Below are 57671 nucleotides of genomic sequence, written 5' to 3' on the forward strand. Positions count from 1 at the left end.
TGGCCCGGCCCATGGCGACGCGCTGGCGCTGGCCGCCGGAGAGCTGGCGGGGATAACGATGGAGGAGGGGGCGCAAACCGAGCACGTCCGCCGCACGTTCGACCTTCGTGGCAATCTCGCTTTTGCTCGCCTTCTTGAGCTTGAGCGAGAAGCCCATGTTGTCAGCCACGTTCATATGCGGATAGAGCGCATAATTCTGGAACACCATGGCGATATCCCGGTCCTTGGGCGGAACCTCGTTCACAACCCGGGGGCCGATGCGGATCTCGCCCGATGTGATGTCCTCCAGGCCTGCGATCATGCGGAGCAGGGTCGACTTGCCGCAACCCGACGGCCCCACCAGGACGACGAAGTCGCCGTCATCGACATCGATGGAGACCCCGTGCAGGATGTTCATGGCTCCATATGACTTCTTTGCGTCGCGAATGACTACCGATGCCATGGCGTCGTCTCCTTTGTTGGGGTTTCCTCGGTTCGACGGAGCATTCCGCTCTCTTGGTCTTATGCAGGGTCGACGGCCCTGCCGTTCGTCCGCAGCCAATCCTGGTATTCGGGCCAGGCAGCTTCGGAGAGCGGATAATAGCGCCTGAGGTCGCCGCCCTGGAGAAGCTTGATCTTGGAGAACTCTTCCCACTCGTGATGATGCGAGGCCTGCTTGATCAGCTCGGGTGTGAGCTTGACCGGAACGACCACGGCGCCATCGTCATCGGCCACGATGATGTCTCCCGGCATGACCAGCGCTCCGCCGCATGCGATCGGCACATTCACGCCGAACGGCATGAGATCGGTCTGCGTGTGGAAGTTCGGTGTCACGCCGTTGATCCACAATCCGAGATCGAGGTGCTTGGTGTTAGGCGTATCGCGAAGGCACCCGTCGACCACGATCCCTTGCCCGCCGCGACCTTGGAAAAATGTCATCATCATTTCTCCAAAGATGCCGCTGCGCATGTCGCCTCTCGCATCCACCACGACGATGTCACCGGGTTGAGTGTGATAAAGGACGTGACGGTGGAGTTGCTTCTCCGGCTCCGCATATTCGTCGGCTCCGTAAAGGTCCTCACGCTTCGGCATGAACTGGAGGGTCAGGGCCGGGCCGGCAATGGCTTTGCCTTTCGTCCAGGCCTTGGGGCCGAAGATATGCGAGTTGCGGATGCCCATCCGGCTCAAGGTGCTGCTCGCGGTTGCGGCGCCGATGGCGGCTAGTGCCTCGCACCATTCCTGGGGAGGGCGGCTGATGTCGTTCGTTTCGATCATTGGCGGCGGGTCCTCGTTGTCGACATGATGTTCAGGAGCTTCGAGATTTCCGACATAGACCTAGCCGGTCGTCACGCGCTCGAAGCCGAGCTTCTTCGCGTTCCAGGCGTCGGTCGGTGCGAACATCGTGCCTTTGACGCGCAGGTTCTCCTCGATGACCTCGTAATTGAGATCGAGGCCGAGCCCGGGAGCATCCGGAACCTTGACATAGCCGTCGACCATGTACTCGGGATCGAGGCCAGTCACGAGATCGGTCCAGAACGGAATGTCGAGGCCATGGTGCTCGACGGCGAGAAGGCTTGGAATGGCCGCGCCGCAATGGACGTTGGCCATGAAGCCGATGGGAGAGCAGCAGCAATGCAGGGCCGTGGCAACCCCGTAGCGCTCGCCGTAATCGGCGATGCGTTTCGTCTCCAGCATTCCACCAGAGGTCAGGAGATCGGGATGCAGGACGTCAAAGGCGTTCGTCTCGATCGCCTCGCGGAATCCATCCCAGAGATAAAGATCCTCGCCGCCTGCAATGGGCGTCTGCAGCGCATCGGCCACCTTCTTGTGTCCGGCGATATCATGCCAGGGCAGGGGATCCTCCAGCCAGGCCAGATTGAAGGGTTCCAAGGCACGCCCCAAACGGATCGCCTCGTCGGCGGTCATGAAGCCTTCGCCGAAATGATCGATGCACAATGAGATGCTGGGGCCGACCTCCTCGCGTACGGCCGCCACGATGTCGACAGCCGCGGCAATTCCCTTTTCGCTGAGGCGCGCTCCCGGTCCATGGCCCGGAACGCGCCAAGCCCTACCGAGATCATATTCGTGCTTCGTCGGCTGGCCGACGAGAGCGCCCTCCGTGCTCTCGAACAGGCGAGGGGGAAGGTCGAACTTGATGAAGCTGAGCCCCATCTCGGCGCGGCTCTTCACCGCCTTCGCGTAGTTCTCCGGAGTCTGTTGATCCGGCGCGGGCGTGTCCCCATAGATGCGGACCTGATCGCGGTACTTGCCCCCGAGGAACTGATAGCAGGGGACGCCGTAGACTTTCCCGATCAGATCCCACAGGGCGATCTCAATCCCCGAAACGCCACCACCTTCCCGGCCATGTCCGCCGAAGCGGCGCATCGCCGAAAAGATCATATCGACGTTGCAGGGATTCTGCCCGATGAGCATGTGCTTGAATTGAAGCGCGTTCTCGGGATGGCCGCCATCCCGCACCTCGCCGAGCCCGTAAATCCCCTGGTTCGTATCGATCTTGATGATCGGGTAGTAGCAGATACCGGTCACCACGGCGATGCGCATGTCGGTGATGCGAAGGTCGCTCGGGCTGGAATACGTAGAGACGGCATTCTCCACGGCTTCGGCGGCGTTCAAAGTGGGCTTCTGATGTAGCACGTTCATGCTCCTGTGGAGGTCCCGTTTCGCGGACGAATACGGTGCCGGAATTGTCGAAATCTGCGGGCGCTTAGCCTTGGGGCAGGCAAGTCGGTCAGCCGTCTGGTCTCTATGGAATGCGGATTGGAGGCGCGATGGCCGGTGTGCTTGCCTTTCCTCCCAGAGCAAGGCTATGTTTTGTTTTGTTATGTTTGTTGCTTAACATGACCAAACAAAGCGAGCAAGTATGAAATCTCTCGATGGCTGCACCGGAGCCATTAACGCGCTGTTTCTAGCTTTTAGAGGGATAAGTTGCCTTCGCCGGCGAGTTGACTTTTTGTTTGCTTATGTTAGGTCATGGGTCGAGGCGCATAACAAAATTTGTTGGTCTTGCGTCTCGCGGGCTTCTTGGTGGGGCGAGTGCTTGACGCTCTTCCGCCGACTGCTCACAACAGCGTTTTCAAAGCGCAATCCGGGGCATCTATGAGCTCAAGCCGCGTCACAATTCAGGATCTCGCCGATCGGCTCGGTCTGTCGAAGTTTTCGGTCTCGCGGGCTCTCTCGGGCAAGCCTGGAGTGGGCAAGGCGACGCGGGACCGTGTTCTGCGCGCAGCGCACAGCATGGGCTATCGTGTGAGCCAGGAATTCGCGCAGACGAACGGGCAGGTGCTTTTCATCCGCCAGGAGGTTGATCCCGTCAGCAGCGAATTGTGGCTCAACCTGTTGCACGGGGCCGAAATGGAAGGGGAGCGCCGCGGATTGTCCGTCGTGCCCCGCCAGGCGCGTTATCTCAACGACCCCGCGAGTATCGACAGCACGGTTGTGGGGCTCATTCTTGCTGTGCCGTACCCTGCCGAACTGAGCGGGATCGCGGCGAAGATCGGCCTGCCTGTCGTTTGTGCGGGCTATGTCGGTGCGCTGGAGCCCGTCGACCATGTGGTCGGGACGGATTGGGAGGCCGGGGTCGCCGTCGGGCGCTTTCTGATGGCGCGGGGGCATCGCGAGATCGCTTTCGTACACGGCAACGCGAAGCTTCTCGGGCGCGCCGAACGTTTCCGTGGGTTGCGCGACGCCATGCGCGAGGTCGAAGGCGCGACGGTGCACGACATCGTGTTCGACGAGTCCGTCGGGTTTCGTGAAGCCTTCCTCGCCCATCTTCGCGCCGGCAGTGCTCCGACGGCATTGTTCTGTGCCCATGACGGGATCGCCGTGAACGTCATTTCCGAACTCGCTCGCCTCGACGTGCGTGTGCCCGAAGACGTTTCCGTGGTCGGGTTCAACGATTTTATTTCTGCCTCACAAGTTGTGCCCCGGCTTACGACTGTTCGGACGCCGCAATTGGAACTGGGTGCCGCTATGATGCGCTGCATTGCCGACCGGGCCCTCAATCCGGATTTCCGGACCGTGCCGCCCATGCGGATTGCTCTCGTCTCGGAACTGATCGAGCGGGAGTCCACGGGACCGGCGACGTCGACCCAATGGCGCGCAAGGTGCCTCGCGGCCGCCGGATAGAATTCGATGGCTTGAATGGATCATCGGTGGCTCTGGATCGGGCTGCCTGACGATCGCATAGCCGGTTCGTTGATTGCCCGCCGAAAATGGCTCCGCAGGCACCGTTCTGCGGACAAGGCGGAGCTTTGTCCGGAGTCACGTTGAACAAGGGAGGAGAGGTGCATCATGAAATACACGAAGTTGGGACGGACCGGGTTGGAGGTCTCGCGCATCTGCCTCGGGTGCATGACATTCGGCGAGCCGGACAGGGGGGAGCCAAAGTGGACTTTGATCGAGGACGTGAGCCGGCCGTTGATCAAGAAGGCCCTCGACGTCGGCATCAACTTCTTCGACACGTCGAATAGCTATTCGCTCGGGTCGAGCGAGGAAATCGTCGGGCGCGCCTTGAAGGAATATGCCAAGCGTGACGACGTGGTGATCGCCACCAAGGTCAATACGCGCATGCGGCCGGGGGCGAATGGAGCCGGCCTTTCGCGCAAGGCGATCATGACGGAAATCGACCACAGTCTGCGTCGTCTCCAGACGGACTATGTGGACCTGTACCAGATTCACCGTTGGGATCCCACGACGCCTATCGAGGAGACCCTGGAGGCGCTGACCGACCTCGTGAGGATCGGCAAGGTTCGCTATATCGGCGCCTCTTCCATGCATGCCTGGAAGTTCGCCAAGTCGCTCTACCTGTCCGACCGCAAGGGCTATGCGCGCTTTGTGTCCATGCAGAACCATTACAATCTCCTCAATCGCGAGGAGGAGCGTGAAATGGTGCCGCTGTGCGAGGCCGAAGGGGTCGGTCTCATCCCCTGGGCGCCTCTCGCGCGCGGATTGCTGGCTCGCGAGCAGGGCGAGCCCGAGAGCGTCCGCAAAAATACCGATCTGTTGCGGCCGGTGCTTTACGGCGACACGGAGGAGGTCGATGCCAAAATCATCGATGCGGCCGCAGCCGTCGCCCGGCGCCATGGCGTTCCGCGCGCCAGCATCGCGCTCGCCTGGCTCATGGCACAGCCTGCGGTTGCCGCGCCCATCGTGGGTGTGAGCCGCGAAAGTCAGATCGACGATGCGGTGACGGCAACGGAAGTGACTCTGACCGCCGAGGATCTCGAGGACATGACAAAGGCGTATGTGCCGCATAAGCCGCACGGGTTTGTCTAGGGAGCTGAACATGGAACTGCAAGGATCCGTCGCGTTCGTCACGGGTGCAGGCTCGGGCATCGGAAGAGCCTCAGCCATCAAGCTCGCCCAGGAGGGTGCTGCTGTCGCCGCAATCGGGCGCACCGAGAGCGAACTGCTTCAAACCGTCAGCGAGATTGAGAGGGCGGGAGGGCGCGGCATCGCCCTCGTCGCCGATGTCGCTCTCGAGAATGGGATGCGAGAGGCTGTCGCACGGACGGTCGAGGCTTTCGGCAGGATCGACATTGTGGTCGCCAATGCTGGAATCAACGGCGTTTGGGCGCCGATCGACGATCTGCGCCCGGATGAATGGGACAAGACCATCGCGATCAATCTGCGTGGGACTTACCTGACGCTCCATTACGCAGTGCCGCACCTCAAGGCGGCCGGCGGCGGATCCATCATCATCATGTCCTCCATCAATGGCACGCGCACCTTCACCACGGCCGGTGCGAGTGCCTATGCGGCCACGAAGGCGGCGCAACTTGCCCTCGCACAGCAACTCGCCCTTGAACTCGGCAAGCACCGCATCCGCGTGAATGCCGTCTGCCCGGGGCAAATCGATACGGCCATTCCGGACAACACCTTCAAACGCAATGTAGACGAGGCGCGTGTTCCGGTCGTCTGGCCCGACGGGGATATTCCCATTACCCGTGGAAAGCCTGGGCAGAGCGAGGACGTCGCCGATGTGGTGGTTTTTCTCGCCTCCCCACGATCGCGCCATATCACCGGAACGCCGATCTGGATCGACGGAGGTCAATCGCTGCTGCGTTGACACCTTAGGCGCGCATCAGTCCAGCGTCGGCCCATCGCACCCAGGTGGGTGATTGCGCGGAGAGCGAGTGTTGCGGTTCTTGTTAGGTGAATTGTACCCTCTGGGCCGTAAAATATCTTCCTTTGCGTTGGTAAATCAATAAAAGGAGCTTGCTTAATTTTCAGATGATGCCAGATTTGATTAGGCGTCGGTAGATTTCGCCTAACAAAACATAACACTGTGAAGCGGTGTCCCGGCTCGGCAGAGAGGATGTGTATCCCTGATCTCACTCAAGAGCCGCATATGTCAGCCTCATAACAAGCATGATCGCGGTGAAGACGGTCATGAAGGGAGTGAAAGAAATGTCCAAGGAAACATATGTCGCGCGAAATGGCGTGATCACACGGCGTACGCTCATGGCTTCCGCCGCTGCCGGCTTTGGTCTCGCGGCGATCGGGGCTCCGCGTCGCTCGTATGCTCAGGGCAAGCCCGCTAAGCTGCTCGTTGTCGGTGACAGTGCGCCTTGGAAGGGCACGATCATCCAAGATGCCATTCCGGCCTTTACCAAGCAGCACGGAATCGAGGTGGAATACACCCAGCTTCCCAATGAGGCGATGGTGACGCGCATGAAGGCGGAGCTGATGGGTGGCTCCAATACCATCGACGTGATCCAGCTCGGTGCCTCCCAGGTCGGCTGGATGGGCCCCTATCTCGAGGATGTGCAGGAGCTTATCAAGAAGACCGCCGACAAGCATCCGGACTTCAACTGGGGCGACTTTCCGGAGGGCGTCAAGCAGCTATACCTTCATGAGAAGGAAAAGCGCTATGTCGGCGTACCCTATCGCAGCACGACTTATATCCTGCACTACCAGAAGGAGCTTCTGGAACAAGCTGGGATCACGAAGCCGCCGCAGACCTTCCCAGAACTTCTCGAAGCCGCCGTGGCATTGACCAAGCAGGGCAACGGGACCCGTTTCGGGCTCGGGACATGCGCTCGCCAAGGTGGTGCCATCGTCGACCATTTCCTTCCATGGCTGCGTTCCGCCGGCGGCGATCTCTACGACCCGCAGACGGGCGAGATCTTCGTCACCAAGCCGGAAGCGATCGAGGCGCTGCAGTTCTATGGCGACCTGCTCGCCAAGCACAAGGTCATACCGCCGGATGCCGTGACCTGGGAGTGGGACGAGATCATCGCCAACGGACAGAATGACCGCTATGCCATGGCCGTGACGGTCAATGCCTCGGCGACTCCTCTGAACCGGAATCCATCCTCCAAGACGGCGGGCAAGTGGAGCTGGACGGTCGTACCCGGCATGAATACCCCGGAGCAGTCCAAGAGCCTCAACGGCGGCTGGGCGTTCGCGGTGCCGAAGGACACGAAGAACAAGGAATGGGCCTGGGAGTTCGTCCAGCACATCACGGGACCCGAATGGTCGCGTCGTTCGATGGAGAAGGGCAACGCGCCGGCCCGTCAATCCGTCCTGAACGATCCCACGGTCATTCAGGAATACGGCTGGGCTCCAGCGTCCGCCGCCTCGCTGAAGACGGCGGTCATGAATCCGCGTGATCCGAACTGGGGCGCCTTCGAGCAGCACCTGCGCTCCGGCATCTCCCAGGCCATGCTGGGACAGACCACGGCCAAGCAGGCGATGGAGAACGTCGCGTCCAATTGGAAGCGCGTGATGGTCCGCACCGGGCAGAACTGATCCTGTCTGCCGAGATAAAACAGAATTGCCCGGCGTCGCCGGGCATTTTTTGTGATTACAGATATCTCAAAGGTCGAGCACAAGCCTGTCTGAAAAGGATCTCGAACAGCAGATCATCAGCGAGGCATTCTTTTCACGCTCGGCAGGCGTCAGGTATGTGTCCCGGTGATCGGGAATGCCTTCCAGAACCGCGACCTCGCAGGTGCCGCAGACCCCTTGCTCACAGGAGAAGGCGACGTCGATTCCGGCCTGGATCAGGACGTCGAGGATCGACTGTCCTGGCTTGACATCCAGCCTGACGCCCGAGCGCGCGAGCTCAACCTGGAATGCTCCCTCCCTCGTCGGCGTTTCAGCCGATCCGAAATGCTCCAGGTGGACGAACTCTGTGGGGCGTCGGGCGGCCGCCTCCTTGAATGCTTCGAGCAGGGAGCTCGGACCGCAACAATAGAGGTGCGCATCATCCGGCGCCGAATTCACGATGTTCGCAATGTCGGGACGCGTGGCGGGCTCTTCCTGGCTGAAGGAGACACGGATATCGGCTCCTGCTGACTTGCGGAGCTCGGCGATCCGAGTGAGGAAAGGGGCGCTTGACCGGGTGCGGGCTACATAATGAACTTCGTAGGGCCGCCCGAGCTTGGATAAGCGCGTCATCATCGCGAGGAGCGGGGTGATCCCGATGCCGCCGCCGATCAGCACCGTATGGCGGGCATCTTCACGCAGTGGAAAATTGTTGCGTGGGCCGCTCAGAACAACGGTTTGGCCGACATGCAGACTGTCATGTACGAGGCGCGATCCGCCGCGTCCCGCGGCATCGCGATGGACCCCGATCACGTAGCGGCGTCTTTCGGATTGGCAGTTCACAAGCGAATAGCTGCGGACCAGGCCATTTCCGAGATGCAGGTCGATATGCGATCCGGCTGAGAAAGCAGGGAGTGTGCCAGTGCCGACGGCAGACAGTTCGTAGCTGTTGACCGTCTCGGTTTCCGCGATCACAGCCGTGACGATCACCGGGAAAGTGGCTCGTTCCATTGTGCCGCCGATCTCCCGGGCTATCTGGCGACTGCATCGACGAGTTTGACGAAAGCGAGCATTCCGGGATCATGCATCCCGACGCTCTTATCCGCGAACATGCGAGCGCGGCCGACCTTGCAGCTCTCGTTGAAGAAGCGCTCGAGAACGACCTGTCCCGCCTGTTTCGCCGACTGAGCGACGGCTACCGGGTCGTTCAGTCCCTCGACCGCGAGCGCGACTTCGTGAATGGCATCAAGAACGGTTTTGTCGCCGAGCTTCGCGCCACCGCGCGCCATCATCGCATCGCGGGACGCTGACAGAAGCGGGGCTAGCTCGGACCAGGGGATCGCCTCGCGCCCCTTTGTCATTCGCGATGCCGTCATGAGGCCTGTGGCGAAGAGAGTGCCGAGGCTCGACCCGGTCGCTCCCATGGCGGCGCGGGCGAGCTTGCTGAACGTATCGCTTAGGGAAGGCTCCGTCGCAGTGTCTGCCTCCGCGAGCCGGTCGATCAGGCGGGTGAGCATGCTGCCCGTGTCCCCATCGCCGAGCTTGGAATCTGCTTCGTTCAGGACCTGCTCGAGGTCACCCATGGCCGCCTTGGCGCCGCTGACGGCGGCAGCGATGTGCTGTGTCGTAATGGCGGTCATGGGACCCTCCAGAACGGGCAATCGGCCGGCGCTGCCAGGAGCGTTGCAAGTTCGTCGTCGATGGCGTGAAGGCTGATCGAAGCCCCTGCCATCTCCATCGAGGTCACATAGTTGCCGACGAGTGGCTGCACGATTTCGATCTTAGCCTGCCGCAGGCGCTCGGCGGCCCGGCGGTAGAGGATGAACAATTCCTCCAGCGGCGTCGCACCGAGGCCGTTGACGAGGATGGAGATGCGCCCGGTGGTCACGGGTTGGTCGGCGAGAAGGCGATCGATCATCTCGTCAACCACCGCGTCGGCAGGTTTAAGCTTATCCCGCCAGATGCCTGGTTCGCCATGGATGCCCATCCCCATTTCGATCTCATCCCCGGCGAGGCTGAAAGTCGGTCGATCGGCCGTCGGCACCCGGCAGGGGGCAAGAGCAACGCCGATCGTGCGCGTCGCGTCGACCGCCTTGCGGGCAACGCGCGTGACCTCATCGAGGTCGGCGCCTTCTTCCGCCTTCGCACCGGCGGCCTTGTAGGCGTAGATCAGGCCCGCGACACCGCGGCGCTTCTGTCGCTCGTCTTGGGTTCCACTCGCGATGTCATCGGTGCCGAGCACGGTGGTCGTGTGGATTCTTTCTTCCTCCAGGAACTCACCCGCCATGTCGAAATTCATGCGGTCGCCTCCATAGTTCCCGTAGAGACGGAGCACGCCTCGCCCGCCATTGGCCAAGCGGATGGCATCCATGCAGGAATCGATGTTAGGGCCCTCGAACACATTGCCGATCGCGCAGGTATCGATCAGGCCTGACCCCACATAGCCGGTGAAGAGAGGCAGGTGGCCGGAGCCTCCGCCCGATGCGATGCCGACCTTCCCGGATCGGATACCGCTCGCGCGACGGATGACCCGACCGGCAGTGCCGTCACGCACGAGCGAGGGATGAGCGAGAGTGAGACCGTCAAGCACCTCATCGACATAGGCCGTGGGCGCATTCAGCAGCTTCTTCATGGATGTGTGTCTCTAGGCGGCGAGGTTGTAGAAGGCCATGGCATTGTCGCGGAACAGCATCGCTTTCTCCGCCTCCGACATGGGCATTTGGATCGCGCGCTTGGGATCGTCGAAATCCCAATGCGGGTAATCGGAGGAAAACATCATGCGGTCCCACCCGATCCAGTCGAAGAGGGCCCGCAGATCCTCCCGCCGCTCCGGCTCCTCCACCGGTTGCGTTGCGAACCAGACATGCTCACGCATGTATTCCGAAGGAGGGCGCTTCACGTGGGGGACCTCGCTGCGCATCCGCGACCACAACCGGTCCAGACGCCATGAGAGAGGAGGGGCCCAGGCGAAGCCGTTCTCGATCATCACGACCCGCGTCTTCGGGAACAGCTCGAAGACGCCTTCTAGGATCATGCTCGTCACCTGGGCCTGGGCACCATGGATCAGGACATGATGGTCTTCGACATAGAAGGACGGCCAGCCGCTGGCGGAGGGCGCGTAGCCCGACGGGCCGCCGACATGGAAGCCGATGGGAAGACCTGCGGCTTGCGCTGCCGCAAAGATCGGCCAATACCGCTTTCTCCCAATGGGCTCGAGGGAGCGGGCGCCGAGTTGCACCTGGGCGAACCGCCGATCCCCTGCATGTTTCTCGATTTCTTCCACGGCCCCCGCTGCGTCCTCTGCGCAGACGAGGATCGACGCCTTCAGCCGCGGCTCCTTCGATGCGAAGACATCGAGCTGCCACTCGTTCACCGCGGCGCACATGGCGGTCGAGAGGTCGGTGTTGCGGGTGACATTGGCCTCGACCAGCGGTTCCAGGATGCCGAACGCGATGTCGTGCGGGTCCAGGTGCTGGCTTTGCATGAAAGCGAGATCCGAGCCGGGAGGTCCTCCCGATGGCGGCCAGGCATCCCGCCGTGCGGTGTTGGGCGTGAAGCGAGGGTAGGTGCCACGGCCGGCATAGATGGTGTGCTGGAATGTTCCGTATTGATCGAGGTGATCTCGCCAAAGCTGCGAAAGGTAAGGGTAAAGCGCCTTGGGATGCGCCAGAGTCGGATGGATGTCGCAATCCACGACACCGAGGCGGCTGCGGGTTGCGGACGCATGATCGAGCGTGTTCGAGAGCAGGGTCATTGAAATGTCCCCTCCAGTCGGGTGTACGTTCTCAACGGGTTCTCGATCATGATCTTCTCGACCAGCCGGTCCGGGATTCCCGGGGGCAGAACCTCGCGGCCGTCGAATTGCCAATGGGGAAAATCGGTTGCGAAAAGCAGCATATCGTCGCTTCCGATCTGATCCATGATCCGCCCAAGCTGAGCGCCACCGGCCGGCGCATCTATGGGCTGCGCCGTGAGCCGGACGTGTCGGCGGATGATCTCGGCAGGAGACTCCTTCACCCACGGAACTTCGGGACGCACTCCGCGCCAGGTTTTCACCGCGCGCCAGAGAAAGCCCGGAAGCCATGTGACACCGGATTCGATCAGGACCACCGTCAGATGCTCGAATTTGGAGAACACGCCCTGCGAGACGAGGCTCAGCAGCTGGTCCTCGAATGTCTGCGTGATGCTCGCGTAGTCCTGCAGGTAGTGCGACGGCCAGCCGGTCGAAGTCGGGGCGAAGCGGTACATCAGGCCGGCATGGAGGCCGACCGGAAGATTGTGCCGCTGAGCGGCCTCGTAGATCGGCCAGTAGAACTTGCGCCCCAGCATCATCTCGACGCCGACGGGAAGCATGATCTGAACGAAGCGTTGGTCGACCGCGCAACGCTCGATCTCCTCCACGGCCGCGGCGGGATCCTGCGGGGGAACGACGATCGACGCCCGCAGGCGGTGATCTCGGTCGAGCCATTCGGCCCTGATCCAGTCGTTGACCGCCCGGCACATGGCAGCCCCCATGGTTTCGCTCGTGGCGATCTGCCCGCCATAGACGGTGTTGCAGATCGCATAGCGCGTCCCAAAGGCGTCCAGGGCGTTCTTCTGCAGGGCCGTGAAGTCACTGCCCGGAAAGACGCCGGGCTCCCTCCAATCCGGTCGGCAGGTCAGGGGAGCATTGGGCGGGTAGCTCATCGGATTGAAGTGATCGATGCCGCGTGCGATGAACGCGTCCTGCCAATGCTCTTCCAAATAGGGCATCAGAGCCTTGATGGTCGGCACGGCCGGATGAAGATCGCAATCGATCGCACCCGTTGTCAGTGTAGCATGCATCTCGGGCTCCTTCGCCGGCGTCGTGAGCGCCAGCCTACTTCACGCTGCCGGCCGATAGCCCCGCCACAAGGTGGCGCTGCACCATGAGGGAGAAGATGATCACCGGGATGACCACGAGGACACCCGAGGCCGTCATCGATCCCCAATCCGTCCCCGTCTCCGCCCCTGCATAGGTCGCCATGAGAACGGGCAACGTGCGCGTGGCGTTGTTGGTCAGGATGGCCGCGAAGATGAAGTCGTTCCAGGCGAGAAGCAGGCACAGAATGGATGCGGTGACGATGCCGGGCCGCGCGAGAGGGAGCACGATGCGCAAGAACGTCGTCATGCGCGAAGCTCCGTCGATATAGGCGGCTTCCTCGAGCTCCTTCGGCAATCCTTCGAAGAAGTCGCGCATGATCCACACGATGAGGGGAAGACTGAACGTCGTATAGGCAATGATCAGGCCGATCCGGCTGTTGGCCAATCCAAGGCGGGTGAACAGGATGAAGATCGGCAGCAGGATGGCCACAGGTGGAAGCATCCGCATGAGGAGCAGAGTATAGAACATTGCTCCGCTGCCGAAGAACCGGAACCGTGCGAAGACATAGGAGGCCGGGACGCCGATCACCAGGGACAGGGCAACCGATGCCGACGTCACGGTCAGGCTGTTCATGAAGGACGCGATGAAATCAGCCTGCGTCAAAACTCTGGCGTAGTGCTCGAATGTCGGCGTCCAGACCAGAACCGGCGGGGTGACGAAGATCTGCGCGCGGGTCTTGAGTGACAATCCGAGGACCCACAGGAGCGGTCCAATGAAAACGACCAGCAGCATGATCAGCCCGAAATAAGTAAGGCTGATGCCGATGAGGCGTTTCCGGCGGCTCGTTGCGACGCTCATAGGGCGTTTTCCTTGCGACGGGATGCTGCGACGAAGAGGACGCAGAAGACGAAGACGATGAGCAACATGATCCACGATGCGGCAGCGCCGAGGCTCATATCGAAGGCGAAGAAGGACGTCATGAAGGTGTAGACGGACAGAAGCTTCGTGGCATCGGCGGGGCCGCCGCCCGTCATGACCCAGACATTATCGAATGTGCGGAATTCGAAGATGGTCCGCAGCAGCAGGGCGACGACGATGTACGGGGTGAGAAGCGGGAAGGTCACATGCCGGAAGATCTGGAAGCGGGTGGCACCGTCGATAGCCGCAGCCTCGATGGGTTCGGATGGTAGGGACCGCAGGCCAGCCAGGAGCAGGATCGCAACATATGGAGCATTCTGCCACACATTCACGAACCCGACGGAGATCCTCGCCAACGTCGGATCGCCGAGCCAGAGGATCGGGCTGCCGATGAAGTAATCGACGATACCGTAATTCGGATCGAGCAACAGCTTCCAGCACATTGATGCGACGATCGGCGTGATCATCATCGGTACGATCAGAGCGGTGCGGAAGGCCTTGACGAAGGGAACATCCTTGTTGAGCAGGAGCGCCACTCCCAAGCCGATTGCCAGCTCCAGGAAGACAGTGATCACCGTGTAGGCGATGGTAAGCCACAGGGCCTGGGTGAACTGGGGATCGCTGAAAAGATCGATATAGTTGGCAAATCCAACGAAGCGACCGCCGAACAGGCTTTGCTGAGCGCTCCAACCTTGAACGCTCAACATCAGGGAGAGGACCAGAGGCAGGCCGAAGACGAGAATCGTGACGGTCAGCGTCGGCATGACCGTCAGGACGGCAAAGTGTCTGTCGACCCAAGACGACAATGTGCTTCCGAAGCGCTTGCTGGTGGACTTTCTCAAGTCCGTCTCAGGCACATCGAGCATGTAGGAACTGACGCGTTGGTCCAAGGCAATCTCCTGCCTGTTTGCGGCTTCAAGCCTCGATGACGACATATCGATCTTCGACCGACACCGGAAACGTGTCGGCGACATAGGGCCCTTTCACCAGGTCAGAGCCCTCCTTCACGTCGACCTGGTAGCTCCGGGTACGGATCCTCTTTGGGTCGCACCAGGACTGGCCCGACCGGATGTCGAATTCCCAACCATGCCAGGGGCAGCGGAGGATCTCGCCTTTTCTCTCGAGGCGGTATTGCCCGGGAGCGTCGGAAGTGACGAGGCTGCCCAGATGGCCGTCGCAAAGGCTGCCTCCCTGATGCGGGCAGGCGTTGGCAATCCCAAAGAATTCGCCGCCGATGTTGAAGACGGCGATCGGCCGACCGTTGACGTGGACCAGCCTGTGGGTTCCGTCCAAAAATTCCGTGACGGGAGCCACGATGTGCTTACTCACCGTTGTTTCCTCCACGCCGCCTTAGGCGTTGTTATGTTTTGTTAGGTAAACCCTATCAAAAAGCAAACACATGCGCAAGCGCGAGCTGATTTATCCTTAGGTTTTAATATTTCTGTTCCGAAACGAGCATAACGCGACCTAACAAGGTCGGGTTTATGGTTGTATATCAGCAGCTTGGAGAGGAGCTTGGGGAATGGTGAGGTCGCGGGATTGGTGTGGTGGCGTCCACAGCCAGGTGCGAGAGGCGCCCTCACCTGTGATGCATCTGGAGAATCGTCCAGACCGAGAGAACTGCGTCGGCGGCCCCGCCATCGACAGGATGGAAGGGAGGCGAAACGTCCACTCAGGTCTTGAGAAACAACGGCAATCTGCATCGGGCTTTGCCGCATATGGTGCTCCTGCTGGAACCGAGCTGGCTCGGAAGCACGAACATCACGATGGTTGGGTCTGGGTGCCGCAGCTGCATCCTTCTTGCGCGCCGTCGATGGGGCAGTTGGAGAGTATGAAGCGAGAGGGTTTCATACTTTGTAGTCACCCGGCTTCGCCTCCAGAGTTGTTTGTCGTCGGGCCGATTAGCCTTAGTCATCAATGATGGCGCTCAGTTTGAGTGCCGTACTTGGCAAAATACCCGTTGGCAGCATGACGATGCGATTGAAACTCCTCTTCCTGGCGACCGCCAGCCTTCTCGTGGCAAACCTCGCTGGTGCCCGTGAGGCTGATCACAACGGCAATTGGCTTGCGCAGCAGGAGAAATTCAACAAGCGCATCGAGGCCAGCGACCGCCGGGCCACCCGAAGCATCTGTGCGGATCTTTGCAAGGAACCTAAGCGACCAGCGTATGAGGGACCGGAAGATTCGCTCGAGCCCAATGCGGTTGCCGAGGCGACTTACGAGCGTGCGCGGACGCCCTATCAAATGCAGTTCGAGATCGATGGTATACAAGAGGAGAGCGAGTAAGGTTGTCCTGATGCTATCGGCGGGGCATCGCTAAGCCGCTCTAGAACGATGATGGCCATGATGGGAGCGGCATTGCCGCTCCCATCATGGCACTCGCAAGGGGCTTCATCCTGAGAGTTGGTGCACGCGTCAGCGAAGGTGTCCCGAAGCTGGGTTTAGGCACATGTCGCTCGTGGCAGGAACGACTTACTCCGGAGAGACAGGCTTGAAGCTGTTGGCCAGGTCATCGGCGCCTTTGACGAGCACTCCCAGGTCCGATCCGACAGCAACGAATTCATAACCCCACTCGATGTAGCGGCGGGCATCCGCCTCGCGCGGCGCGAGAATCCCCGCAGGCTTTCCGACGGCCTTGAGCCGCTGCACGGCATCTTGAATGGCGGCCTGGACCTCCGGGTGCTGCGGGTTTCCGATATGGCCCAAGGAGGCGGACAGGTCGGCGGGGCCAATGAACACCCCATCAACGCCATCGACGCTGGCGATCGCCTCCAGTTCCGCAAGCGCCGCCGACGTCTCGATCTGCACCAGGACGCAGGTCTCCTGGTCTGCTTGCTTGAGGTAGGCCGGCAAGCGTCCATACGCGCTGGGGCGGCCCACCGACGTGATGCCGCGAATGCCCGCCGGAGGATAACGACAGGCGGCAACCGCCAGCTCCGCTTCCCGTGCGTTCTGCACGAAGGGTATCAGAACGGCCGGCGCGCCGATGTCGAGGAGCCGCTTGATGAGCACAGGATCGTTCCAGGCTGGACGAACGATGGGCGTAGCCGTGCCGCCGGAAAGAGCCTGGAGCTGGCTCAGAACCCCCGGCACCTCGTTGGGAGAGTGCTCCATGTCGAGCAGGATCCAGTCGAAGCCGCTATGAGCGATGATCTCCGCTACGATGTTGCTGCAGAGGCTGCTCCAGAGCCCGATTTGCAGTTGCCCGTTCTTGAGAGCGGCTTTGAAGGCATTGCGCTGAAGGTCCACCATCGGTCACCCTTGTGTCTGGCTGGTCGCTGCGCCTGTTATACAGGGAAATGCCGGGCGCTTGCCTAGCGACCTGTGTTTCCGGTTAACCCATCAATGCCCGAGGCCCGACCAGGGGCCTCAGACAGGTCGCAAGCTCCATGTCGAGAGGCGTCCTAGAGATAAGCGGTTGAGAGTGCCGGCACCATGGCGATGACGAGGAGGCCGATGAAGAGCGCGCCGATATAAGGCCATATGGCGCCCATGGCCTCGTCCGGTGAGACGTTGCCGATCTTGCATGCGATGTAGAAGCCGACGCCGATGGGTGGTGCCATCAGGCCCACATTCATGGCTGTCACGACGACCATGGAATAATGGATGTCGTTGATCCCGAGGTTCTTCGCGATGGGGAACATGATCGGTGCCATCAGCACGATGGCGGGAAGTCCTTCCAGCACGCAGCCGAGCACCATGAAAACGGCGATCGTGACCAGCATGTAGGTCACCCAGCCGCCCGGCAGATCTGTGACCATCGCGGCCATCTTGAAGGCGAACCCGGTTTGGGTCAGCGTCCAGGCCATGGCCGAGGCGGTGCCGAGGATGATCAGGATGGCACCTGACAGGGCGGCCGTTTCGACCAGCATGTCATAAATCTTCCCGGGCCGGATGCCGCCATACAGCACCATGCCGATAATCAGTGCGTAGAGCACCGCGATGGTGGAAACCTCCGTGGCGGTCGCTACCCCACCGCCGACGGCGCTCCGGATCAGGAAGGGCAGAACGAGCGCCGGTGCTGCGACGGCAAGCGCCTTGCCGACGACCTGAAGAGGAGCGCGCCGGATACCGTCCATCATCTCGCCCCGCGCTTTCCAGCGCGCAAGGACGGCGAGAGCGAGAAGCAGCACCATGGCGATGACGAAGCCGGAGGTGAAGAGGCCCGCGATGGACACGCCCGCGACCGATCCCAGAACGATCAGCACGATGGAAGGCGGCACCGTATCGGCCATGGCGGCCCCCGTCGCGAGCAGGGCGATCATCTCTTTCGGCTTATGCCCGCGCCGCTTCATTTCCGGGAAGAGGGCGGGAGCGACGGTCGCCATATCGGACACTTTCGAACCCGAAATGCCGGAGACCAGGAATAGCGAGCCGAGCAGCACATATGACATGCCGGCCTTCACGTGGCCGAACAATGACGCGAGGAACTCGACGATGGCCCTGCCCATGCCCGTTGCGTCGAGAATGCAGCCGAGGAGCACGAAGATCGGAACCGACAGAAGAATAAGGCTGGACATGCCCTCGTCGATGCGCCCGATCATCACCATCGTGGGCATGGAGCTGGTGAAGGTCAGGAATGCCAATGCGCCCAGGCCGAAGCAGAAGGCGATCGGCACGCCGATGACAAGGAAGAAGGCGACGAAGCCGACGAGAAAGATGAGGATGTTGAGATCGCCGAGGGCAGGGAGCGAAGGAGATGCGAGCCATAGAATCGCGCCGACGGCTGCGATCGCAGCTGCGGCGGTCACGATGTTCATGCCTTTGGTTGCGCGGGCCGCTTCGCGCAGGGCGAGAACCGCCATCAGGCCGATCCCGACCGGAAGCGCGGCAACGCGCCAGCTCATGGGAATGTTGAGAGCCGCCGACGTGATGTAGGATTCCTCGATCACATACTCCATGGCGGGCCATAGCATCCCGATGAGGAACACAGCGACAAGGAGCGGGCCCAGGGCCGTGAAGAAATCGCGCAGCCTGTCCGACATCATCTGCAGGAACAATGTCAGGCGCAGATGTTCGTTGCGATCGATGGCGATGACCGCGCCGAGCATGGCGAGCCAGAGGAAGCAGAAGGCCGCAGCCTCATCGATCCAGACGATCGGGAGCGAGAGGACGTAGCGCGAGGTCACGCCCATGAGGAGCAGGACAATGATCGCAACCAGAATGGCGGAGGCGATCATCTCGACGGGCTTCAGAAAGGCCGAGCCGCTTCTCAGGCCGGTCGGCAGATCCTCGAGTTCTCCGACATCGATGGTTTCTGTTGCCATGGTCATTCTCTCCTCCCTCATCGCCGGTGTCTTTGCGGCTATCGTTCTTCGTTGTGGCTGATGCTCGGTCTCAGGGAAGGTTTTCCCTGAAGACGACTTCGATCCTCATGGGATCGGGGGAAGGGCTGGGCTTGCGTCCCTCCCGCAGGTCTCGGAACAGAGCGGCGCATTTGGTGATCGTATCTTCGGCGCTCTGCGTGATGACCGCATCCATCGTGCCGTCGAGTAGGTACTCGCGCGTGTCGCTCGTCAGGCCGTGGCCGACGAAGACTACGCTCTTCTCGCGCCGTGCATCCTTCAGCGCGCGTCCGACGCCGGAAGCGCCTCCGCCGATATTGTAGATGCCGTCCAGATCGGGGTGGTGAGACAGGAGCGCTCGCATCTGCCGGTAATTGAGCGCTTCATCGTCGTGCCCTTCCCGGAGGCCGACGACCTCGATGTCTGGATAGAGCTCTTGGAGGATATCGAGAAACCCCATCTCGCGCTCTCCATGAGCGCGGTAGCTGAGACTGCCCGCGATCATGGCGACCTTGGCGGGACGCTTGCCGATGAAGCGGGCGAGCAGATATCCCGCCATGCGACCGGCGGCCCGGTTGTCGAGGCCGAAATAAGCGGTTCGCATCGGACTGGCGACGTCGGAGATCAGCGTCACGACGGGCTTCCCTGTCGCGGCGATGCGATTGACGGCCTCCCGCACCACGGGATGCTCAATCGCCATGAAGGCGATGCCGTCCGCGTGCTTGGCATGACGGTGCAGTGCCTTCGCGAGCAGGTCCGGGTTGAAGCTATCGATATACTCGACCGTCGGCTTGATCGAGAAGCGTTCGAGCTGGGGCGCCATCTCGCTGATCATGCGACCAAGCATGGTGATGTAGCGGTTCGTCCCTTGGGGGAGAATGAACGAGATCTGCGCGAGCGGACGGACATCACGGATCCGAGCATCGCTCTCATCGACATAGCCGAGTTCGGCGGCAGCCTTCATGACCCGCGCGACCGTGGCGGCCTTGACACCCTGCCGCCCGTTGAGGACGCGGTCAACGGTGGCCGTCGACACATCGGCGAGGCGCGCGATGTCTACAATGGTGACCCGGCGGTTGAGAGAGGGATTGTCGAACACGATGCTCATAGAGTTACATCAAAAAACATCATAATTTTGATTTGACCACATCATTGATATGACGGATTTCTTCATTCGGAAAGAGAAAAACGTCTTTTCGGGAGGAAATCACCAATGACAGTCAGCAGAAGAACACTTCTGAAGGGGCTTGGAGCGGCTCCGGCCGCCGTGAGCCTTTTCTCGATTCCGCGTTACGCTCATGCTGCCGAGATCACTCTGCGCTATGGCAACAACCTGCCGCTCAGCCATCCCCTCAACATCCGGGCGAAAGAAGCGGCGGATCGGATCGCAAAGGAGACCAACGGGCGCGTCGAGATGCTGATCTTCCCCGCCAATCAGCTCGGCGGCGATACGGACATGCTCTCTCAGGTGCGTAACGGCGCGCTGACCTTCTTCACGCCGTCCGCCCTGGTGATCGCCACCCTCGTTCCCGTCGCGGCGATCAACGCTGTTGGCTTTGCGTTCAAGGATTACAATCAGGTCTGGGCCGCCATGGACGGACCGGTCGGCGCTTTCGTCCGCAAGGCGATTGCCGACTCCCGGCTGCATGCGCTGGACGTCATGTGGGACAACGGCTTCCGTCAGATGACGACGAGCGGTGCGCCGATCACGAACGCCGATTCCATGAAGGGCCTGAAGATCCGCGTCCCTGTCAGCCCGATCAGCATCTCCATGTTCTCCGGTCTCGGCTCCGCGCCGGCCAGCCTGCAGTTCAGCGAGGTCTATACCGCTCTGCAGACCAAGGTGGTCGATGCGCAGGAGAACCCGCTTCCGATCATTCAGGTCGCCAAGCTCTATGAGGTGCAGTCGTCCTGCGCGCTCACGAACCATATCTGGGACGGTTACTGGTTCATCGCCAACGGCCGCCAATGGTCCGGCATGCCTGCCGACGTTCAGGAGATCGTCTCGCGGGCCATCAACGAGGCGGGGCTGAAGCAGCGCCAGGACATCAAGGCGCTCAACGAGTCCGTTCAGGCCGATCTCCAGAGCAAGGGGTTGGCCTTCAACCAATGCGAGACGGACAGCTTCCGCGCGAAGCTGCGCGACGCTGGCTTCTACAAGGAATGGAAGCAGAAGTTCGGTGCCGAGGCCTGGGGCCATCTCGAAAGCGTCGTCGGGACGCTCGCCTAATCACTCTCGCGGGATCCGATGGCGTCCATCGGGTCTCATCGTTCCCCGGCGCACCTCATAAGGATGCGCCCTCATCAAACACGCAGGTAAGGTATGAGCCGATTTCTCGGAGAGATCAGGCAGGCAGGCTACGTTGTCGACGACATCGAGGCCGCCATGGATTATTGGTCGCGTGTTCTCGGCGTCGGCCCGTTCTTCTACAAGGAGAGGGTGCCGATCGAGAACTACATCTACCGTGGGGAAAGTTATCGGCCTCACAATTCCGTCGCTTTGGCCAATTCCGGTCCGCTTCAGATCGAGCTCATTCAGACCCGCAACGACGCTCCCTCGATGTATCGTGACTTCAAGCGGGCCGGCCATCGCGGGTTGCAGCATGTCGCCTACTGGACGGAGACATACGATGCCGATCTGGAAAGGCTCACGAAGCAGGGATTCGCTCCTGTGATGAGCGGCGAGGTCGGAGAGCGCGGCCGGTTTGTCTATTTCGATACCGAGTACCATCCGGGGACCGTCATCGAGTTGTCGGAGGTCGCGGGTCCGAAAGGCAAGATGTTCCAGCTGATCAGGGAAGCGTCGGAGAGCTGGGACGGACGCGATCCGGTCCGTCCGTTCCCCGATCTCTCTCAGCTCTGAGGCCGTCATGTCGGATGCACATTACGAGGCGACATATCTCGTCGAAACGCCTTTGCCCCTCGAAAAGGTGGCCGCCGTCATGGCGGGCGAGCAATCCTGCGGAACCTTCACGCGGGTCGAGGGGGAAACCGACGAGCTGCGTGAACGGGCGCGTGCGGATGTCGTTGGGATCCGGGATCTGGGCGAGGTCGGGAAACCGTCTCTCCGAAGTTCCTGGCTCGACCGCAAAGGACCGTCGGCCTCCTCGCGGCGAGGCGAAGTCGTCATCCGCTTTCCGGTGGACAATGTCGGCGTCAATCTGTCGACGCTCGCCGCGACCGTGGCCGGCAACCTGTTCGATCTGGGTGAGGTCACAGGCCTGCGCCTCGAATCTCTCAAGCTGCCAAGTCTCTATCGAAAGCAATATGCACTTCCTCAGCATGGGATTGTCGGAACGCGCCGCGTGACCGGCGTTGCCCAGGGCGCCCTCATTGGCTCGATCATCAAGCCGAATGTCGGGCTTCGCTCGGAGGAGATCGCATCCCTGGTGGAGCGCCTGTGCGCCGCCGGACTCGACTTCATCAAGGATGACGAGATTGCAGCCAATCCTGTCCATGCGCCCCTGTCTGTCCGTATTCCTGCGGTCATGGCGGCCGTGCGCCGCCATCAGGATCGAACGGGCAAGCATGTGATGGTCGCCTTCAACATCACCGGCGAGACGGACGCCATGCGCCGTCATGCGGACCTGGTGGCTCAAGAGGGTGGAAGCTGTGTCATGGCCAGCCTGAACTGGTGCGGCTTCTCCAGCATCGAGACGCTGCGGCGCAGTTCCGACCTGGTCATCCACGGCCATCGCAACGGTTATGGCGCATTCTCGCGGCACCCGGTGCTGGGCATCGGCTTCCAGGCCTACCAGACGCTCTGGCGGCTCGCCGGTGTCGATCATATGCATGTGCACGGTCTAGGCGGGAAGTTCGCACAGGCCGACGAGGAGGTGGTGGATAGCGCAAGAGATTGCCTGACGCCCCTGTGCGATGTGGACGATCGCGTCATGCCGGCGTTCTCGTCGGGACAATGGGCCGGCACGGTGGAGCAGACCTACCGTGCGGTGAAGACGTCCGATCTACTCTTCATGGCCGGTGGTGGTATCATGGCGCATCCCGGAGGGCCCGCCGAAGGGGTCGCGAGCATCAGAGAGGCGTGGCGGGTGGTCGAGTCCGGCGACAGCATGGAACGCGCCCGCGAGCAGAATCGTGCTCTTGCGGATGCATTCAGCTTCTTCACAAAATCCTAGAAGACGGAGGTCGCCATGACGCCGACCTACGGGTGGTATGGAGACGACTTCACCGGCGCGACGGATACGCTCGCGACGCTGGCGGGCCGTGGCCGCCGCGCCTTCCTGTTTCTGGGCATCCCGGAGCCGCAGCACCTCGCGCGGGTCGGAGATCTTGAGGCCGTTGGGATCGCGGGGGCGGCCCGCACCCTTTTGCCCGACGAGATGCGGAGGGAACTCTCACCTGTCGGAGCGTTCTTTCGTGATCTCGGTGTCCGCGTCCTGCACTACAAATGCTGCTCGACTTTCGACAGTGCGCCGGAGCGCGGGAACCTGGCCATAGCTGCCGCGACCCTGCGCGTCGACGGAATGCACGAGACAACCGTCATCCTCGGTGGTCAGCCGTCGCTTGGCCGATACTGCGCCTTCTCCAATCTCTTCGCGTCTTTCGGCGCGGACGGCGACATCTTCCGCCTCGACCGCCATCCCACCATGAGCCGGCATCCGGCGACGCCGATGACCGAAGCGGATCTGCGGCGCCATTTCGGCGCACTGGGTCTGCCCGATGTCGAGGCGATCCACTGGACCGTGATCGAGAAAGGCGCAGATGCGATCGCGCATGAATGGCGGCGCCTCTCGCAGACGGCTCGGGCCACGCTGTTCGATGCGCTCGACGCCCGTCATATCGATGCCGTCGGGCGCCTGCTCCGGAGCGAGAGCGAGAAAAGCTCCCTTCTGGTGCTGGGACCCAGCAGTGTCGCGCAGGCCTTCTTCGAAGCACGGGAGGCGGTGCTGGAATCAGCCTCCGGCTCGATGGATGGGCCCGTCCTCGCCTTCGTGGGGAGCCTTTCACCGACGTCGAGAGCGCAGATGGCAGCCGCGCATTCCTATCGACGCTTGGCCATCATGCCCGAAAGTGTTCTTTCGAGCGCAGGGGCCCGTGAGCGTATCGTTCAAGAGGCTGTGGCTATGCTGGGCCAGGGCGAGCATGTCATGCTCTCCACGGCTCCGGAGGCGGGCGATGTTCCGCACAACGCGGCTGCCGATCTTGCACGAGTCAGCGCCTCGCTTGTCGATGCGGTGATCCGGCGCCACCCCGTCCGACGCCTGGCGGTCGCCGGCGGGGATACATCGAGCCGGATTGTTCAGCACCTCGGCTATTGGGGGCTCGGCTACCACAGCCAGATCAGCAACGGCGTCGCCGTCAGCGTGGCGCGCAGCGACGATCCGGCCCGGGACCGCATGCTCGTGATGCTCAAAGGCGGCCAGATGGGCCATGAGCAGCTGTTCGAGACGTTCTTGCGACACTGAGCCTGTTCAGGATCGGATGGTTAGTCTTCTCTGGGGGCTGAGGGAAACCGTCGCGTCGCCACAGTCGTGAGACATAGCGATATTCTCGCGTCCACAGCTTCGATCCTCAGCGTCGGATAGAGCATCATGGATCGGACGGTGCCGGCTGCTGAAAGGAGGCCAAGGCCACGTGGATGAACTCGGTCAGCTGCTGTGCCGCGAGGGACAAGGGACGGCGGCTCGAGGTCAGGAGCCAGATATCCATCGAGGTCTTCGGCAGAAGCGGGCGTCGGACCAGCTGGTCCGACGGGTAATCCATTCCGACGAAGGGTGGGAGAATGGAAACCCCGATGCCATTCGCGACGAAGCTGCAGGCAGTTTCGGACATGGGGACTTCGATGCGATTGCGCTTTTGAACGCCGCGCATCTGAAAGGCCCGATCGATCGTCATCAGGGAACAATCGTCCCGCTCCAGAGAGATGAACGATTCGTTGCGCAGGTCTTCCACGCCGATGGTGGCTTTTTGGGCCAGCGGGTGCTGCGCCGGCAGGAAGCACATGAGGTCGAAGCGGATCACCGCTTGGGCCGTCACGTCCGGATGGTCGAACGGAAGGATGCTGAGACCGATATCCACCTGCTGCGCCATGACGAGTTCCGCGATGCGTGGCGAGGCTCGGCTTTGAAGCGTCAGGCTCAGCTCGCGCTGCTCGGCCAGAAAGGGCGAAAGGGCCCGCGGCAGAAAGCGCGAGGCGAGAGCCGGGAGCGCCGCGATCGTGACTTGGCCCCACTCGCGGTTCCGCACGGCGGTCGCCACGCGTTCGATGCGTTCGGTGCCGGCGATCAGCTTCTCCACCTCCGCCGCGACGAGGCGGGCCTCGAGGGTGGGAACCAGCCGTCCGTTGCTGCGCATGAAAAGCTTGAAGCCGCAGCTTTCGCCGAAGCCCTTCAGCAGCTTGCTGACCGCAGGCTGCGAGATGCCGAGCCTCTCGCCCGCATGCGTCACCGATCCGGTTTCCATGAACGCATGAAAGGCTTCGATCTGTCTGATGTTCATTACAATGTTCTCAAGCGTGCGCTGCGCATCATGAATTTTAGTTATAATGAACGGAAGAAAAGCAATTTGACAATCATGTTCCGCGCTCCTCTAATCCTCGGAAGACCTGCGGGCAAGGCGGTCGGGTGACGGGCGAACATGAGAGGCGGCCTCTCTGGAGAGAGCCGCCAGAGGCTCGTCCGACGTGTCTGCGGCAACAATATCCAAAGGGGACGCAGCGTGATGAAATCAACAATTTCCGCGGGCGCATTGGCGATCTTGATATCCGCCGCGTCGCCTGCCTTGAGCAGCAGCCTCGTCGTCTGCATCGAAGGAAGCCCGGAGACCTTCAATCCGCAATTGACCAGCAATGCGACCACCAGCATCGTGACGGGGCAGATCTACGATCAGCTCGTCTCGGTGAAAGCGGGCAGCTCGGAGCTCGAGCCGAGCCTCGCCGAAAGCTGGTCCGTCTCGGAGGACGGCAAGACCTATACGTTCAAGCTGCGGCAGGGCGTGAAGTGGCAGTCCAACAAGACGTTCAAGCCCTCGCGCGACTTCAACGCGGACGATGTGGTCTTCAGCTTCGAACGGATGATGAAGGCCGACCATCCCTACGCCAAGGTGAATGGCGGGAACTATATTACCTTCAACACCAAGCTCGCGGATGTTCTGACGGCGGTGAAGAAGGTCGACGACCACACGGTCGCGTTCACGCTGAAGGAACCCCTAGCGCCCTTCATCGGGATCCTGTCCCACCAGTCGCTGGTGATCCTCTCGGCGGAATATGCCGATCAACTGCTCAAGGCCGGAACGCCCGAGCAGCTCGACCTGCAGCCGATCGGAACGGGTCCGTTCCAGATGCAGGTCTACCAGACCAATGCGGCGGTGCGTTTCAAGGCCTTCCACGACACCTGGGGCGAGAAGGCGAAGGATCCGTCGCGGACGCCGAAGGTCGACGATCTCATTATGCCGATCACTGTGGACGCTCCGGTCCGGCTGCAGCGCGCGCAGGCGGGTGAATGCCACATCGCCAATGCGCCGAGTCCCGCCGACCGTGAGGTGATCAAGGCGAGCGCGAAGCTCAACCTCGCCGAGACGCCCGTCGCGTCCTCCGGCTTCCTCGCCTTCAACTTCAAGGAGAAGCCCTTCCAGGACAAGCGCGTCCGCCAGGCCCTTGCACATGCCATCAACATGAAGGGCCTCGTCGACAACGTCTTCGAGGGAACGGGCACCGTGACGGGAGCTCTCATTCCGGCATCGCTCTGGGGGCACAATGCCGACCTGAAGGGGCACGCATACGATGTCGAGAAGGCCAAGGCGCTGCTCGCCGAGGCCGGATATCCGAACGGCTTCGAAACGCAGATCTGGGCGCTTCCGGTCACGCGTCCCTACATGCCGAACGGACGCCGCGCCGCGGAACTGATCCAGGCGGATTGGGCCAAGATCGGCGTCAAGGCGGAAATCGTGACCTATGAATGGGGCGAGTACGTCAAGCGCGCGCGCATGGGCGAGTCGAAGACCGCGATGTTCGGCGGCATCTGGGACTTTCCGGATCCAAGCCAGATCCCGAACAACTACTTCACCTGCAATTCGCAGGGTAAACCGAGCCCGTCGAATATCGGCTCCTGGTGCAACTCGACCTTCATCGATCTGATCGCCCGCGCCGGACAGATCACCGATCAGACGCAGCGGACCGACCTCTACAAGCAGGCGCAGGTCGTCTTCAACGACGAGGTTCCGGCGATCCTGTTCGGCAGCTCCTCGGCGCTGCTTGCCGTCAACAAATCGGTCTCAGGCTTCGTCCCGGCCGTGTTCGGAACCAGCCGCTTCTCGGGCGTCACGGTGCCGTAGAACAATCCGATGTTCAAAGCCGGGGGGAGGGCTGAAGGATTCCTCCCCCTCGATCCTTCTTGCCGTTGAGCCGGGTCCTGAACTCGGCGAAAGGCCTTTCCTTCGTGCGGAGCTTGAAGATGCGTGTCGTCGTGATCGGCGCAGGGATTCTCGGATCCAGTGTCGCCTATCATCTTGCCGTGAACGGCATTGAAGTCGAGGTGTTCGACGAAGTCCACCAGGGCAAGGCGACCCTGGCGGGCGCGGGGATCGTCTGTCCCTGGGCCACCAAGGTCACCGATCCGGAATGGTATGCTCTCTATGCCGCCGGAGCGCGCTACTATGAGAACCTGGTCGAAGGCCTGACGCAGCGTGGCGAAACCGATCTCGGATACGGACGCGTCGGTGCGCTCGTCGTGGCCGAGGACCGGCGGGAACTGGATGCGGCGGATGAGAGGATCCAGTCCCGCATCGCCCATGCGCCGGAAGCCGGAAACGTGCGGCGTGTGTCGGCCGCGGAAGCGAAACGGCTGTTCCCGCCGTTGCGGGAGGATCTCGACGGCATCTACATTCCTGGTGGCTCTCGCGTCGACGGCAGGCTTCTCGCCGCCGCCATGACCCGTGCGGCCGTCGCAGCGGGCGCCGTGCTCCGGCACGACCATGTGTCGCTCGAATTGCGGGACGGAAAGGTGCGCGGCATCCGCAGCGACGGGAGCCCGATCGAAGCGGACGAGATCATCGTCACGGCGGGCGCCTGGGCGTCGCAGATCCTGCGTCCGCTCGGATTGGAGCATCCCGTCCGTCCGCAAAGAGGCCAGATCGTTCACCTGCGCCTGTCGGGAACCGAAACGCGCTCATGGCCCGTCCTGCTGCCGATGACCAGCCATTACATGCTGGCCTTCGACGATTCCCGCGTCGTGATCGGTGCGACGCGCGAAGATAATACCGGCTTCGACTACCGGGTCACCGCCAGCGGCCAGGCCGAGGTCCTCAATGCGGGCCTTTCGATCGCTCCCGGACTGGCATCGGGCACGATCATCGAAACACGGATCGGCTTCCGTCCCGCAGGAGACGGCTACAAACCCATTCTCGGGCGCGTTGCGGGGATCGACGGCCTCGTCATCGGTAACGGCCTCGGGGCGGCCGGCCTCACCATCGGGCCTTATGCGGGACGCCTGCTGGCCCAGATCTGCATGGGCGAGACACCGGATACCGACACTGCTGCCTACGCTCCCGCCGCGGCGTGAGCGAGGTTTCATTCACAATCAAAGGACATCCAATGACCGACATCATCCGTCACCGGAAACACAAGATCATGCACGGCGCCGTGGAGCACAACGGCGTGCTCTATTTCGGTGGGCATGCGGCCAACGACCTGTCGCAGGGCATGGCCGGCCAAACTCGGGAAGTCTGCGCCAAGCTCGACAAGTTCCTCGCCGAGCTCGGCTCCGACAAGACCAAGATCCTCGCAGCGCGAATTTACCTGAGCGACATGTCGCAGAAGGAAGAGATGAACAAGGCCTGGCTCGAATGGATTCCCGAAGATGACCTCCCGTCGCGGGCCACGATCGGCATTGCCAGCCTCGGCGATCCCAATCGCCTGATCGAAGTGATCATCACCGCCGCGCGATAGCGAAAGCTGCGGTTCATTCAGCAATGACACTGGATTGCGGGCACGTACTCTGCCCGCAGTCCTTCCTCGAGAGGTCTGTTGACCGAGGATTGCCGCCGCGATCCCGCCGGTCCCCGGGATGCCGAAGATGACAGAGACGAAAACCAGCCGGATCGACGATCGCTACGCGACCAATGAAAAATACACGACGCTGCGCGGAATCCACCGCGATGCCCAAAGGCATCTGTCGGAAGTCGAGTGGAACTATCTCTGGTGCGGCACCGGCGATGAGGTCACTCTTCGGGATAACACGGCGGCCTTCGATCGTTATCGGTTCATCACTCCACTTTTTGCCGGGATCGATAATCCCGATACGCGAACCAGGGTTCTCGGACTGGACCTGAGCTTTCCGGCCTTCATCGCTCCGTTCGGCGGCGAGGCCGCCTTCCATCCCGGCGGACATCCCGCCATCGGTCGTGCGGCCGAAGCGGTCGGCATTCAGCAGATGGTTCCCGTGGCCGCATCGTTCCCGCTCGAGGATATCGCAGCCGCCTCTTCCGTGGCGTCGATCTTCCAGATGACGTTCGTCGGCGATGAGGATGCCGCCGTCGACCTCATGGAGCGGGCCAAGGCCGCCGGCTACAAATACATCTGCGTCACCTACTCGCCCATCCGGCAATGGCGGGAACGGATGATGGAAGACCGCTTCTCCATCCGGGGCGAGAGCGGTCCCGCCAATTTCGGACCGGGACGGTCCGATCCGGCTCCTCTCGTCGAATTGCTGGAGTTCACGCAGCCGCGCTGGACCTGGCAGCAGGCCGCGCGCGTCATCGCCCGGGCGCCTCTCCCGTGCATCGTCAAAGGCGTCACGAGCGTCAAGGATGCCCACGCGGCGCTCGATGCCGGGGCAGTCGGGCTTTATATTTCGAACTACGGTGGCCGCACGGTCGACCGGACGCCTGCAACTCTGGACGTTCTACCATCCATCCGGAAGGCGGTGGGGCGGGATGTTCCGATCATCCTCGACTCGGGCATCCGCCGGGGCAGCGACATCGCCACGGCGCTTGCACTGGGTGCGGACGCGGTCGCGCTCGGACGCCTCATCGCGCTCGGTCTTGCCGCCGATGGCGAACATGGCGTTCGTCGAACCCTCGAACTCCTGCAGCGCGAGTTCTGGACGACATTGGGCCATCTGGGCTGCTCTCGCGTCCAGGATCTGAGCGAGGCCGTTCTGTACGCCCCCAATCAGCCGTAGCGCGCTTGTGCGCACGACATGAAGGTTCGAATTCAATAGGATCCGCCATATCGTGCCCATGAAGTCAGCGCCCGGGATGAAGGATCCCGCCTTGCGAAGGGTTGCCAGCCCTCCGCCTTGAGGAGCCGCAAGAGCCTTCTTCACTTTGCATGCGGATCGAGCGGCTTCGGAGCCGCATTCTCAATGACTGTTCAGGCGCTTCAGCGGAACCACAACGCCGCTTGCAGCCTGCACCATCATGGATGCGAAAGGCGCAACACGATATGCGCTTTCATGGTTCAAACGCCGGTGCCGCGCAATTCTGCTCAGCCGATCTCCTGCACAGACATGTCCTAACACCCTGTTCTGGAACCAAAAGTCCGATGTCGGCGTGGTGAAGGATCGGCCGCTATAAGTATGGAATGAAGCCAATTCATGTCCATGGGGTTGGCAATTCGGTCAAAATTGTCTAGACAAACGTCGTCAACGGCAGTGGCTCTCGCTGTCCATCTCGCCGGATTGAGGCAATTGCACATGTGATTTCGTGCACAAATATTGCCGGATCCAATCATTCGACTGTTCTCGCTCGAGAGACTACATCATGGAGTTCGCCCCTCAGCTTTATGCCAGGGGAAACGGGGGTTTGATGACTGATAAAGACGGCGCTTTAGGCAGTGGCGACGCTGCCGCCCTGTCGGCTGATAAGATCGTCCTAAACAATATTTTCAAGGTTTTCGGCTCGAATGTTCCGCGAGCCGTCGAAATGATTCAGGCCGGACACGGGAAGGATTCCGTTCAGGCCGAGACGCGCTGCACCATCGGTGTCAACAACGCGAGCTTCAGTATCAAGGAAGGCGAGATCTTCGTCGTCATGGGGCTTTCCGGCTCCGGAAAGTCGACTCTTCTGCGCCTGCTCAACCGGCTGATCGAGCCCACGCTCGGCTCCATTCTCGTGGGGGGACAGGATGTCACGAGCATGAGCAAGCGCGACCTGATCGAGTTGCGCCGGCGTGACATGAGCATGGTCTTCCAGAGCTTTGCACTCCTGCCCAACCGCACGGTCCTGGCCAACACGGCCTTCGGATTGGAAGTCGCTGGCGTCGCCGAGAAGGAGCGCAATCAGAAGGCACTCCACGCGCTTGAGGCCGTCGGGCTGGAACGTTATGCGGCAAGCCGTCCGGACGAACTCTCCGGCGGCATGCGCCAGCGCGTCGGACTCGCCCGGGCATTGGCCAACGAGCCGACCATCCTTCTGATGGATGAGGCCTTCTCCGCGCTCGATCCCCTGATCCGCACGGAGATGCAGGACGAACTTCTTCGTCTGCAGGCGGAGCATAGTCGCACCATCGTCTTCGTCAGCCACGATCTCGACGAGGCCATGCGCATCGGTGATCGCATTGCGATCATGCAGGACGGCGTGGTGGTGCAGGTCGGGACACCGGAAGAGATCGTCATGAGCCCAGCGAACGACTACGTCCGCTCGTTCTTCCGGAATGTGGACGTGACGCAGGTTTTCCGTGCGGGCGATGTCGCGAGACACAGCCAGATCACGCTCATCGACAGGGCTGGACTGAGCGTCAACGCCGCGCTCGAGCGCATGCGCGCCCATGATCGCGATATCGCCATCGTGGTGGCTCGCGACAAGCGCTATCACGGCATGGTCAGCGCGGATTCGCTGAGGGAAGCGGTGCGTTTCGGAGGGGCCGATCCCTACCGGCAGGCCTTCTTGCCCGATATGGCGCCGATCGAATCCGATGCGCCGTTGGCGCAGGTCATGGGCCGTGTCGCCGAGAGCCGGTGGCCGGTGCCGGTTGTCGATTCGAAGGGCCGCTACGTCGGCACCATTTCCAAGTCGTCTCTTCTCATGACGCTCGACCGTGCGGCCTGAACAGCGCCAGCGCGAAGGATATTTTCATGGATTTCGATCTCAGCATCGGCGCTGCCGCCAGCGCCGCTGTCGAGTATACGCTCGACAATTTTTCCCCCACGCTCGATGCCATCGCGGATGTCATCGGTTTCTTTGCGAGCGGCATCAAGGATGCTCTGTCCTGGTTCCCGCCATGGGCCTTCATCGGTGCCGTTGCGCTCTTCGCCTTCTGGAGGGTGGGATGGAAATTCGCCGTTCTCTGCGGAGCGGCGCTTCTCCTCATCGTCGGCATGGGGTTGTGGAAGGAGACGATCGAGACGCTCGCCCTCGTCATCGCCGCCACGGCGATTGCGATCACCCTCGGCATTCCCCTCGGCATCTTCATGGCGCGTAGTTCCATAACCGCCGCCGGCGCGCGCCCGCTGCTCGATCTCATGCAGACGATGCCGGCTTTCGTCTATCTGATTCCGGCCGCGATGTTCTTCGGGCTCGGCGCGGTGCCGGGCACCATCGCAACCGTGATCTTCTCCATGCCGCCCGTGGTGCGGCTCACCGCGTTGGGACTGACGCAGGTGAGCCGTGAATATGTCGAGGCAGGTCTCGCCTTCGGCTGCACCGACCGTCAGCTGCTGTTCAAGGTGCAGTTTCCGCTGGCCCTCCCGTCCATCATGGCCGGTGTGAACCAGACCATCATGCTTGGTCTCTCGATGGTGGTCATCGCCTCCATGATCGGCGCGGGTGGCCTCGGCAACACGGTGCTGACGGGCATTCAGCGCCTCGATGTCGGTCTCGGCTTCGAGGGCGGACTCGCCGTCGTCATCCTGGCGATCATTCTCGACCGTCTGACTCAAAGTCTTTCACGTCCGGCAGCCTTCAAGCTGCCCCGCGCCGTCCGTCAGGAGACCGGGGCCAAGGAGGACGCGACGGACATGAAGACCGCGCTCGCCGAGGCGAGCGCCTGAACGAGGAGCCGGACCGGCAGCGGCCCGGCGCCCCAACAAAAACTCAAAGAGCTGAAAGGAGAACCCCATGCTCAAGACCTTAGCCCGGATCGCTCTCGCGGCGACCCTGACCGCAGGCCTTGCTGGCACGACGCAAGCGCAGGAGGAGAAGAAGCCGGTCAAGATCGGCTGGACCGCCTGGGCAGACGCCGAGTTCGTCACGAAGCTCGCCAAGAAGCTCATCGAAGACAACTACTCCCAGAAGGTCGAGCTTCTGCAGACCGATATCGCGCCGCAATACCAGGGCGTCGCCAAGGGCGACATCGATGCCATGATGATGGCCTGGCTGCCCGAGACCCACAAGGATTACTGGGCTCGGGTCGGAGACAAGGCGGTGATGCTCGGTGTGCTCTACACCGACGCGAAGCTCGGCTGGGTCGTTCCGAAATACGTGCCCGAGGACCAGATTGCGTCGATTGCCGATCTCGCCAAGCCGGAGGTGAAGGAGAAGCTGAAGGGCAAGGTGCAGGGCATCGATCCGGGCGCCGGCCTGACGCGCCTGTCGAAAGAGGCTCTCAAGACCTATGACCTGAGCGGCTACGATCTCACGACGGCCAGCGACGCCGCCATGGTGTCCGCTCTGGATCGAGCGATCCGCCGGAAGGAATGGATCGTGGTGACGGGCTGGAGCCCTCACTGGATGTTCGGCAAGTACGAGCTGCGCTACCTGGACGACCCGAAGGCCGCGATGGGCGGCGTCGAACGCGTCTACGCGATCTCACGCCAGGGCTTCCAGCGCGACTATCCCGAGGTCGCCCAGTTCCTGATGCGCATGCACCTTCCGCTGAAGGAGCTCGAAGCGGCGATGTCCGACGCGAAGGAGACTTCGGTGGACAAGGCGGTCGAGAACTACATCGGCGAACATCAGGCGCGCGTGAAGTACTGGCTGACGGGCGAGATGACGCCCGCGTCGTAGAACACCAAGGCCGGTCGCACGGTCTTCCCAGAAAGCACAAGCCGCCGGGTCCTCCCGGCGGCTCCTCTCTGGACTGCGTCTAGTGAGACTGCCAAGTTTGGTTCAACGCCACCCATTGGCGGAACGGTGATGAGCCGACCTCAATGGAGCACGAGCAGCCAGCCGACCAGCGCCACCGGGGCGATGATGCCGAGAACGAAGGAAACAGCCGAGTGAGCCATAGGAACCTCCCAATGGTTCCCTAACGTAATCTTCTATGCTCCAGGACGCGGTGCGCTGCAGCACGTCCCGCAGGACGGCATTACGGCTCAGGCTTCCGGCCCCCCGACGCTCTTGTTTCGGCTGGAGACGTCGTAGGTGTTTCTTCGTCGGCCGATGAGCCGGTACGGCCCTTGCGCTTCTTGCCGAGCCATTTGTACATCATCCACCCCAGGCCCGAGCTGAGGGCGGCGATCACCACGAGGCCGGAACTCGGATAGTCGCGGAAGTTGATCCGCTTGCTGCCGTTCAGCTCTTCCAATTCGTCGTCCGGCTGGTCGTCTGTCTCGGGCATGGAGGCGATCTCATAGAGTTTCCTTCCATATATGTCTTGCGCGGCCGGTTTCCATCACGCGCGGAGGCCAGAAACGGGAAGAGCGCCGCAGCCCTGCGGCTGCGGCGCTCCCGTCAAGGTTCGATAAGGGCCAATGATCCCGGCGAGACTATCGGCCCCAGCGCAGCACCATCGGGTCGAGGCGGCGGGCCACCTCGAGCAGACCCTTGCGGATCTCCGGGTGCAGGGGCTGCAGCGGATGGCGCACGGCATCGGAGCGGATCACGCCGCCTTCCTTCATGAGAACCTTGGCGGCCAGCAGCCAGCCCTGACGGTTCTCGTAATTGATCAGCGGAAGCCAGCGTTCGTAGGCGGCGGCGGCCTCTTCCTTGTTGCCCGCCATGTAGGGATCGATGATCTGGCGAATGCCGTCCGGATAGGCTCCGCCCGTCATCGCGCCGGTCGCGCCGGCATCGAGATCGGCCATGAGGGTGATCGCCTCCTCGCCGTCCCAAGGGCCTTCGATGGCGTCGCCCCCGAGAGCGATCAGCTCCCTCAGCTTCACCGCCGTGCCGGGCACTTCGATCTTGAAGTAGGACACATTGGCGATCTCCTTGGCCATGCGCGCCAGGAAGGGCGCGGACAGGAAGGTGCCGGCCATCGGCGCGTCCTGGATCATGATCGGGATGGTGATGGCATCCGAAACCCTGCGGAAGAACTCGTAGATCCCGGCTTCCGACACGCGCAGTGTCGCGCCGAAGAAGGGCGGCATGATCATCACCATGGCGGCACCCGCGGCTTCGGCCCGCCGGCAGCGATCGGCGCAGATCTCGGTCGAGAAATGGCTGGTGGTGACGATGACCGGAACCCGCCCGGCGACGTGGTCGAGCACCGTGGTCATCACGGTCTCGCGCTCCTCGTCGGTCAGCAGAAACTGCTCGGAGAAGTTCGCGAGAATGCACAGGCCGTCCGAGCCGGCTTCGATCATGAAATCGACGGCGCGCTTCTGGCCTTCGAGATCGAGCGTCCCGTCGTCATGGAAGATGGTCGGCGCCACCGGAAAAACGCCGCGATAGGGACGCGTGGAATGAATGCCGGACGAGGACATGATGTCTCCTTTCAGAATGGATGGCGTCGCGGTCAATGGTTGTCGCGTGGAACGGGCGATCCCGTCCGTCCGACGAGAAAGTCCAGATCGACACCTTTGTCGGCCTGCAGCACGTGGTCGATATAGAGCTTGGCCCAACCGCGCTCGGCATGCGGCGCGGGCGGAACCCAGGCGGCGCGGCGGCGCTCCATCTCCTCGGCCTCCACATGGAGATGCAGGCTGCGGGCTGCGACGTCGAGCGTGATCATGTCGCCGTTCTGCACCAGCGCCAGAGGGCCACCGGCGGCGGCTTCCGGCGCCATGTGCAGCACCACGGTGCCGTAGGCCGTGCCGGACATGCGGGCGTCCGAGATGCGGATCATGTCGCGCACGCCCTTCTTGAGAAGCTTCTGCGGCAGCGGCATGTTGCCGACCTCCGCCATGCCCGGATAGCCCTTCGGGCCGCAATTCTTCAGCACCATGATGCAGGTCTCGTCGATGTCGAGATCCTCATCGTCGATCCTGTGATGCAGCTCCTCGATGGTCTCGAACACGACCGCGCGGCCGGTGTGCTGCATGAGCTCCGGAGAGGCGGCGGACGGCTTGATGACGGCCCCGTTGGGGGCGAGATTGCCTTTGAGGATCGCGATGCCCGCTTCCGGCTTGAAGGGCTCCTCGAAGGTGGTGATCACCTCGCGGTTCCAGCACGGCGCCTCCTTCACGTTCTCCCAGATCGGCTTGCCGTTGACGGTGAGCGCATCCTTGTGCAGCAGGCCGCGCTCGCCGAGCGTGCGCAGCACGACGGGCAAGCCGCCGGCATAGTAGAAATCCTCCATGAGGAAGCGACCGGAGGGCATGAGATCGACGAGGCAGTGGATGTCGCGGCCGAGCCGGTCGAAATCGTCCAGGGTCAGGTCGATACCGACGCGTCCCGCGATGGCGAGAAGATGCACGACCGCGTTGGTCGAGCCGCCGATGGCGGCCAGCGTCCGGATGGCGTTCTCGAAGGCTTCGCGCGTCATCACCTTCGACAGCACGAGATCCTCGTTCACCATCTCGACGATGCGCCGTCCGGCCATGCGGGCGAGGTGGTTGCGCCGCGCGTCGGCAGCGGGGATCGCGGCGTTCTCCGGCAGGCCGACGCCGAGCGCCTCGACCATGGACGCCATGGTGGAGCCCGTGCCCATGGTCATGCAATGGCCGGCCGAGCGGTTCATGCCGCCTTCCGCCTCGTGGAATTCCTGGAGGGTCACTTCCCCGGCGCGCAGCTGCTCGCTCATGGAGATGATGTTGGTGCCCGAGCCGATATACTTGCCGCGATAGACGCCGCGCAGCTGCGGGCCGCCCGAAACGCCGATGGTCGGCAGGTCCGCCGAGGCCGCGCCCATGAGGAGGGCAGGGGTGGTTTTGTCGCAGCCCATGAGCAGCACGACGCCGTCGAGGGGATGAGCGCGGATCGCCTCTTCCACGTCCATGGCCGCAAGGTTGCGGAACAGCATGGCCGTCGGGCGCATGGTCACCTCGCCGAGGGACGAGACCGGGAATTCGAGCGGGAAGCCGCCGGCATCGAGCACGCCGTATTTCACATGTTCGGCAATGGTGCGGAAATGCGCGTTGCAGGGCGTCAGCTCGGACCAGGTGTTGCAGATGCCGATGACCGGCCGACCTTCGAACTGGTCCTGCGGGAAGCCGCTGTTCTTCAGGAAGGAGCGATAATAGAAGCCCATCTTATCCTGGCGTCCGAACCAGGCTTGGCTGCGAAGCTGGCGTTTCTTCTCGTCGGTCATTTTTATCGGTGCCCTTGGAACTTTGTATCGCCCTGATGGGTGAAGCACGGTGGAGCGCGACTTTCGTTGAATAGGCGCTCAATTCGATTCATATAATAGTACTAATAGTCGGCTGTTAAGGCTGCTAAAGTCGAAAAGCAACGACAAATTTTGGGAGAATGCTCATGAAGGCCCGTCATCTCCTGACGACGATCGGCATGGCTGCGCTGATGCTGTCCTCAGGTGCCGCTTACGCCCAGAATAAAATGACCATCGGGTTCTCGCAGGTCGGATCGGAATCCGGCTGGCGCGCCGCCGAGACGAAGGTCTCCAAGCTCGAAGCCGAGAAGCGCGGTGTCGACTTGAAGATCTCCGACGCCCAGCAGAAGCAGGAAAACCAGATCCGCGCCGTCCGCTCCTTCATCGCGCAGGGCGTGGACGCCATCTTCATCGCGCCGGTCGTGTCGACCGGCTGGGACGCGGTTCTCAAAGAGGCCAAGGACGCAAAGATCCCGGTCGTGCTGCTCGACCGCTCCATCGATACGAAGGACGATTCGCTCTATCTCACCGCCGTGACCTCTGACACCGTCTACGAGGGCAAGGTGGCTGGCGAGTGGCTCGCCAAGGCAACCGGCGGCAAGTGCAATGTGGTGGAACTGCAGGGCACGGTCGGATCGAGCCCGGCGATCAACCGCAAGAAGGGCTTCGACGAGGTCGTTGCCGCCAATCCCGGCATGAAGATCGTCCGCACGCAATCCGGCGACTTTACCCGCACCAAGGGTAAGGAAGTGATGGAAAGCTTCATCAAGGCGGAAGGCGGCGGCAAGAACATCTGCGCCGTGTACGCCCATAACGACGACATGGCGATCGGCGCCATCCAGGCCATCAAGGAAGCGGGCCTGAAGCCCGGCACGGACATCAAGATCGTCTCCATCGACGGCGTTCCGGATATCTTCAAGGCCATGTCCGACGGCGAGGCGAACGTCACCGTCGAGCTGACGCCGAACATGGCTGGACCGGCTCTCGATGCGCTCATCGCCTACAAGAAGAACGGCACGGCGCCGAAGAAGTGGATCCAGACGGAATCCAAGGTCTTCACGCCGGACACGGCCAAGGCCGAGTACGAGAAGCGCAAGGACCTCTACTAACATCGGAATGCGATGCGGCGGCAGGCGAGCGATCGCCTGCTGTTTTGCTTAAAGCGTGATCAGCGTCGGGTCCGAAAGCGCATGTCGGCTTCCGGGTCCGATGCTTCGAAGGCCAGCGAGGACGAGATGCCAGTATCGACGGAGCAGCCTCAGCTTCTCGAGATCCGGGGGCTGACGAAGGGCTTCCCGGGCGTGCAGGCGCTCGACCACGTGGACTTCACCCTGCATGAGGGCGAGATCCACGGCCTGCTCGGCGAGAACGGCGCCGGCAAGTCGACCTTGATCAAGGTGCTGACCGGCGTCTTCAAGCGCGATGCCGGCACCATCCGCCTTGACGGTCAGGATATCGAGGCGCGCGATCCCGCCGACGCGCTCTCGCTCGGCATCGGGACCGTTTATCAGGAGGTCAATCTTCTGCCGAACCTGTCGGTGGCGGAAAACCTCTTCATCGGCCGTCAGCCGCACCGCTTCGGCCTCGTGCGCACCGGCGAGATGCGCAGACGTTCCCAGGAGCTTCTGGCGGGCTATGGTCTCGACATCGATGTCGCCAATCCGTTGAGCGCCTATTCCGTGGCCGTCCAGCAGATCGTCGCCATCGCCCGTGCGGTCGATCTCTCGGCCAAGGTGCTGATCCTCGACGAGCCGACAGCGAGCCTCGACGCGCAGGAGGTCGAGACACTGTTCAGGATCCTGAGGGATCTCAAAAGCCGCGGCATCGGCATCGTGTTCGTCACCCATTTCCTCGATCAGGTCTATGCGGTCTGCGACCGGATCACGGTTCTGCGCAACGGGCGCCTCGTGGGTTCCCGCCCCATCGCCGAACTGCCGCGCATCGAGCTCGTCTCCATGATGCTCGGGCGCGAGCTTGCGGCGGAAGCGCTTCATCGCAACCAGCGAAAAGCCGTCACGGGCGAGCCGCTCGTCGCCTTCAAGGATTACGGCAAGCGCCGTCTCCTGGAGCCCTTCGATCTTGCGGTCCGTCCCGGTGAGGTGGTTGGCCTCGCCGGCCTTCTCGGCTCCGGCCGGACCGAGACCGCCAAGTTGGTTTTCGGGATCGAGCGCGCCGACAGCGGACAGGCTTTCGTCGACGGCAAGCCCGTCCGCATCGCCACGCCGCGCGATGCCGCCCGCCTGCGGTTCGGGTTCACGCCCGAGGATCGCAAGACGGAAGGCATCGTGGCGGAATTGTCCGTGCGCGAGAACATCATCCTGGCCCTGCAGGCCCAGCGCGGCTGGCTGCGTCTGATCCCGAGACGCAGGCAGGAGGAGATCGCCGACCGCTTCATCAAGCTGCTCGACATTCGCACGCCGGATGCGGAGAAACCCATCGGGCTTCTGTCGGGCGGCAATCAGCAGAAGGCGCTGCTCGCACGCTGGCTTGCCACCGAGCCGCGCTTCCTCATCCTGGACGAGCCGACGCGCGGGATCGACGTGGGCGCCCACGCGGAGATCATCCGCCTCATCGAGCGCTTGTGCGAGGATGGCCTCGCCCTTCTCGTCATCTCGTCGGAGTTGGAAGAGATCGCCTCCTACAGCGACCGGGTCGTGGTTCTGCGCGACCGGCGGCACGTGCGCGAACTCTCCGGATCCGATGTGAGCGCCAACACCATCATGACAACCATCGCGGGCCATTAATGAGCGGCATGATTCAGGCGAGCAGCGCACGCACACTTCCCAAGGGGCTTCCGCAGGTTGCGGCGCTCCTCCTCGTCTTTCTCGTCAACTGGCTCGTCTTCCGCGACTTCTTCGCCCTGCGCCTGCAGGATGGGCGGCTCTTCGGCAGCCTGATCGACGTGTTGAACCGTGGCGCGCCGGTCGCCATTCTGGCGCTGGGCATGACACTCGTCATCGCGACACGCGGCATCGATCTTTCGGTGGGCGCCGTCATGGCGATCGCGGGCGCGATGGCCGCCACATTGACCGCGCAGGGCTATCCGCTGCCCGTGGCGCTGGCCGCCGCCGCCGGGATCGGCCTGGCCTGCGGCCTGTGGAACGGCTTCCTCGTCGCCGTCCTCGAAATCCAACCCTTCGTGGCGACCCTGATCCTGATGGTGGCCGGACGCGGCTTCGCGCAGCTCATCACCGAGGGACAGATCATCACCTTCGTGAGCGAGGGCTTCGCGTCCATCGGCGGCGGCTCCTTCCTGATGCTGCCGATGCCGGTGGTGATCGCCGTCGTGATGCTCGTCGTCACGCATTTCATCGTGCGCTACACCGCCTTGGGGCTCTTCATCGAATCCATCGGGGCCAATGTCCGCTCCAGCGCCTATGCGGGCATCGGCACCAAGGTCGTGACCATCGCGGTCTATATGTGGTGCAGCCTGTGCGCTGCGATTGCCGGCTTGATCGTGACGGCGGACATCCGCGGGGCCGATGCCAACAATGCCGGGCTCTGGCTCGAGCTCGATGCCATTCTCGCCGTGGTCATCGGCGGCACGTCTCTGTTCGGCGGGCGCTTCAGCCTCGGCCTCTCCGTCGTCGGAGCCCTCATCATCCAGGCGATGAACACGGGCATCCTGCTGAGCGGCTACCCGCCCGAATACAACCTCATCGTGAAGGCCATCGTGGTGCTCGCCGTGCTTCTCGCCCAGTCGCCCGTTCTGTCGGCCGTCCGTTCCGTCTGGAAACCAAGAGCATGATCAGGCGTCACCTCCCGGTTCTCATCACGCTCGCCGTCTTCATCGTCGGCTACATGATCTGCCTCGCGCAGTTTCCGAGCTTCGCCTCGACCCGCGTCATCGGCAATCTTCTGACCGACAACGCCTTCCTGGGCATCGTGGCGGTCGGCATGACCTTCGTGATCCTCTCCGGCGGCATCGATCTCTCGGTCGGCTCGGTCATCGCCTTCACGGGCGTGTTCCTCGCCGTCACCATCGAGAAATACGGGCTCAACCCGTATCTCGCCTTCATCCTCGTCCTAGGGATCGCGGGCCTGTTCGGGGCCGGCATGGGCTTCCTGATCCATACCTTCCAGATCCCCGCCTTCATCGTCACGCTGGCGGGCATGTTCCTGGCGCGCGGCCTGTGCTTCGTGCTCACCACGGATTCGATCCCGATCAACGCGCCGGCCTATGGCCAGATCACGGACATCGCCTTCCGTCTGCCGGGAGGCGGGCGGGTGACCTTCATCGCCATGGTCATGCTGCTGACCTTCGCGGTCGGCATCGTCCTGGCGCATTTCACGCGTTTCGGCGCCAATGTCTATGCGCTCGGCGGCAACCGGACCTCGGCGGAGCTGATGGGTGTGCCGGTACGGAAGACGACGATCCGCATCTATATGCTGTCGAGTTTCCTGGCGGCCTTGGCCGGGATCGTCTTTTCCTTCTATACCTCTGCGGGTTATTCCCTGGCCGCGACCGGCGTCGAGCTCGACACGATCGCGGCGGTCGTCATCGGCGGCACCCTGCTCACAGGAGGCTACGGGACGATCATCGGCACGCTCGTCGGCGTGCTCATCCAGGGATTGATCCAGACCTACATCACGTTCGAGGGAACCCTGAGCTCGTGGTGGACCAAGATCGCCATCGGGGCCCTGCTGTTCGCGTTCATCGTGCTGCAGCGCGGCCTGTCGGCGGCGTCGCTTCGAACACGGTAAGACAGAGGAGAAATGGTGTTGTTGAACGGTATCCAGAGGCCTGCGAGAGCGCGATCAGCCCACGATCTCGTCGCCCATGGGATCGGCCAGAACATCATGCAGGGCCGCTTCCCGGTCGGCAGCACCCTTCCGGGCGATGCGGAGCTGATGGAGCTGTACGGCGTGTCGCGCACGGCGCTCCGGGAGGCGTTGAAGACGCTTGCGGCCAAGGGTCTGATCGAGTCGAAGACGAAGGTCGGCACGCGGGTTCTCGACCGCAACAACTGGAACATGTTCGACGCTGACATCCTCGGTTGGCATCTCGAGATGGGTGTCGACGCCCGCTTCCTCGGATGGCTCTTCGAGATCCGGCAGATGCTCGAGCCCCTGGCCTGCGCCACCGCTGCCGTGCGGCGGACGCCGGAGCAGCTCGCGGTGATGAGCCGGGCGCTTCAGGCCATGTACCAGTGCGAGACCAGCCGGCAGGGCTTCACCAAGGCGGACCTTGCCTTCCACCAGGCCATCCTGGAAGCCTCAGCCAATCCCTTCCTGCAGTCCATCGGTTCGGTCATCGGCGCCGCCCTGGCGACCTCGTTCACGATCAGCTCGCCGGTCTCCAGCGACGACCGCTTCCGTGAGGTGATGCGGCAGCACCAGGCCGTGTTCGACGCCATCGAGCAGGGCGATCCGGCGGCGGCGAGCGAGGCCATGTCGGAATTGATCCTGCAGGCCGCCGAACGGGTTCGGATCAAGCATGCGGAGAGCGCCTTGGCGACGGTGCAGATCCATGCCTTCTCGGAAGGGGAGTGACAGGCTGGGACCCGGCGCGCGAGACCTTCCCGGCGGCCTTGCTGAGGCTAATAGTATTATAGTATGATTTATTGGTGCGCAGGAGAGGTCTAACACTCGCTCCAAAGGGGAGTGGGGCTGTTCCCGCAGGCCAAACTTCTTCTATCATGAGGTCAATAAGGACGGCCCGAGCGGCCCCGTATCCGCGCCGAACCCGGTCCTGAAACCAAGAATGCTGAATATGCGCCGGGCGCGATGATGGCGTTCCGGGCATGGACGAGAGGGAGAACGACCTTGAAGACATTCACGACCACAATGGCGGCCGTGGCACTTGGAGCCTTTGGCCTCCTCGGCGCCGCGCAGGCGCAGGATAAGGGCACGGTCGGCGTGGCCATGCCGACGAAGTCGTCCGCGCGTTGGATCGACGACGGCAACAACATGGTCAAGGTGCTCAAAGAGAAGGGCTACAACGTCGACCTGCAATATGCGGAAGACGACATCCCGAACCAGCTGTCGCAGATCGAGAACATGATCACCAAGGGCTCCAAGGTGCTTGTGATCGCGGCCATCGACGGCACGACGCTCTCCGATGCGCTCCAGCAGGCCGCCGACAAGGGCATCAAGGTCATCGCCTATGACCGCCTGATCCGCAATTCCAAGAACGTCGACTACTACGCCACCTTCGACAACTTCCAGGTCGGCGTGCTGCAGGGCGGCTACATCGAGAAGGCGCTCGGCTTGAAGGAGGGCAAGGGCCCGTTCAACATCGAGCTGTTCGGCGGCTCGCCCGACGACAACAACGCCTATTTCTTCTACAACGGCGCCATGTCCGTGCTCGACCCCTACATCAAGAGCGGCAAGCTCAAGGTGGTCAGCGGCCAGACCGGCATGGACAAGGTCTCGACCCTGCGCTGGGACGGCGCGGTGGCCCAGGCCCGCATGGATAACCTGCTCTCCGCCTACTACACCGACAAGCGCGTCGACGCCGTTCTCTCGCCTTACGACGGCCTGAGCATCGGCATCATCTCGTCGCTCAAGGGCGTCGGCTACGGCACGCCGAAGCAGCCGATGCCGATCATCACCGGCCAGGACGCGGAAGTGCCCTCGATCAAGTCGATCCTCGCCAAGGAGCAGACCTCGACGGTGTTCAAGGACACCCGCGAGCTCGCCAAGGTGACGGTCAACATGGTCGACGCCGTGCTCTCCGGCAAGCAGCCGGAAGTCAACGACACCAAGACCTACGAGAACGGCGTGAAGGTCGTTCCGGCCTACCTGCTGAAGCCGGTGAGCGTCGATGCCTCGAACTGGAAGGAAGTTCTGGTCGGCAGCGGCTACTACAAGGAAGACCAGTTCAAGTAATCGGCCGTCTCAAAGATGGACCCTGCGCGCCCGCGCAGGGTCCTTGCTCATTTCCAGAGCATCGGACCCAGAAGTGGAACCCACTTTTGGGGTAGGATCCGATGCTCCACTCTTTGAAGAGCGCATCGTTCTTTGCGGAAAACCGGGTCCACTTTTCCGCACGATGCGCTAGAAGGCATCGTGCCTGAGGTCATGCGATGAATGCGATCCTTGAAATGCGGGGGATCACCAAGACGTTCCCCGGCGTGAAGGCGCTGGACAACGTCAATATCACGGTCAAGGCCGGCGAGATCCACGCCCTCGTGGGCGAGAACGGCGCCGGCAAGTCCACGCTGATGAAGGTGCTGAGCGGCGTCTATCCGCACGGCTCCTATTCCGGCGAGATCGTCTACGAGGGCCAGGAGCGGCGCTTCTCGGGGATCGCCGACAGCGAGAAGCTCGGCATCATCATCATCCACCAGGAGCTGGCCCTCGTGCCGCTTCTGTCGATCGCGGAGAACATCTTCCTCGGCAACGAGCAGGCGCAGTTCGGCGTCATCGACTGGTCCGTCGCGTTCGCGAAGACGAAGGATCTTCTCAAGCTCGTCGGCCTCAAGGAATCGCCCGACGAGCTGATCACCAACCTGGGTGTCGGCAAGCAGCAGCTCGTGGAGATCGCCAAGGCGCTCTCGAAGAAGGTGAAGCTTCTCATCCTCGACGAGCCGACCGCGAGCCTGAACGAGAAGGACAGCGATGCGCTGCTGAACCTGCTGCTCCGGTTCAAGGAGCAGGGCATTTCCTCGATCCTGATCTCGCATAAGCTGAACGAGATTTCGAAGGTCGCCGATTCCATCACGGTCCTGCGCGACGGCGGCACGGTCGAGACGCTCGATTGCCGGGCCGAGTCGATCAGCGAGGACCGCATCATCCGCGGCATGGTCGGCCGCACGATGGAGGACCGGTACCCGAAGCGCGAGCCGAAGATCGGCGAGACCATCTTCCAGGTCGAGAACTGGTCGGCCTATCACCCGCTCCACAGCCACATGCAGGTGGTCAAGAACGTCAACCTCAACATCCGGCGCGGCGAGATCGTGGGTATCGCCGGGCTGATGGGGGCGGGGCGGACCGAGTTCGCCATGAGCCTGTTCGGCCGCAGCTACGGCCAGAACATTTCCGGCCGGGTGAGCCTCCACGGCAAGGAGATCGACGTGAGCACGGTGGAGAAGGCGGTCTCCAACGGGATCGCCTATGCCACCGAGGACCGCAAGACCTACGGCCTCGTCCTGGCCGAGGACATCCGCAAGAACGTGACGCTCGCCCATCTCGAGGGCGTCTCCAAGAACCTCGTCATTGATGACATCCAGGAACTGGCGGTCGCCAACGACTACCGGAGCAAGATGCGGATCCGCTGCTCCAACGTCTTCCAGGAGGCGGTGAACCTCTCGGGCGGCAACCAGCAGAAAGTGGTCCTGAGTAAATGGCTCTTCTCCGATCCGGAGATCCTGATCCTGGACGAGCCGACCCGCGGCATCGACGTCGGGGCGAAATACGAAATCTACACGATCATCAACAGGCTGGCCGATGCCGGCAAGGGCGTCCTCATGATATCCTCGGAAATGCCTGAACTGCTCGGCATGTGCGACCGGATCTACGTCATGAACGAAGGCTCCCTGATTGCCGAACTCGACATTGCCGAGGCATCCCAGGAAAAGATCATGCACGCCATCGTAAAGTCGGGGAGACGCTGAGATGGACACGAGAACCGCCGACGAGATCCAGGTTCCCCAGCAAAAGACGTCTTGGATGGAGTTCGTCAAAACCCATTTCCGCGACTACGGCATGCTGCTGTCGCTTCTGGTCATCATGCTGTTCTTCCAGGTGGTGACGGACGGAACCCTGCTGCGGCCGCTCAACCTGACCAACCTGGTGCTCCAGAACAGCTACATCGTCATCATGGCGCTGGGCATGCTCCTGGTCATCGTGGCGGGCCATATCGACCTCTCGGTCGGCTCCATCGTCGGCTTCGTCGGGGGGCTGGCGGCCATGATGATGGTGCGGTGGGGCTTCGATCCGGTGACGACCACCATCGCATGCCTGATCGTGGGCGGCATGATCGGCGCGGCGCAGGGCTATTGGGTCGCCTATTTCAAGGTGCCGTCCTTCATCGTCACTCTCGCCGGCATGCTCGTCTTCAAGGGCCTGACCCTGGCGCTGCTCGGCGGCATGTCGGTCGGCCCGTTCCCGGTCGGCTTCCAGCGCTTGAGCTCCGGATTCATCCCGGACATGTTCGGCGGCGAGGGCTTCAACTACACCGCGCTGTTCCTCGGCGTCGCCAGCGTGGCCGCCATCATCTATTTCAGCTTCCGCAGCCGCGCCAATCAGCTCAAGCATGCGGTCGAGACCGCGCCCTTCGGTCTGTTCCTGTTCAAGAACGCCCTGCTGGCCGTTCTCGTGGTCGCGTTCTGCTACCTGATGGCGACCTATCGCGGCCTGCCGAACGTGCTCGTCATCATGGCGGTCCTGATCGCGCTCTACGCCTTCGTGACCAACCGCACCACGATCGGCCGCCGCATCTATGCGCTCGGCGGCAACGAGAAGGCGGCCAAGCTGTCGGGCATCAAGACCGAACGCCTGACCTTCCTCACCTTCGTCAACATGGGCGTGCTGGCGGGTCTGGCCGGCCTCATCTTCGCCGCACGCCTCAACACGGCGACGCCGAAGGCGGGCCTCGGCTTCGAGCTCGACGTGATCGCGGCGGTATTCATTGGCGGCGCCTCCGCGACCGGCGGCGTCGGCAAGGTCACGGGGGCGGTCATCGGCGCCTTCGTGATGGGCGTGATGAACAACGGCATGTCGATCCTCGGCATCGGTATCGACTACCAGCAGGTCATCAAGGGACTCGTGCTGCTGGCGGCCGTCTCCCTCGACGTCTACAACAGGAAGAAGTGAGACGGGCGCTCACACCGGCGTCAGACACGCGAACGGCGAGCCTCGGGCTCGCCATTTTCATTGGGCGCGATCTGGAGTTGTTCCGATCAATGGGCGGAAGCGGTCAGGCCGGCCGCTTCAGGAACCGGGCTCTTGGTCAGGGTCATCTTGCTGGCGCTGCGGTCGCAGGACACCGTGACGAAGCCGTCGGAAGCGTTGATGCGAACTGTCACCATATCGTCGGTGCTGACAAGCTTGACCGGTTCCTCATCCACGTCCTGCGCGGCTTCGTTGATGATCGAGAGGCATTCGCTGAAGGGCATGGAGGCAATGCGCGTGTCGGCCGCCAGAGCTGCAGATCCGGCTGCGAAGGCACCCAGGGTGCCGAGCATGGTTGCAAGCAAAGTAGAGCGCATCGATCGGTTCTCCCAACGCTCGGATATGACCACGCCCGAGAACGTTTCGCTGTGTCCTAGCACACGAGAAAGGAACGTCCCTCGCGAGGGCCCGTTCCTCGCCGTCAATGTCGCAGGGGAGGGCCGGACCATCATTGATAAATGTCACATGTCCGGCGTTAGAGATTCCTGAAGAACCTTGGCTTTTCGCTCGGCCGGAAGAAGCTCCAGAGCCTCGGACCCAAAAGTGGCTTCCACTTTTGGGTCCGAGGCTCTTTCTCTTGGCTGGCGCATCGGATGGACCGGAAAACCGGGTCCACTTTTCCGTCCGATGCGCTAGCCGCTCGACTCCTTCTGACGCCCGGAGATCCGGCGCCCGCGTTGCTCCGCCTGCTCCAGGGCCTCGGCCAGAAGACGGCGGCTCCGCCTCAGGGCGTTCTCATCCGGCATGGCGGCACTCAAGGTCGCGAGGATCTTATCGGCCTCCGTTTCGTGGCGTGGCTCAGGCATGGCAATCTCCATCAAGCTGTGCAGGAGCAACCGCCCGGCGTCTTCCCGGTTCCTGCGCGACAATCTGGACAGGGGAAGGAAACCTGTTTCTGGCGTAATATTGTCTAGCTTGGGCCGCCTTGCTCAAGGGCCTCACGGACGATGTCCCGGCCGTCGAAACGACTTCGTGTTCAGCCTCTCACATTGCGCGTTCAGACATGATTCATCGCAAGATTGTCAGGGATGGTGCCATGACCACCGGCGGACCAGACCCTTTGAAGGATGCTCTCGCTCTCCAGGCACGGGTGAAGGGCTTGCAGGCTCTGCTCGAATTGCAGCGCTGGCAGATCGAGGTGCTCAACAGCAGGCTCTATTCATCCGAGCCCGGTGGCGTCGCCGCGCGGCGTCTTTTGTCTCTCAAGCGAGACGAGGCCACCAGGGACACATTCAGGATGCCGAAAGGCGTCAACGATCCCTGATCACTTTTTTGTTCGCTTCATCACGCGAAAAGGCCCGGTGTTTCCACCGGGCCTTCTGCATTGTCGGGGATGCGACGTGATCAGTTGAACTTGTAGTTCAGGCCGGCGCGGATCACGCCGAATTCCGCATCGCGGTTCACGTTCACGCGGCCGCCGAGCACGTAGTTGTCCTTCGTGTCGAGATCGACATAGAGGCCTTCGACCTTGGCGGTGAAGTTGTTGGTGATGGCGTATTCCACGCCGCCGCCGAGGGTCCAGCCCCAGTTGACCTCGTCGCCGCTGTGATAGCCGAGCACCGGGTCGTAGCCGCGGTTGCCGCCGATGTCGCCGTAGGCGAAGCCGCCGGTGCCGTACACGAGGGCACGGTCGAAGGCGACGCCCGCGCGGGCGCGGATCGTGCCGAAGAAGCCGTCGGAGTCGCCGTCATAATAGGTGGTGCCGTAGGACGCGCCCTTGTTGCCGACGGCGGCATACTGGAGGTCGGTCTCGACGCCGGCCACGAACATGCCGAACTGATAATTGTAGCCGGCCTGGGCGCCGCCGACGAAGCCGCCGCCACGGCTGCCGCGGACCGTGCCGAAGGCCGGATCGTAGTAGCGGCTGTCGCCGACGTTCCAGCCGTAGCCGGCGTTCAGACCAGCATAGAAGCCCGTCCAGGTGAAGATCGGAAGGGCATTGTAGGCCGGAGCAGGAGAATAGCGGCTCGGCAGGTCAGCCGCGTGAGCCGTCGAAGCCGCGATGGCGAGAGCCGCAGTGGCCGCGAGAAGTCCAAGAGCAGAGTGACGCATAACTGTATTCCGTGCTTAGCAACAAAAGGTCGGATAGGCATTTATTGCCTGTCATGGGTCTAATAAGGGAATGCGAGAGATTGTTGCAATATCTTTCGAGGTATTCCGTCGGAACATGATTGATGATTTATGAATGTTTACTTTTCATCAACCATAAAGTCTGTGCCGAGCTTGAGATCGAAGGCTGACTATGCGCAGATCTCGGCGTGAAGTTTGGCCGCGAGGCCTCAAAGCAAGAGACAGAACTTGGCCTCGCCTTTTTCAAGGCGAGGCCTTTTTGTCATCGCCTCAGCATCAGACTCCGCGCAGCTTCGAAGCCGCGTGAGCCCGCCGGGCAATCACATCGACATCCGCGCTCATGGGCAAGCGGCCCGAATCGACCTCCGCAAGGTCGAACCAGCGCGCCTCAGGGGCATCGTCACCCGCGACGGGCTCGCCCGCGATCCAGAGGCATTGCACGGCGATCAGGATGTAGTGCCGCTCGATGGCGCCGGACGAATCCCGCACGAGGATGTCGAGTGTGGTGATGATGTCCCGGGCTTGTGCGTGGATTCCTGTCTCTTCCAGGAGCTCCCGGATCACGGCCTCCGCGACCGTCTCGCCAAACTCGATCTTCCCGCCGGGAAAGCCCCAGAGGCCCGCATCGGGCGGATTGGCCCGGCGCACGAGCAACGTCCGGTCTTCGTGGATGACCACGGCGATGACGGCGGGAATGGGTGAAGAGGACATGGAAAAGGCCCGGCCTGGAGAGGCCGAGCCTTAACCGAAAGGCTGGTCGCCGGATAGGTCGTTCAGCGGCCCGAGCGGTGCAGGGCCGATTGCAGCGGCTCCAGGCTCCTGGTGAACCAGAGGGCCGTCGTCTCGGCGATGTCCTTCCACTGGGCTGAGGCGGTCTCGTAAGCCTGGCGCGTCGCCTGGCTCTGAGCCTTGAAGGCCTCGGGAAGCGGGGAGGGGCTGATCGCCGAGCGCCACAGGTCCAGAGCGGCATCGCGCTGCGTGTTCATGGCTTCGATGATCTTCTCGTTCACTTCCAGAGCGCCCTTGGCCGAGGTGGCCACGGCCTCGCTCATGGCCTTGCGCAGGACGTCACCCTGGTTCCTGACGGACGAGAAGAGGGCTCCTGCCTCGGCGGGCGCAGCGATCGTCGCAGACAGCGGAGCGGGCTTCGCCTCCGCCACGGCCTCGACCGTCTCGGCGGCCGGGATGGCTGCCATCTCGACGAGGTCGGTGGCCTTCTGCGCGGTCTTTGCTGTCGTCTTGGCTCTGGGCTTCTTCACTTCCGCCATCGTGAGGTCCTTGCAAGGTTTTAAGGGGAGAAGGAGGTTACTTCTTGGAGCCCGGCTGCTTCATGGACGATTGAGCCAGGGAGCCGAATTCCTTCATCTGGGTCTGCATCGCCTCGAACTGGCTGCGGACGAACTCGGCCTGGATCTGCATGGCTTCCTGCATGTCCTTGGCGCGCACCATGCGCTGTGCGAGGTCGAAGGCGGCGGTCAGGTTCTGCTCGGTATAGGCGAAGGTCTTGCGGGCGGCATCCTTGGCGCTGGCCTGGACGGTGTTCGCCGATCCCTCGAAGGTGTCGGCCGTCTTCTGGGCAGCGGTCATGAAACCGTCGATCGCCTTGCGGGCCTGCTCGACGCTCTTCTCGGCGAAATCGCGCATTTCCGGGGGAACTTCGTAACCTTGGGTCGGATTCGTGGCCATGGAATGCTCCTTGTCGTTGGATATTTGTGCAGTGCAATATCACATTGTGCGATGCAAAATCAACTCCCTGATGATTCGTCTTATTAAGGTTACCTGAAAGTAAACGGATTCAAGTGTCCTGCCTTGCATGCTTGGCCGTCGATATTAGTCTAGAAGCTCTACTTGAGTGACTCTCAGTTCTTTCACCGCAAGGACCGTTGATGACGGGTGGTCCCGACCCCTTCGAAGCGCTGATCGCGCAGCTCGCCGCCGACCCGGACTTGAGCCTCCTGGCCGGGCCGGGAGCGGGCGTGCTCGTCTGGGATCAGGCAGGGGAGAGGCTGCTCTGGGCGTCGCCCGGCGCTTCAGGGTTGAAGGACGCGATCAGCGACGAGAGCGGTCGGATGCGCCCTGGCCTGCGGGCGCGCGATCGGATCAAGGCGCTGGCGGGAGGGCTAGCCCCCCGGCACGGCGCCCTGAAGGAGCGCCTGCGGGTCGACCCGTCCCGCCCCTGGCGGCCGGTCGCAACCCTCTGCCGGCTGGCGTCGCTGGAGACCGGCGAGACTGTTCTCGTCACGGCCTTCGTCGGACCCGTGCCGAGAGGGGCATCGGTCCCCCGTACGGCCCGGCCATCGGAGCCGCCGAGCATCGAACTATCAGCGCCAATGGAAGCCGATACCACTCCTCTGCCAGAGAGGCGCCCGGGTCCGGTTCGGTTTATCTGGCACACGGATGCGGCAACTCGTTTCACTGATGTTTCACACGCTCTCCCCCTGACCGTCGGAGCCATGGCCGGCAACATCGTCGGCCTGACCTGGGAGGAAGTGTCTCGGAGCGTCGTGGAGGACCCGGACGGGATGGTCGCGGCGCTCTTTGCCCGCCGCGAGACCTGGAGCGGTCGCACAATCCTCTGGAGTATCGATAATTCGCCCTTGCAGGTCCCGGTCGATTGGGCCGGCATGCCGGTCTTCGGCCCGGGTCGGGAACTCGTCGGTTTCCGAGGCTTCGGCCTCGTGCGCATGGATGCCGCCCAGGAACGGCAAATCCCGGATGCGGCCGCCGACCTGATCGCGCAGAGCCTTGCCAACGACGAGACCCTGCCGTTCCGTCCGCCCGAGGAAATGCCTGGACAGGAGCCGTCCGTCGAAGCCGCGACATCCGACGAGGAAACTTGGTTCTCCAACCTGCGCGACCAGGTGGCCGCAGCGCTGTCCGGCCCCAAGCCGCAGGAGCCGGAGACCGTCGAACGCCCCCGCCCTTCCGAGAAGCAACCCCCGGCATCGGGCCTCTCCAGCACGGAGCGGAATGCGTTCCGGGAAATCGCACGCGCCCTCGGAGCCCGCCTGGAGGAGGAGACGCCTCCACCTGAGGAAACAGAGGCCGGAGAAGGACTTGAGGCGCCGTCGCCAAGCGTGCCAGGAGATCACAACGGCATCCTCGACCGGCTGCCGATCGGGATCCTGCTGCATCGCGGCGAGGCGATCCTGTTCGCTAACCGTTTCTTTCTGGACCTGACCGGCTACGAGGACGTCGACCAGATCCGGACCGCGGGGGGGCTGGTTCATCTGTTCCGAGGTTCTCCAGCGCTCGGTGGAGCAGGACACGAGGATTGTGCCCTCGCAGTGACCACGCGGTCCGATGAGAACATTGCCGTCACCGTGCGATCCTCCTTGGCCGAATGGGACGGCGAGCCGGCCGACCTGATGGTCGTTCGAAGGGCATCGACCCCGGAAACGACGCTGCCGCCGGACGGTCGCATTCAGGAGCTGGAGGCGATCCTCGACACGGCCACCGACGGGGTGATCGTGCTCAACGAGACGGGGCGGATTCTTTCGCTCAACCGCTCGGCCGAGGCGCTGTTCGGCTATGACGAGCAGGCTGTGGCGGGCGATGCCATCACGGTGCTCCTGGCGCCGGAGAGCCACATGGTGGCCCTCGATTACCTCGAGAGCCTGCGTTCGCCTGGCATGAGGAGCCTGCTCAACGACGGGCGCGAGGTCGTCGGCCGGGAACGCCAGGGCGGGTCGATCCCGCTGTTCATGACCATGGGGCGCTTAGGCGACGGGCCGGATCGGCGCTTCTGCGCGGTTCTTCGCGACATCACGGCATTCAAGCGGACCGAGGGCGAACTGATCGGCGCCAAGCACGCGGCCGAGGAGGCGAGCGCCCAGAAATCCGATCTCCTGGCCACGATCAGCCATGAGATCCGGACGCCCCTGAACGCCATTCTGGGCTTCGCCGAGGTCATGCTCGAGGAGCGGTTCGGCGCCATCGGCAATGACCGCTACAAGGAATATCTCAAGGACATTCACGCGTCCGGCTCCCATGTGATCAGCCTCGTGAACGATCTGCTGGATCTCGCCAAGATCGAGGCCGGCCGGCTGGAGCTGACCTTTACGGGAGTGAGCCTGAACGAGCTGGTTTCGTCCTGCGTGACCCTTCTCCAGCCACAGGCCGCACGCGATCGCATCGTCATGCGCATGAGCTTCGCCCCCAAGCTGCCGCCCGTGGTGGCGGACGAGCGCTCCATGCGCCAGATTGTGCTCAACCTCGTCTCCAACGCGATCAAATTCACGGATGCGGGCGGGCAGGTCATCGTCTCCACGGCCATGACCGACCGGGGCGAAGTGGCCTTCCGGGTGCGCGATACCGGCATCGGCATGACCCCGGAGGAGGTCGAGGCCGCCCTTGAGCCGTTCCGCCAACTCGCCACGTCGCGCAAGCGCGGCGGCACGGGGCTCGGCCTGCCACTCACCAAGGCGCTGGTCGAGGCGAACCGCGGGGCGCTCCAGATCGCGAGCCGGCCGAGCGAGGGTACCCTCGTCGAGGTGATCTTCCCGCCGACGCGGGTAATGGCCGAATAGTGTCACTCTTCACTCTGCGCCGCGCCACTCCATCCGATATGCCGGACGTCGCGGCCTTGAACCGCCATGTCCGCAGAACCTGCCTGCCTTACCTGCCGGACCTCCATACGCCCGAGGAGGATCTGGCCTTTTTCCGCGAGCATGTGTTCCCCACGTCGGAGGTCTGGCTCGCGCATGCCGAGGAGCGGCTGATCGGTTTTGCCGGGGCAAGGCTCGATTGGCTCGACCATCTGTATGTCGATCCGGCTTGGCACGGCTGCGGCGTCGGGCAGGCTCTCCTTGCGGCTGTCAAAGAGGATCGACCGGAACTCAATCTCTGGACCTTCCAGGACAACGCTCAGGCCCGCCGCTTCTATGAGCGGCACGGCTTTTGTCTGATCGCCACAACCGACGGATCAGCCAACGAAGAGCGAATGCCCGATGCCCATTACCGCTGGACGCGGGATCAGCCACTTTAACGGCCACCATGAGCCCATCGGGCGGCCAACCGCGATCCGGGCTGAGATAGATCAATGGGAGCGGTACCTATTGCGGTTATGAGAGGCCGCAATACGTTGTGACGGATATGCCCCGGGACGAAGGATCGTCATGTCTACCTATCGCCTCGACAAGCTCTTCAATCCGCGCTCCATCGCGGTGATCGGTGTAAGCCCTCGCCCGGGGTCTCTCGGCCTGACCTTCCTGCGCAACCTCATCGCGGGCGGCTTCGAGGGGGAGCTCTTCGCCGTCAATCCGCATCATGTGGAGATCGAGGGGAGGCCCTGCTTCGCCTCCTTGTCGGCCCTTCCCGAAGTGCCCGACCTCATTGTCGTCGCCGTCCCGCCCGAGCGGGTGCTCGGTGTGATCGAGGAAGCCGGGGAGGGCGGCGTGAGCGCCGCCATCGTGGCGACGGCGGGCATGGGCTATGGCGAGGGGTCCCTGGGCGATCAGGTCCGGCTTGCGGCCCGCGCCCACGGCCTGCGCATCGTGGGGCCCAACTGCATCGGCGTTTTGGCCCCCCGCGCCCGGATGAATGCGAGCTTTGCGGCCCACAGCGCCAAGCCCGGCGACCTAGCCCTCGTGTCCCAGTCGGGAGCCGTGGCGGCGGGCCTCGTGGAATGGGCGGCGCAGCGGCAGGTGGGGTTTTCGGCCATCGTCTCCCTGGGCGACAAGGTCGACGTGGATTTCAGCGATTGCCTGGATTTCTTCTCCGCCGACAGCGGCACCCGGGCGATCCTGCTCTACATCGAGTCTGTCGGCAACGCACAGAAATTCATGTCCGCCGCTAGGGCGGCCGCACGCGTCAAGCCGGTCGTGGTGATCAAGGCCGGGCGCCATGCGCAAGGGGCGAAGGCGGCCGCGACCCATACGGGGGCCCTGGCCGGATCCGATGCGGTCTACGATGCCGCTTTCCGCCGTGCGGGCTTGCTGCGCGTGCTCGATCTCGACCAGCTTTTCGCGGCGGCGGAGACGCTCGGGCGGCAGAAGCCGTTTCCTGGCAACCGACTGGCACTCCTTACCAATGGAGGTGGTATCGGGGTTCTCGCGGTCGACCGGCTGATCGATCTGGGCGGCACGCTCGCCACATTGTCGGACAAGACACGGGAGACCCTCAACGCCATCCTGCCGCCGACCTGGTCCCGGGGCAACCCGATCGACATCGTCGGGGATGCGGAGCCCAGCCGCTATGTGGGCGCCCTCGAAGCGTTGCTCGCCGATCCTAACAACGATGCCGTTCTCATCCTCAACGTGCCGACCGCCGTTGCGGGAGCATCCGACGTGGCCTCCGCCGTGGCGGACGTGGTCAAGCGCGACCGGGCCCGGGGATACCGGCAGAAGCCGGTCTTCGCCGCCTGGATCGGCGAGGACCCGGACTCGGCCCGGGTGTTCGAAGAGGCACGGATTCCGAACTTCACCACCGAGGCCGATGCGATCCGCGGCTTCATGCAGCTCGTTCGCTACCGCGAGGCGCAGGACCAGCTCATGGAGACGCCGGACAACCTGCCCCACGACTTCGAGCCAGATCCGGAGGCGGCCCGGGCGGTCATCGAGCATGTGCTGGCGCAGAACCGCCGCTGGCTCGATCCGCTGGAGGTCGACGCGCTCCTACGGGCCTATGACATCCCGACCGCCCCGGTGACCCTCGCGACAACGCCCGACGAGGCGGCCGAGGCGGCCCGACCCGTCCTGGGGGAGGGTGGCACCGTGGCCGTGAAGGTCCTGTCGCCCGACATCGTCCACAAATCCGACATCGGCGGCGTGAAGCTCGACCTGACCACCGAGGAGGCGGTACGCAAGGCGGCTGCCGAGATCTTCGAGCGGGCCGCCCGCCTGAAGCCGCAGGCGCACGTGACCGGCGTCACCGTTCAGCCGATGGTGCGACGGGCGAAGGCCCGCGAGCTGATCGTCGGCCTAGCGGACGACCCGTCCTTCGGCCCCGTCGTGCTGTTCGGGCGCGGCGGCACGGCCGTCGAGGTCATCAACGACAAGGCGCTGGCCCTGCCGCCGCTCGACCTGAAGCTCGCCAACGACCTGATCGCCCGCACCCGCGTGTCCCGGCGACTGAAGGCCTATCGGGATGTTCCGGCGGCCGACGAGGGGGCGATAGCCCTCACCCTCGTGAAGCTCGCCCAGATGGCAGCCGACATTCCCGAAATTCGCGAACTCGACATCAACCCGCTGCTCGCCGACCATACGGGGGTGATCGCGGTCGATGCCCGGGTGGCGGTCGCGCCCGAGACCCGCAAGGGCAGCGGCCATCCGCGCTTCGCCGTGCGGCCCTACCCGAAGGAATGGGAGCGCACGATCACGTTGCGAAATGGGCGGAGCGCCTTCGTCAGGCCCGTGCGGCCGGAGGACGAGGCGGAGTTCCGCCGCTTCTTCGAGCAGATCACGCCCGAGGACCTGCGCCTTCGCTTCTTCGCCCCGGTCCGCGATTTCAGCCACACCTTCCTCGCCCGCCTGACGCAGCTCGACTACGCCCGCGCCATCGCGTTCGTGGCTTTCGACGAGAGCACCGGCGAGATGATGGGCGCGGTCCGTCTCCATGCGGACGCCAATCACGAGACCGGGGAATACGGCATCCTGCTCCGCTCCGACCTCAAGGGCTTGGGCTTGGGCTGGGAGCTGATGCGGCTGATGATCGAATGGGCGAAGGCCGAGGGCCTGCGCGAGATCGAGGGGCAGGTGCTGCGCGAGAACTCGACCATGCTCGACATGTGCCGCAGTCTCGGCTTCACGATCCGGATCGATCCCGACGACCCGGAACTGCGCCTCGTCACCCTGCCGATCGCTTCCATCGATGCGCCGGGCAAGCTCGCGCAACCCACATGAAAAAGCCCGCCGTGGGGGCGGGCCGATCACGCTCTCATAACCTCAACTTGAGGGTAATGGCTCACAAAGCTCTCACCTCATCCTGAGGAGGTGCGAAGCACCGTCTCGAAGGATCGTCCAGTTAGCACTGGAGGCGCCCTCGTCCTTCGAGAAGGTCACTGACGTGACCTCCTCAGGAGGAGGGCTCAGGTCAACGCCGGCTGTCTCGCCACGATTTTCGATGATGTCTGCTCTGTCGAGCAAACAGTGTCACTCGTCGTCCTTGACCCCGCCGATATGCTTCTGGGCGTAGAGCTCGATGCCGACCTGCTCGACGAGGTTGAGCTGGGTTTCGAGGAAGTCGATATGGCCTTCCTCGTCCGTCATCAGCTCCTCGAACAGGTTCTTCGACACGCGGTCGCCGATGCTGTCGCAATAGGCCGCGGCTTCGCCGTAAAGGTTGCGCGCGTCGTATTCCGCCGCGAGGTCGGATTCGAGGATTTCCTGGATGTTCTGGCCGATGCGCAGGGGATCGAGCACCTGCAGGTTGGCGAAACCCTCGAGGAAGATGATCCGCTCGATGAAGCGGTCCGCATGGTGCATCTCTTCGATGGATTCCTTGCGCCAGGCTTTCGCAAGTTCCTTGTATCCCCAATCGTCCAGGAGCCGGTAATGCAGCCAGTACTGGTTGACCGCCGTCAGCTCGCTGCGCAGGCCGCGATTGAGATACTCGATTACCTTGGGATCACCCTTCATCCTACCCTCTCGTCCATTGGCGCATCGTGCGGAAAAGTGGATCCGGT

The 57671-nt window shown here is 62.7% G+C and carries 53 protein-coding genes; 28 read left to right on the forward strand and 25 right to left on the reverse strand.

Annotated features, from left to right (window positions below; all coding sequences use genetic code 11):
* From OC446_RS14685 to OC446_RS14695, 3 genes are all read right to left on the reverse strand, one after another.
* Positions 1-442, reverse strand: a 442-nt coding sequence (locus OC446_RS14685; RefSeq protein WP_315986507.1) for an ABC transporter ATP-binding protein, incomplete at its 3' end; no start/stop codon positions are given.
* A gap of 59 nt (positions 443-501) precedes the next feature.
* Positions 502-1254, reverse strand: a complete 753-nt coding sequence (locus OC446_RS14690; RefSeq protein WP_262029774.1) for a ribonuclease activity regulator RraA — start codon at positions 1252-1254, stop codon at positions 502-504.
* 60 nt (positions 1255-1314) lie between these two features.
* Positions 1315-2634, reverse strand: a complete 1320-nt coding sequence (locus tag OC446_RS14695) for a mandelate racemase/muconate lactonizing enzyme family protein (RefSeq protein WP_410055077.1) — start codon at positions 2632-2634, stop codon at positions 1315-1317.
* 462 nt (positions 2635-3096) lie between these two features.
* Between OC446_RS14695 and OC446_RS14700 the strand changes: the two genes are divergently transcribed.
* The 4 genes from OC446_RS14700 (at position 3097) to OC446_RS14715 (ending at position 7752) form a co-directional block, all read left to right on the forward strand.
* Positions 3097-4125, forward strand: a complete 1029-nt coding sequence (locus OC446_RS14700; RefSeq protein WP_262029776.1) for a LacI family DNA-binding transcriptional regulator — start codon at positions 3097-3099, stop codon at positions 4123-4125.
* 165 nt (positions 4126-4290) lie between these two features.
* Complete coding sequence (locus tag OC446_RS14705) at positions 4291-5274, forward strand: aldo/keto reductase (RefSeq protein WP_262029777.1); 984 nt, start codon at positions 4291-4293, stop codon at positions 5272-5274.
* Positions 5275-5284: 10 nt separating this feature from the next.
* Positions 5285-6067 carry an SDR family oxidoreductase gene (locus OC446_RS14710; RefSeq protein WP_262029778.1) on the forward strand — a complete coding sequence of 261 codons (783 nt, stop codon included), beginning with the start codon at positions 5285-5287 and terminating at the stop codon, positions 6065-6067.
* 341 nt (positions 6068-6408) lie between these two features.
* On the forward strand, positions 6409-7752 hold the full coding sequence (locus OC446_RS14715; RefSeq protein ID WP_262029779.1) for an extracellular solute-binding protein: 1344 nt from the start codon (positions 6409-6411) through the stop codon (positions 7750-7752).
* A gap of 66 nt (positions 7753-7818) precedes the next feature.
* On the opposite strand, the gene OC446_RS14720 is transcribed toward OC446_RS14715, so the two are convergent.
* From OC446_RS14720 to OC446_RS14755, 8 genes are read right to left on the reverse strand one after another with little or no spacing between them, the layout of a single operon-like run.
* Positions 7819-8781 carry a PDR/VanB family oxidoreductase gene (locus OC446_RS14720; RefSeq protein ID WP_262029780.1) on the reverse strand — a complete coding sequence of 321 codons (963 nt, stop codon included), beginning with the start codon at positions 8779-8781 and terminating at the stop codon, positions 7819-7821.
* A 20-nt stretch (positions 8782-8801) separates the two neighbouring features.
* Positions 8802-9410, reverse strand: coding sequence for a dihydroxyacetone kinase subunit L (locus tag OC446_RS14725; protein ID WP_262029781.1), 609 nt, complete (start codon positions 9408-9410; stop codon positions 8802-8804).
* The gene (locus OC446_RS14730; protein ID WP_262029782.1) at positions 9407-10402 is read right to left on the reverse strand and encodes a dihydroxyacetone kinase subunit DhaK; all 996 of its coding nucleotides are present in this window, start codon (positions 10400-10402) and stop codon (positions 9407-9409) included. Before OC446_RS14730 ends, OC446_RS14725 begins: the two co-directional genes overlap by 4 nt.
* A 12-nt stretch (positions 10403-10414) precedes the next feature.
* A complete protein-coding gene (locus OC446_RS14735; protein ID WP_262029783.1) occupies positions 10415-11524 on the reverse strand; it encodes an amidohydrolase family protein in 1110 nt (369 codons plus the stop codon).
* The gene (locus OC446_RS14740) at positions 11521-12594 is read right to left on the reverse strand and encodes an amidohydrolase family protein (RefSeq protein WP_262029784.1); all 1074 of its coding nucleotides are present in this window, start codon (positions 12592-12594) and stop codon (positions 11521-11523) included. The genes OC446_RS14735 and OC446_RS14740 overlap by 4 nt, the downstream gene beginning before the upstream one ends.
* 34 nt (positions 12595-12628) lie before the next feature.
* A complete protein-coding gene (locus OC446_RS14745) occupies positions 12629-13471 on the reverse strand; it encodes a carbohydrate ABC transporter permease (RefSeq protein ID WP_262029785.1) in 843 nt (280 codons plus the stop codon).
* On the reverse strand, positions 13468-14421 hold the full coding sequence (locus OC446_RS14750) for a carbohydrate ABC transporter permease (protein WP_262029786.1): 954 nt from the start codon (positions 14419-14421) through the stop codon (positions 13468-13470). The genes OC446_RS14745 and OC446_RS14750 overlap by 4 nt, the downstream gene beginning before the upstream one ends.
* 25 nt (positions 14422-14446) lie before the next feature.
* Positions 14447-14860: a Rieske (2Fe-2S) protein gene (locus OC446_RS14755; RefSeq protein WP_262029787.1), complete on the reverse strand. Its 414-nt coding sequence runs from the start codon at positions 14858-14860 to the stop codon at positions 14447-14449.
* Between the two features lie 651 nt (positions 14861-15511).
* Here OC446_RS14755 and OC446_RS14760 point away from each other — a divergent pair.
* Positions 15512-15817: a hypothetical protein gene (locus OC446_RS14760; RefSeq protein ID WP_262029788.1), complete on the forward strand. Its 306-nt coding sequence runs from the start codon at positions 15512-15514 to the stop codon at positions 15815-15817.
* 186 nt (positions 15818-16003) lie between these two features.
* Here OC446_RS14760 and OC446_RS14765 read toward each other — a convergent pair whose 3' ends face one another.
* From OC446_RS14765 to OC446_RS14775, 3 genes are all read right to left on the reverse strand, one after another.
* Complete coding sequence (locus OC446_RS14765) at positions 16004-16780, reverse strand: HpcH/HpaI aldolase/citrate lyase family protein (RefSeq protein ID WP_315986511.1); 777 nt, start codon at positions 16778-16780, stop codon at positions 16004-16006.
* Between the two features lie 155 nt (positions 16781-16935).
* Positions 16936-18804 carry a TRAP transporter large permease subunit gene (locus OC446_RS14770; RefSeq protein ID WP_262029790.1) on the reverse strand — a complete coding sequence of 623 codons (1869 nt, stop codon included), beginning with the start codon at positions 18802-18804 and terminating at the stop codon, positions 16936-16938.
* A gap of 64 nt (positions 18805-18868) precedes the next feature.
* The gene (locus OC446_RS14775) at positions 18869-19924 is read right to left on the reverse strand and encodes a LacI family DNA-binding transcriptional regulator (protein WP_262029791.1); all 1056 of its coding nucleotides are present in this window, start codon (positions 19922-19924) and stop codon (positions 18869-18871) included.
* Between the two features lie 105 nt (positions 19925-20029).
* On the opposite strand from OC446_RS14775, the gene OC446_RS14780 reads away from it, so the two are divergent.
* The 4 genes from OC446_RS14780 (at position 20030) to OC446_RS14795 (ending at position 24242) form a co-directional block, all read left to right on the forward strand.
* Positions 20030-21046 (forward strand): TRAP transporter substrate-binding protein, encoded by a 1017-nt coding sequence (locus OC446_RS14780; protein ID WP_262029792.1) that lies wholly within the window; start codon positions 20030-20032, stop codon positions 21044-21046.
* 93 nt (positions 21047-21139) lie between these two features.
* Complete coding sequence (locus OC446_RS14785) at positions 21140-21679, forward strand: VOC family protein (RefSeq protein WP_262029793.1); 540 nt, start codon at positions 21140-21142, stop codon at positions 21677-21679.
* Between the two features lie 7 nt (positions 21680-21686).
* Positions 21687-22952, forward strand: a complete 1266-nt coding sequence (locus OC446_RS14790) for a ribulose-bisphosphate carboxylase large subunit family protein (RefSeq protein WP_262029794.1) — start codon at positions 21687-21689, stop codon at positions 22950-22952.
* A 15-nt stretch (positions 22953-22967) separates the two neighbouring features.
* Complete coding sequence (locus OC446_RS14795; protein ID WP_262029795.1) at positions 22968-24242, forward strand: four-carbon acid sugar kinase family protein; 1275 nt, start codon at positions 22968-22970, stop codon at positions 24240-24242.
* Between the two features lie 124 nt (positions 24243-24366).
* Here OC446_RS14795 and OC446_RS14800 read toward each other — a convergent pair whose 3' ends face one another.
* Positions 24367-25275 carry a LysR substrate-binding domain-containing protein gene (locus OC446_RS14800; RefSeq protein ID WP_262029796.1) on the reverse strand — a complete coding sequence of 303 codons (909 nt, stop codon included), beginning with the start codon at positions 25273-25275 and terminating at the stop codon, positions 24367-24369.
* A gap of 222 nt (positions 25276-25497) precedes the next feature.
* Between OC446_RS14800 and OC446_RS14805 the strand changes: the two genes are divergently transcribed.
* The 7 genes from OC446_RS14805 (at position 25498) to OC446_RS14835 (ending at position 33717) form a co-directional block, all read left to right on the forward strand.
* The gene (locus OC446_RS14805) at positions 25498-27108 is read left to right on the forward strand and encodes an ABC transporter substrate-binding protein (protein WP_262029841.1); all 1611 of its coding nucleotides are present in this window, start codon (positions 25498-25500) and stop codon (positions 27106-27108) included.
* 119 nt (positions 27109-27227) lie between these two features.
* A complete protein-coding gene (locus OC446_RS14810) occupies positions 27228-28334 on the forward strand; it encodes an NAD(P)/FAD-dependent oxidoreductase (protein WP_262029797.1) in 1107 nt (368 codons plus the stop codon).
* A gap of 32 nt (positions 28335-28366) precedes the next feature.
* A complete protein-coding gene (locus OC446_RS14815; RefSeq protein WP_262029798.1) occupies positions 28367-28720 on the forward strand; it encodes a RidA family protein in 354 nt (117 codons plus the stop codon).
* Positions 28721-28847: 127 nt separating this feature from the next.
* A complete protein-coding gene (locus tag OC446_RS14820) occupies positions 28848-29954 on the forward strand; it encodes an alpha-hydroxy acid oxidase (protein WP_262029799.1) in 1107 nt (368 codons plus the stop codon).
* Positions 29955-30579: 625 nt separating this feature from the next.
* Positions 30580-31821 (forward strand): glycine betaine/L-proline ABC transporter ATP-binding protein ProV, encoded by a 1242-nt coding sequence (gene proV / locus OC446_RS14825; protein WP_262029800.1) that lies wholly within the window; start codon positions 30580-30582, stop codon positions 31819-31821.
* A 26-nt stretch (positions 31822-31847) separates the two neighbouring features.
* Entirely contained in the window at positions 31848-32762 is a 915-nt protein-coding gene (locus tag OC446_RS14830) for an ABC transporter permease (RefSeq protein ID WP_262029801.1), read from the forward strand.
* 67 nt (positions 32763-32829) lie between these two features.
* Positions 32830-33717: a glycine betaine ABC transporter substrate-binding protein gene (locus OC446_RS14835; RefSeq protein ID WP_262029802.1), complete on the forward strand. Its 888-nt coding sequence runs from the start codon at positions 32830-32832 to the stop codon at positions 33715-33717.
* A gap of 301 nt (positions 33718-34018) precedes the next feature.
* Here the strand turns inward: OC446_RS14835 and OC446_RS14840 are convergent, their stop codons facing one another.
* From OC446_RS14840 to OC446_RS14850, 3 genes are all read right to left on the reverse strand, one after another.
* The gene (locus tag OC446_RS14840) at positions 34019-34270 is read right to left on the reverse strand and encodes a hypothetical protein (protein ID WP_262029803.1); all 252 of its coding nucleotides are present in this window, start codon (positions 34268-34270) and stop codon (positions 34019-34021) included.
* A gap of 148 nt (positions 34271-34418) precedes the next feature.
* Positions 34419-35357 carry a dihydrodipicolinate synthase family protein gene (locus tag OC446_RS14845; RefSeq protein WP_262029804.1) on the reverse strand — a complete coding sequence of 313 codons (939 nt, stop codon included), beginning with the start codon at positions 35355-35357 and terminating at the stop codon, positions 34419-34421.
* Between the two features lie 32 nt (positions 35358-35389).
* Complete coding sequence (locus tag OC446_RS14850) at positions 35390-37123, reverse strand: IlvD/Edd family dehydratase (RefSeq protein ID WP_262029805.1); 1734 nt, start codon at positions 37121-37123, stop codon at positions 35390-35392.
* Between the two features lie 164 nt (positions 37124-37287).
* Here OC446_RS14850 and ytfQ point away from each other — a divergent pair, with 164 nt between their 5' ends.
* From ytfQ to mmsB, 8 genes are all read left to right on the forward strand, one after another.
* Positions 37288-38250, forward strand: coding sequence for a galactofuranose ABC transporter, galactofuranose-binding protein YtfQ (gene ytfQ / locus OC446_RS14855; protein ID WP_315986508.1), 963 nt, complete (start codon positions 37288-37290; stop codon positions 38248-38250).
* Positions 38251-38376: 126 nt separating this feature from the next.
* On the forward strand, positions 38377-39885 hold the full coding sequence (gene ytfR / locus OC446_RS14860; protein ID WP_262029806.1) for a galactofuranose ABC transporter, ATP-binding protein YtfR: 1509 nt from the start codon (positions 38377-38379) through the stop codon (positions 39883-39885).
* Complete coding sequence (gene ytfT / locus OC446_RS14865; RefSeq protein WP_262029807.1) at positions 39885-40889, forward strand: galactofuranose ABC transporter, ATP-binding protein YtfT; 1005 nt, start codon at positions 39885-39887, stop codon at positions 40887-40889. The genes ytfR and ytfT overlap by 1 nt, the downstream gene beginning before the upstream one ends.
* Complete coding sequence (yjfF, locus tag OC446_RS14870; RefSeq protein WP_262029808.1) at positions 40886-41845, forward strand: galactofuranose ABC transporter, permease protein YjfF; 960 nt, start codon at positions 40886-40888, stop codon at positions 41843-41845. The genes ytfT and yjfF overlap by 4 nt, the downstream gene beginning before the upstream one ends.
* An 18-nt stretch (positions 41846-41863) precedes the next feature.
* On the forward strand, positions 41864-42634 hold the full coding sequence (locus OC446_RS14875; protein ID WP_262029809.1) for a FadR/GntR family transcriptional regulator: 771 nt from the start codon (positions 41864-41866) through the stop codon (positions 42632-42634).
* A 294-nt stretch (positions 42635-42928) separates the two neighbouring features.
* Positions 42929-43972 (forward strand): multiple monosaccharide ABC transporter substrate-binding protein, encoded by a 1044-nt coding sequence (chvE, locus tag OC446_RS14880; RefSeq protein WP_410055078.1) that lies wholly within the window; start codon positions 42929-42931, stop codon positions 43970-43972.
* A 197-nt stretch (positions 43973-44169) separates the two neighbouring features.
* Positions 44170-45699, forward strand: coding sequence for a multiple monosaccharide ABC transporter ATP-binding protein (mmsA, locus tag OC446_RS14885; RefSeq protein WP_262029811.1), 1530 nt, complete (start codon positions 44170-44172; stop codon positions 45697-45699).
* A 55-nt stretch (positions 45700-45754) separates the two neighbouring features.
* Positions 45755-46900 carry a multiple monosaccharide ABC transporter permease gene (gene mmsB / locus OC446_RS14890; RefSeq protein ID WP_410055079.1) on the forward strand — a complete coding sequence of 382 codons (1146 nt, stop codon included), beginning with the start codon at positions 45755-45757 and terminating at the stop codon, positions 46898-46900.
* Between the two features lie 86 nt (positions 46901-46986).
* Here mmsB and OC446_RS14895 read toward each other — a convergent pair whose 3' ends face one another.
* Both OC446_RS14895 and OC446_RS14900 read right to left on the reverse strand, forming a co-directional pair.
* Positions 46987-47295, reverse strand: coding sequence for a hypothetical protein (locus OC446_RS14895; protein WP_262029813.1), 309 nt, complete (start codon positions 47293-47295; stop codon positions 46987-46989).
* Between the two features lie 315 nt (positions 47296-47610).
* Entirely contained in the window at positions 47611-47784 is a 174-nt protein-coding gene (locus OC446_RS14900) for a hypothetical protein (protein ID WP_262029814.1), read from the reverse strand.
* Between the two features lie 230 nt (positions 47785-48014).
* Here OC446_RS14900 and OC446_RS14905 point away from each other — a divergent pair, with 230 nt between their 5' ends.
* Positions 48015-48242, forward strand: coding sequence for a hypothetical protein (locus OC446_RS14905; protein ID WP_262029815.1), 228 nt, complete (start codon positions 48015-48017; stop codon positions 48240-48242).
* A gap of 80 nt (positions 48243-48322) precedes the next feature.
* Here the strand turns inward: OC446_RS14905 and OC446_RS14910 are convergent, their stop codons facing one another.
* The 4 genes from OC446_RS14910 to OC446_RS14925 all read right to left on the reverse strand — a co-directional run bounded on the left by OC446_RS14910 (position 48323) and on the right by OC446_RS14925 (position 50734).
* Positions 48323-49030 (reverse strand): outer membrane protein, encoded by a 708-nt coding sequence (locus OC446_RS14910; RefSeq protein ID WP_262029816.1) that lies wholly within the window; start codon positions 49028-49030, stop codon positions 48323-48325.
* Positions 49031-49324: 294 nt separating this feature from the next.
* Positions 49325-49759, reverse strand: a complete 435-nt coding sequence (locus OC446_RS14915; protein ID WP_262029817.1) for an NUDIX hydrolase — start codon at positions 49757-49759, stop codon at positions 49325-49327.
* Positions 49760-49821: 62 nt separating this feature from the next.
* Entirely contained in the window at positions 49822-50316 is a 495-nt protein-coding gene (locus OC446_RS14920) for a phasin family protein (protein WP_262029818.1), read from the reverse strand.
* A gap of 37 nt (positions 50317-50353) precedes the next feature.
* Complete coding sequence (locus OC446_RS14925; RefSeq protein ID WP_315986509.1) at positions 50354-50734, reverse strand: phasin; 381 nt, start codon at positions 50732-50734, stop codon at positions 50354-50356.
* A 200-nt stretch (positions 50735-50934) separates the two neighbouring features.
* On the opposite strand from OC446_RS14925, the gene OC446_RS14930 reads away from it, so the two are divergent.
* From OC446_RS14930 to OC446_RS14940, 3 genes are all read left to right on the forward strand, one after another.
* On the forward strand, positions 50935-53577 hold the full coding sequence (locus OC446_RS14930) for a PAS domain-containing sensor histidine kinase (protein WP_262029819.1): 2643 nt from the start codon (positions 50935-50937) through the stop codon (positions 53575-53577).
* The gene (locus OC446_RS14935) at positions 53577-54035 is read left to right on the forward strand and encodes a GNAT family N-acetyltransferase (RefSeq protein ID WP_262029820.1); all 459 of its coding nucleotides are present in this window, start codon (positions 53577-53579) and stop codon (positions 54033-54035) included. Before OC446_RS14930 ends, OC446_RS14935 begins: the two co-directional genes overlap by 1 nt.
* 130 nt (positions 54036-54165) lie before the next feature.
* On the forward strand, positions 54166-56889 hold the full coding sequence (locus OC446_RS14940) for a bifunctional acetate--CoA ligase family protein/GNAT family N-acetyltransferase (protein ID WP_262029821.1): 2724 nt from the start codon (positions 54166-54168) through the stop codon (positions 56887-56889).
* A 249-nt stretch (positions 56890-57138) separates the two neighbouring features.
* On the opposite strand, the gene bfr is transcribed toward OC446_RS14940, so the two are convergent.
* Complete coding sequence (bfr, locus tag OC446_RS14945) at positions 57139-57624, reverse strand: bacterioferritin (protein WP_262029822.1); 486 nt, start codon at positions 57622-57624, stop codon at positions 57139-57141.
* Between the last annotated feature and the right edge of the window lie 47 nt (positions 57625-57671).

The organism is Microvirga sp. Mcv34 (genome assembly GCF_024519725.1).
Taxonomy (GTDB): Bacteria; Pseudomonadota; Alphaproteobacteria; order Rhizobiales; family Beijerinckiaceae; genus Microvirga.

Bases quoted from the DNA above. Each gene is read 5' to 3' on its own strand.
- OC446_RS14690 (WP_262029774.1), bottom strand. From the start codon at position 1,254: ATGATCGAAACGAACGACATCAGCCGCCCTCCCCAGGAATGGTGCGAG.
- OC446_RS14700 (WP_262029776.1), top strand. From the start codon at position 3,097: ATGAGCTCAAGCCGCGTCACAATTCAGGATCTCGCCGATCGGCTCGGT.
- OC446_RS14705 (WP_262029777.1), top strand. From the start codon at position 4,291: ATGAAATACACGAAGTTGGGACGGACCGGGTTGGAGGTCTCGCGCATC.
- OC446_RS14710 (WP_262029778.1), top strand. From the start codon at position 5,285: ATGGAACTGCAAGGATCCGTCGCGTTCGTCACGGGTGCAGGCTCGGGC.
- OC446_RS14715 (WP_262029779.1), top strand. From the start codon at position 6,409: ATGTCCAAGGAAACATATGTCGCGCGAAATGGCGTGATCACACGGCGT.
- OC446_RS14720 (WP_262029780.1), bottom strand. From the start codon at position 8,781: ATGGAACGAGCCACTTTCCCGGTGATCGTCACGGCTGTGATCGCGGAA.
- OC446_RS14725 (WP_262029781.1), bottom strand. From the start codon at position 9,410: ATGACCGCCATTACGACACAGCACATCGCTGCCGCCGTCAGCGGCGCC.
- OC446_RS14730 (WP_262029782.1), bottom strand. From the start codon at position 10,402: ATGAAGAAGCTGCTGAATGCGCCCACGGCCTATGTCGATGAGGTGCTT.
- OC446_RS14735 (WP_262029783.1), bottom strand. From the start codon at position 11,524: ATGACCCTGCTCTCGAACACGCTCGATCATGCGTCCGCAACCCGCAGC.
- OC446_RS14740 (WP_262029784.1), bottom strand. From the start codon at position 12,594: ATGCATGCTACACTGACAACGGGTGCGATCGATTGCGATCTTCATCCG.
- OC446_RS14745 (WP_262029785.1), bottom strand. From the start codon at position 13,471: ATGAGCGTCGCAACGAGCCGCCGGAAACGCCTCATCGGCATCAGCCTT.
- OC446_RS14770 (WP_262029790.1), bottom strand. From the start codon at position 18,804: ATGACCATGGCAACAGAAACCATCGATGTCGGAGAACTCGAGGATCTG.
- OC446_RS14775 (WP_262029791.1), bottom strand. From the start codon at position 19,924: ATGAGCATCGTGTTCGACAATCCCTCTCTCAACCGCCGGGTCACCATT.
- OC446_RS14780 (WP_262029792.1), top strand. From the start codon at position 20,030: ATGACAGTCAGCAGAAGAACACTTCTGAAGGGGCTTGGAGCGGCTCCG.
- OC446_RS14785 (WP_262029793.1), top strand. From the start codon at position 21,140: ATGAGCCGATTTCTCGGAGAGATCAGGCAGGCAGGCTACGTTGTCGAC.
- OC446_RS14790 (WP_262029794.1), top strand. From the start codon at position 21,687: ATGTCGGATGCACATTACGAGGCGACATATCTCGTCGAAACGCCTTTG.
- OC446_RS14795 (WP_262029795.1), top strand. From the start codon at position 22,968: ATGACGCCGACCTACGGGTGGTATGGAGACGACTTCACCGGCGCGACG.
- OC446_RS14800 (WP_262029796.1), bottom strand. From the start codon at position 25,275: ATGAACATCAGACAGATCGAAGCCTTTCATGCGTTCATGGAAACCGGA.
- OC446_RS14805 (WP_262029841.1), top strand. From the start codon at position 25,498: ATGAAATCAACAATTTCCGCGGGCGCATTGGCGATCTTGATATCCGCC.
- OC446_RS14810 (WP_262029797.1), top strand. From the start codon at position 27,228: ATGCGTGTCGTCGTGATCGGCGCAGGGATTCTCGGATCCAGTGTCGCC.
- OC446_RS14815 (WP_262029798.1), top strand. From the start codon at position 28,367: ATGACCGACATCATCCGTCACCGGAAACACAAGATCATGCACGGCGCC.
- OC446_RS14820 (WP_262029799.1), top strand. From the start codon at position 28,848: ATGACAGAGACGAAAACCAGCCGGATCGACGATCGCTACGCGACCAAT.
- proV (WP_262029800.1), top strand. From the start codon at position 30,580: ATGACTGATAAAGACGGCGCTTTAGGCAGTGGCGACGCTGCCGCCCTG.
- OC446_RS14830 (WP_262029801.1), top strand. From the start codon at position 31,848: ATGGATTTCGATCTCAGCATCGGCGCTGCCGCCAGCGCCGCTGTCGAG.
- OC446_RS14835 (WP_262029802.1), top strand. From the start codon at position 32,830: ATGCTCAAGACCTTAGCCCGGATCGCTCTCGCGGCGACCCTGACCGCA.
- OC446_RS14840 (WP_262029803.1), bottom strand. From the start codon at position 34,270: ATGCCCGAGACAGACGACCAGCCGGACGACGAATTGGAAGAGCTGAAC.
- OC446_RS14845 (WP_262029804.1), bottom strand. From the start codon at position 35,357: ATGTCCTCGTCCGGCATTCATTCCACGCGTCCCTATCGCGGCGTTTTT.
- OC446_RS14850 (WP_262029805.1), bottom strand. From the start codon at position 37,123: ATGACCGACGAGAAGAAACGCCAGCTTCGCAGCCAAGCCTGGTTCGGA.
- ytfQ (WP_315986508.1), top strand. From the start codon at position 37,288: ATGAAGGCCCGTCATCTCCTGACGACGATCGGCATGGCTGCGCTGATG.
- ytfR (WP_262029806.1), top strand. From the start codon at position 38,377: ATGCCAGTATCGACGGAGCAGCCTCAGCTTCTCGAGATCCGGGGGCTG.
- ytfT (WP_262029807.1), top strand. From the start codon at position 39,885: ATGAGCGGCATGATTCAGGCGAGCAGCGCACGCACACTTCCCAAGGGG.
- yjfF (WP_262029808.1), top strand. From the start codon at position 40,886: ATGATCAGGCGTCACCTCCCGGTTCTCATCACGCTCGCCGTCTTCATC.
- chvE (WP_410055078.1), top strand. From the start codon at position 42,929: ATGGCGGCCGTGGCACTTGGAGCCTTTGGCCTCCTCGGCGCCGCGCAG.
- mmsA (WP_262029811.1), top strand. From the start codon at position 44,170: ATGAATGCGATCCTTGAAATGCGGGGGATCACCAAGACGTTCCCCGGC.
- mmsB (WP_410055079.1), top strand. From the start codon at position 45,755: ATGGAGTTCGTCAAAACCCATTTCCGCGACTACGGCATGCTGCTGTCG.
- OC446_RS14895 (WP_262029813.1), bottom strand. From the start codon at position 47,295: ATGCGCTCTACTTTGCTTGCAACCATGCTCGGCACCCTGGGTGCCTTC.
- OC446_RS14900 (WP_262029814.1), bottom strand. From the start codon at position 47,784: ATGCCTGAGCCACGCCACGAAACGGAGGCCGATAAGATCCTCGCGACC.
- OC446_RS14905 (WP_262029815.1), top strand. From the start codon at position 48,015: ATGACCACCGGCGGACCAGACCCTTTGAAGGATGCTCTCGCTCTCCAG.
- OC446_RS14910 (WP_262029816.1), bottom strand. From the start codon at position 49,030: ATGCGTCACTCTGCTCTTGGACTTCTCGCGGCCACTGCGGCTCTCGCC.
- OC446_RS14915 (WP_262029817.1), bottom strand. From the start codon at position 49,759: ATGTCCTCTTCACCCATTCCCGCCGTCATCGCCGTGGTCATCCACGAA.
- OC446_RS14920 (WP_262029818.1), bottom strand. From the start codon at position 50,316: ATGGCGGAAGTGAAGAAGCCCAGAGCCAAGACGACAGCAAAGACCGCG.
- OC446_RS14925 (WP_315986509.1), bottom strand. From the start codon at position 50,734: ATGGCCACGAATCCGACCCAAGGTTACGAAGTTCCCCCGGAAATGCGC.
- OC446_RS14930 (WP_262029819.1), top strand. From the start codon at position 50,935: ATGACGGGTGGTCCCGACCCCTTCGAAGCGCTGATCGCGCAGCTCGCC.
- OC446_RS14940 (WP_262029821.1), top strand. From the start codon at position 54,166: ATGTCTACCTATCGCCTCGACAAGCTCTTCAATCCGCGCTCCATCGCG.
- bfr (WP_262029822.1), bottom strand. From the start codon at position 57,624: ATGAAGGGTGATCCCAAGGTAATCGAGTATCTCAATCGCGGCCTGCGC.